Raw genomic sequence first — 54,775 nt, 5'->3', positions numbered from 1 at the left:
CCGGGCGCATAGCGAGAACTTCACGAATCGGTGCGTAGTCGAGCTGACACCTTCGCTCGCCATCGACGTACGGAGCACTCACCGCCCTGCCGGCCAGATTGTCCGGCAGATCCGCGAGGAGATTCATTGCTCTACAGGTCTGGCCGCCGGCACTCAGCACGGACACGGTACGCGCTCGAACCTCTGCCGTTGTCGTCGGAACCTCTGCAAACGCAACGATTCGCTCGGCGGCCTGATCGTCAACCTCGCCGATCGCGAGCAGGACGTCAAGAACGCGATCGATACCACCCGACGCGGCCGCCTCCGAAGGAAGCAGGCCCAGCGCGGCGACAACGCGTGAAACAGCCGTCGATCCGGCGGCAACCAACAGACGGTGCGCCAGGTGATGTTGTTCGCGGGAATCGGCGTGTACGAGTATCTCGACCAGTTGTTCGACTTGTTCAGGCTCCGAGAGTCGAGAGAGTTGGTCCTCGATCTCCGCGAGCTGGTACAGCTCTGGGAACAGCGTTGCAAGCTGCTCGACGGTGAGTGAATTCTTCATCGCAGCAACGGGATCGTCCGGATCGTGGACTACGACCGCGAACGCTTCGTTGACGGCACCGGATCTGATCAGCACTCGAGTCGCGCGGCGGGATGCGCTCACCAGACTCTCGCGGAACCGGGCGGTGACCCAATCCCAGACGTAGTCACCAAGACCAACGGAAGCTGTCAGCGTCTCAGCCCACTTGTCACCCCTGCCTGACCAGTCGACCTGCACCGGCCAACTATCGACGTCCCATCCCCGATCAGCCACAGCACAATCCGGTACGCCAGTGGCCACCCGGATGGCTGGCCACAGGAACAGCATGTCCCGCGCATGAACATCGGTCAGCGCAGCGCCGTACACCGCTGACCCCGCAGACCGCGTCGTGACTTCCCGAACCGCAGAGACGATCTCCTCGGTGAGATCACCTTCCAGGCGACCCCAGTCGACTGCGCTCATCCCTCCCCCGATGCCGACGCGACATCAGCGGTCATGTGAGAGAGATCCCGATCTTCTCCGCCATCACCCGGATCATGTGCTGCACGCCGATTTCGTTGCGCCCGATGGCCATGTGGTCATGCTGCCCGCGGCGCACTCCTTCACCGCACTGAGGGAGCATCGCGAAGTCTTCGTCCCGAACAGCGGCATGAACCTGTGCGAATATGCCGGCATACATCTCCACCTGCTCAGGACTCTCCGCAGGGTACTTCGCCATCCAACTGTGCCGCACAACGCAACTCGTGGCCGAATCACCCGGCAGAATGTCGATGACCTCGACTCCTACAGGACTGTTGGCCAGGATGAGGTTGGGATAAACCCAATAGATGATGCCCATCTGCGCAGTCGGGTCATCCCACGAGTCGTCTTGCTCCATACCCTCGAGATCCCGAACCCAGTTGAACGGGAAGCCGATACGGTGGTGCGGGCCGAACTCGTCGTAGACGTGGGTGTTCGCGATGGTGTTCTGTCCGATGACGCTGTTGCCGTGGACAAATGGAAAGTGGTAACCCTCGGCGAAGGCTTCGAGCGCACCCTTCCAGCTGACGGCGGAGTTCAGGGATCGCTCGTCGTGGTACTGGTAGTCCTGGTAGTTCCACCGTGCGAGTTCGGCACCGCACTCACCCAGGTGCGTGTCCAGATCCATTGGCGCATCGGCGTTGAGGACACCCCAGATGAATCCGTGACGCTCCTCGCTGGGCAGCTCGACCAGACCGTATTCGGCCCGATTGACGTCGTCGAACCCTGCCTTGCCCGGAATCCCGCGAAGCTGTCCATTGTTGTCGTAAACCCATGCATGGTACGGGCATGTGAATCGTCGGCTGTTCCCTGCCCCGCAAGCCGGCATCGCGCCACGGTGGCGGCAGTAGTTCAAGAAGACGTGAGCCTGCCCGTCACGGTCACGGGTGATCAGCAACGAATCGTCGAGCACCGTGCGCACGACATAGTCATGATTCTTCGGGATCTGAGCCGATGCCAGCAGAGGAAGCGGCGTCTCCCTCAACAGTTGGTTCCGTTCGTACTCGGCGATCTTGTCATCGCGGTAATACGACAGGGGCACCCGCAGTGTCGACTCGGCCATGTCCGTGGTGTTGGCGACTGCCAGGTCCAATGCTCGTCGAGTGAGCTCAGCTCCGAACGGACTGGCGGTCGGTCCCGTGCTCGGTGTGGGGTTCTCGAACGTCGTCATGCCAGGTCCTCTCGTCACCAGTGCCCTTACCGATGACCATACATGAAACACGTTCTATGTCTAGTCGTTCGCGTCGATCCCCCGATCCAATACGCCACTAGGATCGACGAGCACGACACAATGGGCAGGTGCGTACACATGGATGGGCCGGCCTGATTCCCCCGGCCGACGACGACGAGGCTGCGAAACGCATCATCGCCGCCGCCGGAGAACTGATGGAGTCGGGTGCAACCGATGTGAACATCCGTCAGGTCGCACAGAAGCTGGGTATCGCTCGCCAGACCGTCTACCGGTACTTTCCCAACAGTCAAGCGCTGCTCGTCGCGACGGCTCAACACGCCACCAACGAGTTCCTCGACGACTTGGCGCGGTCACTTGAAGGTCTCACCGAACCTTCCCACGCGATTGTCGAGGCAGTCGCCCTAACCTTCGAGCGCCTCCAAGATAATCGCCGATTCGCCCTGCTGTTCGTTCAACCGGACAACACAGAACTCACCGCCGAGGTCACCGCTACGCGGTCCATCGCCATAGGACGCGTGATCGTCGACCACCTTCCGATCGACTGGGCCGAACATGGATGGACGGACGCCGACATGAATGAGCTCGTCGAAGTCATGCTCCGATTCGTCCAATCACTCCTCGTCGACCCGGGCGACCCTCCTCGTCCCCCAAACGAGCTACGCGCATTCCTGCATCGGTGGGTCGGAACGGCCATCGAGGCGAAGAATTCGACGTCCACGTCGGTGGCCCGAGTTCAGTCCTGAAACTCGGAGCGTCACTGAACACCGAACAAGTTGCACCAGTCATCCTGTCTCGAGTCGTCTGTCATACTCGGGAGGTTGGTCACCCTACCGGGGACTCAGTGACACCCCGATGAGACTGCGCTGACGGAACACCCGCGACACCCGGCGGTCAAGTGCCGCGTCACAGGTGCCAATGACCTGGCGCATCAGAAATGAAGGAAACGCGGCCCTCAGGCTCCAGCATCTGGATGCGTCACCGAACGTAGCTCTAGTTGGGGTATGCCAAGAAAATCACCTGGGTTGCAGGTGTACAGCGGAATGCCGTTCGCGATGGCGCAGGCCGCGATTAATGCGTCATATGCCCGCGCACTGGGCTTTCGCTCCGATGAGCGTAGTGCCGCCGCGACGCCGCCGAAAGCTCGCGCGCTCTCGGCAGTGAATGCCAGCACCTCGAAATCCGCTTCCGCCTGCTGTACGTGCTGTTGCCGAGCACTTCGCTCGCGGTGGGTTCGCGCGACGTGCGGGCCAACCGAAAGCTCCGCAAGGGTAATCGCACTTATCACCGACTCCTGGGGCAGCTCGTCGGAATCCGCCAGTCTGCCTAGCAAAATCACCGTTGAGGTGTCAAGCATCCCCCGCGTTGTATCGACCGGCCCCGTCATAGGGACGAATCCAACACGCTATCGATGTCAGACCGCAGGGCGTCCGGGTCGATCTGCGGAAGATGGGCGCGTCGCCGAATCAGCTCGGCCGCGCTCACACTCTTTCTGGGCAGAGACCTGAGTTCGGCCACTGGCTCGCCGTCGCGCGTGACGACGACACGCTCGCCACGCGCGACCCTGCGCAGCACCTCGCCACCGTTGTTACGAAGGTCTCTGACACTCACCAGGTCGGGCATGCCAACAGCGTATCACCGGTGATACACACGTCGTCGAAGACGATACAGCAGTCGAATATGCAGGGTAACCAGTAGCGTTGCAACCGAGTCGCATCCACGCCCGTGGCCACTCCTCCGAACTGTCGGAGGACAGGCAGGACATCGCAGCTCAGTTCTCAGTCAGATCACCCCAGGACTGCCGTCAGATCGAGGCGGGCCAGACGAGCTTGGTCCGAGAGGATGTCGATCGCGGTGATGCGGTCGTCGGCGATTGTGAACCCGATGACCGAAAACGGTTCACCCTCAACAGTATTGACCATCCCAATACCGCCGTTGACCACTGCGGGGTGAACTGTACAGAGGGTATCGGTCATCGTGCATGGGACCTCCTTGGTTCACCCCGAAACTAGGACGAACGGGCAGCGGGGAACGTGACCCTGACACATTCTCTCCGTCCTCCCTCCCGGCATTCTGTCCGCTCCGTCGTGCATGCACGCCACCATCACCACCCAGGAGCGCGACGGCTCGCGGCTGCCCAACCCCCAGCAGCTCATCCCCGAACTCGGCGAGATCGGTGGCGCTCGGTTCAAAGCCACCGGCAACGGGCGATCCCTCGAACCACCATCGGCCTCATTCAGTTACGGGCCGGCCAGCTCGTCGGCAGCACGGTCGCGGGTCCGGGCGTACACCCGGACCCGCGGCCTGCTCGCCATGATGACAGTGACCCCCCACTGGCGATCCCGCTCGCGCTAGCTCCGGCCGGGGTGTCCACAGTCGCGGGAGCCCGTTTACTCGACGACTCGAACGTGGAGTGGCACGGCACGTGCGACGGACTGCTCCTCAGGCCGCCGACATCACAACACCGACGCCACGCCCACGCCGTCTTCCGAGGTCAGTTTCAAAGACCAGCGGCGATCCGTTCGATCCGCGGCAACGCGATGGCGAGTATCGGCAGATACGCCACCGCCCAGACCGGCGCACCAAAACTGAGAATGCAGCCACCCGCCACCGGGATCACCTCGTGTCGCGTCGCGTTCACCCCTGCCACCCTCCAGGCCCACAACCGTCCATCGACGAACTCGCAGATCTCGAACGGCACGGAAACGCCCGCGACAGTCGTGATCGTTCCGCGTGTCCCTAACGTCAGCTCGACGTCGCCGTCCACCCTTGCCCCGAAAACTGTTGGCCCCCATTCCGGCCAGGCGTTCACATCGGTGAGGGTTGCCCACACCGCTTGGGGTGGCAGGTCGGTGCGCAATTCGGTCGTCGGCATGCCGTTTCGGACCGTGGTGCGAACGCGCAGCGTCGACCACAACGATGAGGACGTCGCGGGGCGTCTCACGATTCGGCCTGACTGGATAGTTCCCGCGCCCGCTCGTGGCCTCGCGAGAATCGTCGCCACCCCGGTGATACCTGGTTGTCGTAGTCCAACGTGATCTGCACCATCGAATCATCGTCGCAAAACAATGGCCGACCCGTCGGGGCCCAGACCTGATCTGTCGAATCACTGCACGTCTGAGCGTTGCACCGACACGGACCCGCAGTGTCGGCTGACCGGAGATGCGGACGAGTGGTTTGTAGTGGTGCTGCTCGCCGAGGCCGCACTGTCCGAATGGCAACACCATTCTTCGTCCGGCTTTCGCATTCGGTCACAGTAAGCCGTTTCCTGCCCGCTCCCCCGTGCGCGACGCCGCGAGTACCCGCCACGCCCGCGGACTGATTCCATACATCTCGCGGAATCGTCTACTGAAGTACGACGGGTTCGTGATGCCCCAGCGCCGGGCGATGGCCGCGACCGGTTGATGAGCGGTCTCGGCCCGAGCGAGGTCGTCATGCGCGCCCTCGAGTCGACTCGTGATGATCCACTGCTCGGGACTCATGCCGGCATCAGCGAAAAGCTGGAACAGTTTTCCGACGGTGATGCCGTGTGCTCGCGCGATCGATGTCGGCGACAGGTCCGGATCGTTGAGGTGCAGGCGAATGTATCCGCGGATCCTGGGAAGCAACACTCCGACCATCGTCCCCCGCGCATACTCGGCGTCGTAGGCGGATGCGATGAGGGCCCGGACCAGATCGATACTGGTCTCACCAAGCTGTGCGGCGACCTCCGACGCCGCCAACTCGTCGGCCTTGCAGGTCAGCTCGGTGATGTGGTCGACCACCATGTTGTGCAACGGACTCTTCGCCAACCGTTCCGACGCCGCCCAGACCACCTCGCGCGGTAGGCCGAGTTCCTCCACCGGCACGTTCAGACAGAACGGCACGCCCGGGCCGGCCAGCTCGTAGTCGTAGGGCGCATTGTGGTCGGTGATCATCAACGCACCGGGCCGAACCTCCCGCTGCACACCGTGCTGCTCCTGTCGGCCGATACAGTTGCGATGCAACGCAATACCGAGTTGTTCGCCCGGACTGCTCCGGATCTGACGTTCGGTGCGCCGCAGCCGGAAGCCGGTCATCTCGGCCTGGAAGATCGTCGCTCTTCCGTAGCTCCACACATCCATTCGGCATCGGACGGCGCCTGTCTCGTTGAGGATCACGGTGGACGGAACCGACTGGTCCTGCATCGCCGACACGGTCGCCTCGATGCGATCGGCGTACGGTAACAACGCGGTGTCGAATACTACGGCCATGGTTGCCGAGTGAACAGCAGGCTGAGCGAGCGTTCTGTGGACTGGCACGGAGAGACAATTTTCGTGCACAGACAGCCAACTCCGGGGTTCCGCCTCGTGCGCGGACAGCACACATCGGTGCGGCCACAACCAGACCGGCCGCGGCCAAATCGCTTACAGTGTCCGCTTCGACACCCAGAAAGGCGGTCTCATGTTCACGTCCCCCCCTCTGTGCGTACAGCGACAGACTCTCCTGCACAAGCACTCTCGTCACACGATGCATCAGACGACGGGTCAGTTCTGCACGCCTGCACCGTCGACCGGGGCTGACGGTGGCGGTCGTCTTCGACAGCCTTGACCACGCGCCACGCGATCGAGTCGATATGGCACGGACGGTGTTCCGGGAGCAGTCGGCGCCGTCGACGGTGGCGTTCGTCGACTCCCCCATGACTGCAGTCATGGAAACGTGGCGGCTGGGTGACAACCATCTGTTCTGTGCATCGATGACGAGCAACCACTTGAGTCGGACTGCGCGCGATGTGCGTCGCGGTCCGACGGGCACCATCGGCATCGCGGTGCAGACGTTCGGCGTGGCGAGATTCGAGCAGGACGGTGATCAGCGGATCGTTCGTCCCGGCGACATGATGGTCGTCGAGCTCGATGCTCCCTACGAATTCGGTTGGGCTGGCTGGGGTTGCTCTCGATGTCTGCACATCCCGACATCCGACGTCGGGCTCACCGGCACACAGATCCGCGAGGCCGCGCGACGCCTGACCACGAGTCCGCTGTACGCAATCGTCCGCCGCCACATCGACGACTTGTGCATCGACCGGGACGACGAGGTCCCCGGTCTCGCGACGGAATCACTCGCCGCATCGTCGAATGCCCTCATCCGCTGCCTGCTGGCGCCACACGATCCAGCTCCTGACGACGCCGACATCGATCGCTGGGTACGACGTGTCGACACCTTCCTCACCGACCACCTGACCGATCCCGATCTGTCGATCGGCGCTGTCGCCGGCCACCTCGACACGCCGGTGAGCGAGGTCACCCGCCTCGCGGCCGTCGCGGGGGTGGACGTGCCGCGATGGATCACCGCAAAGCGTCTCCATCGAGCTCACGCGGATCTCCGCCGACGCCGAACCGAACCCGACGCCGCTTTTGCCCGCGCTCACGGTTTCGCCGACCTCGCCACCTTCGAAGCATCATTTCGCGACCTATATGGGCTCACCCCGCGCACGTGGTGGGAGATCCGCCATGAATCCTGACCGATTCACGTTGTCCTTCCTGCTCACGACGCTGTGGTCGCGATAGTCGACGGCGCTGAGGAGGGACATGGGGATCGTCTATCGTTCCGCCGACCTGACGGAGGCCGACCGTGAGGAATTCACGCGCGCGGCCTTTCTCGAGCAGTCCTGGCCCACGACCGTCGCACTCGACGAGCCGACCGCCGACGACGCAGTCATCGAGGTGTTCTCCTATGGCCGCGCGAGCATCTTCCGGGCGCAGATGGGAGGAATGCGACTCGTGCGCTCCACGGAACAGGTCCGGTCCAGTCCCGCCGACGTCCTCGCCGTCGCCGTGCAGGAGCGCAGCGCCGGGCGCCACGAGATGTACGGCGAGCAACGCGTTGTGCAGAAGGGCGACCTGATGATCAACGACATGAACACGTCGTACGGCTATGCATGGAGTGGCCGTGGGGCATCGAGGGCGCTCTACGTGCCGCTGCAAGACCTGGGATTGTCGAACGAGGTCATCCGCGGAGCGTCGCGTCGGCTGCCGGCGAGTCCGTTGTATCCGTTGCTGCGCAGTCACATCAACGAGATGACCGACGACGGAAATCGACTGTCCGCCGATGACGTCGCGGCAGATGCCGTCGGAAGCGCCACCATCGAGTTGACGCGGGCGCTGCTCGCATCCGCCTACGACTCGATTACGGCCTTGCAGCAATGGATGACGTCCTGCTCTCCCGGATTCGTGGCTATGTGCGGCGTCACCTGGGCGATCCGGAACTGTTTGCGGGGATGATCGCCGATGCCCACGACATCTCCGTACGAAAGCTGTTCCGGCTCTGCGCCGATGCCGACATCAGTCTCGAACAGTGGATCCTCGCGTCCCGCCTCGAGGGTTTCCGCGACGAACTCGCCCGGTCGGCGAGCCGACACCAATCGGTCGCACAGGTTGCACGGCGCTGGGGACTCGTCAACCCGTCGTTCGTCAGCCGCCGGTTCCGCGAGGTGTACGGCATGACGCCGCGCGCATGGCGTCGGCTCACCCCCGACTCGGACGACTGATCCGTGCGCGCACACGCGATCACCCTCTCGGCGCACGGGTCCGACGCGCTCCACGTTCCGGTCGTCCGATCATGGCCGATGGGCGACGAGATGTGGCTGACCTCGGTCCGACATCACGGGGTGTCGGCATCGGGTGCCGGTGAACGCGGCGGTGCACCAGTGGCGCCACGACTCTTCGTCGCCGTTCCGGGTGGGGACTCGTGGCATAGTCGGCTCGGGACCACGGAGGATTCCCGGCGCAGGACCGAACTGGCGGTCGTCGATCAGTCGACGTCATTCGACTTCCGAACCCGCGAACCGGGGACGATTGTCGCGCTTCACCTCCCGCAGTCGTGGCTCATTCTTCCGGCCGAGACCGTCCGGCTCGGGATCAGAAACCTGGACGACTCCAACCCGCTCACCATGTTCGTCCGCAATCACCTCGTCCACCTCGGGCGTATCGCCGAACACCACCCGGGGGTCCTCCCGGAGTTGGCTTCCGCGAGTACCGACATCGTGCGCTCGCTGCTGCTCACGTCGGCGCAGACCGAAGCACGCGATCCGGTCGATGACCTGATCGTTCGGGTGAAGGCCTACATCGACGAGCACCTGACCGACGCCGACCTGTCGGCAGAGACGATCGTCGCGGCCCACAACGTGTCGACCCGGAAGTTGTATGCCGACTGGTCGAGTGCCGAGGGTCGGCTCACGGATCACATCATCCGACGCCGCCTCGACCGTGCCCGCGACGCCATGATCACCCGTCGATATCTGACCGTCCCGGCCATCGCCCGCGCTCATGGGTTCAGCGACCCGACGCATTTCACCAAGCGGTTCCGAGCCGCGTTCGGGGTGACCCCGTCACAGTGGCGGCGCGACAATCTGGACTCGTGACGACAAACCGCCGGTGACAAGGTACCCCCACCTCGTGATCGCCCATAGAACGATAGGAGAACTGATGTCGGACAACGAATCCACCGTACGGCGCGGCACGTACTTCGAGGAACCGATCGTCATCGACGAACGCACCACGATGATCCTGGTGTCTCGCCGCGGGTTCCGCGACCGGTCGGTGGCCGTCGGCGCGTACACGGTGACCGAGGGGGCAACGACCTGGACCCCGGCGGTCGACGGCGGCCGGGTGGCACTCATCGGCGTGATCACCGGCCTCGTCGCGGCCGCGCTGGGATCGGCTGCGGTCCTGCGGCAACCACCGTGGCCGCAAATGACCATCGGGCCGGATCACTTCCCCGGCCACTGATCACCACTCGGAGTCACGTCCCCGTCTGCGGAAAAATGCCATGCGAGTACCGACGTGAGTCTCTAACGTCCCACGGATGATTGCGCAACAGAGCGATGACTGGCGCCCGACGCCGGCCGACGGCCCGGTCGATCTGGTCGTCGACGGTGAACTGTTTCAAGTGACAGTCCATGCCGACGGTGGGTATTCGAGCACGTGGACGTCGGGCCCGAACCCTGGGTACGGCTTCGGCTCCAGCGGCCCGCGTGTCGCGTGGCAGAGCGACGACGGGCTCCCGCCCGCCCCGCTGCCACTCCCCCTGCCGACGATTCGCGACCACCGCGAGTCGATCAGGGAGTTCCTCTCGAACATCAACCCGGAGACCGGATATCTCGACTGACCGCATACCGGCCGCGGTGATCTCAACCCCCGTGGGACGAACGTGTCTGCGCCAACGATCGTTCGAGAAGCGTTGTCAGCACTGCATGATCGACGTCTCGGAGGCGAGTGACGTGGAGGCACGACTTGGCGACGCGACACTTTCCCAGCCGGTCGATGAGATCTGGCCATTGCGTCGCGAAGTCGCTGACCAGGTAGATGGTGTGATTCTTCGGGCCGGGCGCGAAAGCGAGTTCCGGCGCCCGACCGCCATGCCCGCTGGCGTAGCGGTACTCGTACTCGCCGAAGCCGATCATACGGCCGGCCCAGACGACGGGCCGGTGTCCGGAGATCTCAGCGAGCAGGGCGACCAGTTCATCGGCCTCGTCCCGACGTGGACCGACTGCTCGGTCGAGCACTTCCTCGATCGGCGCCTCGGACGGCCTCATCGCGGGCGCCTTGCCGCCGGCGCGCGGTTCTTCGTTCACAACTGATACCCACCGGTTCCTGTTCGCCTGGAAAGGCACGTCGTCGAGAACCTAGCAGACCTGGCCGGTGGGTCGGCGCCGATCAAGACTCGCCCGACTGTCCCTGCCCAACCGCACCCAGGTCAGCGTCCTCCCCGCCGTGAGCCCGATGAGTTCTGCGAGCAACGAGAGTCTGCCCTCCTGCGGACCGAGCCGTCCGCGGCGCAACAACATCGATGTCGGCCGACGTCGACGACCAGAAGGCAGTGACACCATGACGGACGCAACCGGGGTAACCCTCACCTACACACTGAACGCTTCTCCCGCCGCCGTGTTCGACGCGTGGACGACGCCGGCTCTGTTCGCCGCGGTCTTCGGCGGCAGCGCGAATCAGGTCCCCGTCGAATCGGTATCGCTCGACGCCCGACCCGGGGGCACCTGGGCAGCAACGATGATCGTCGGGGACGATTTCCCCGAATTTCATTGGCGCGGTGAGTACGTCGAGGTCCGACGGCCGAACAGACTCGTACTGACGATGACCGACGCGCCGGGTGATGAACGTGAACTCCTCACCGCTGACTTCATGGCAGTCGACAACGGCACCGAGATCCGTTTCAGCCAAACCGGTGGCAACCTCACCGACGAGCAGTACGAGTACGCGGCCGCCGGCTGGCGCGCGGCGTTCGAAGCGCTGGACGCTCAGCTCGCCGGATAGGCACGGGGGCTAGGTGGCGAGCGGCGCCGCTGAGCGAGATCGCAACCGGCCAGGACGAACGACGAACAGACCCCGTCGACACCACTCCGTTTGAAGTCGCGTCGACGAGGTGACCTCTGGAAGTCCGTAACGTCCGCCGCCGGCCGGCGTCTAGTCCCAGCCCGCCGTCTCCGCCGCCGCACGATGAGTCTGCTCGAGGAACTTCAGGACCACCGCGTCCGGGTCCGGCGACTGGCGCACAAGGTGATACGGCAGGATGTACTCGCCCAGTGCGGCATCCCATCGCGCCGGAGCCTCGACCGCCGGGTGCGTGTCGTAGCCCTCGGGATGTGGGTAGGCGTAGGCGTAGAAGGCCCCCTCCTCGGCGCCACCCGGCCAGTAGCCCGCGCTCGACACCTCGTCGCTATAGGCCTCGTGCATCACCCAGTCGGGGCAATTCGGTACACCACCCGGATGCTGGGGTGCGCTGCGACCCGAGAACCGCGTGACAGCCAGATCGAAAGCGCCCCAGAAGAAGTGCACGGGTGACGACTTGCCACGGAAGCCGCCGCGGAACTCCGACAGCACGCGATGCGCACTGACGAGAGACCGCCAGAACCGAGACACGGCGTCGGCGTCGTACGACGAGTGGGCGGTGTCCTCGGCGAACGGGGTCGCATCGGGCAGTTCGACGGGAGTACCGACGATGGCGATGTCGAAACCGAGGTCGGCGAGGTGGGCGGTGTACTCCGCGTAGAAATCGGCAACCGTCCGCGGTTCCAGCTTCATCTGACGGGTGCTGCCATCGGTGACGAGGAAGAGCAGCTGGTGGTCCAGAAAGTCGAAGCGGATCTCGAGGCCGCGGTCTCCGACGGCCATCAGAGACGTGGTCAGGCCACGTGCGTCCACATACAGCGGTACGCCCCACCAGTGGTTGACCTCGGGTCCGAGAGCGAGACGCGTCTTGCCGACGATCTGGGTCCACAACTGGACGGTGTCCCTTGTGTCGACCCACGAATCCACCGGTAGTGCAGGCCAAGCCTCGTATTTGGTTTCCATGTGGCCAATGATCCCGGACGCGTCAACTCGAACATGCCGACGAGCCGTCGGTCCTGTGAAGTTTCGACGGAGACACCGCCAAACACCTGCGTAACCTGTCGCGGAGACGGCAGTCGGACAGACCTCGACGTCGCTATCAAGGAGGAGCATTGCCGCGCATCACGCTCGGAACGGTCTTGATGTTCGTCGCGATCGGAACCACCATCGTCACCGCGTTACTCGGGGCGCCGGATTGGCTGACCGTCGTCGTAGCCGCGTTGCTCTTCGTGCTCGCCCTGGTGCTCCCGATCGTCAGGCGACGGCGGCTCCGATTCCTCTGGCGGAAGCTCGGGTGGCGGCGACTAGTGGGTCGACCACCCGGTCCATTGCGAGACGTCGACGAATAGCTGGTCCACTCCCCCGCACCTCCTCACGGCGACCTGGCTCTACGGTCCCGACGCCGACGAGTGGCCTGGCACCAGTGAAGTGCGGGTGCGCCTCTCCCCCGGCCAGGCAGGCGGCACCGAGGATCGGAGGCACGAATCCTGACCGGCGGACCGACATCGCCCCTGACCGCTTCACCGGAAGCGCGGCCCACCTGTCGGTAACCTCACGTCATGTTGATCTGGATCAACGGCGCCTTCGGCGTCGGTAAGACACAGACCGCACACGAGCTTCACCGCCGGCTGACTGCGTCGCACGTGGCCGATCCCGAACTCCTCGGATTCGCGATGCACAAGATGCTGCCGCCCGCCCGGCGCGACGATTTTCAGGACCTACCGCAGTGGCGCACGGGCGTCACCCAAACCCTCTTGGATGCCGAACAATCAAGCGACTGCCCGGTGATAGTTCCCATGACGCTCGTCGACGCTGAGTACTTCGACGAGATCGTCGGTGGACTCAAAGAGCATGGCGCCGATGTCAGGCACTACACCCTGACCGCTTCCGTCGAAGTGATCCATCGACGTCTCAGAGCCCGCCTTGCTCACCGTCTCGGCCCCATCCTCGGCGCCGATGAGACCTGGGCGATGAAACAGACTGGGAGGTGCGTCGCCCGGCTTGGCGAGGACCGATTCGCAAGCCATGTGCCAGCAGACGAACGCAGTGTCGACCAGGTTGTCGAGCACATCGCCGACGATGCCGGACTCGAACTCTCCCGTCCCCGTTTGTCTTCGGCGCGGTATCAGCTGCGTAGGGCAGCAGTCGCAGTTCGACACATCCGAACGTGAGCCGTCACTCGTACGCGAGTCTTCTAAAGGCCTCGACTGGCAGTAATGACGGTGAATAAGTTAGGGCAGCAGTCGCAGTTCGACACATCCGAACGTGAGCCGTCACTCGTACGCGAGTCTTCTAATGGCCTCGAATGGCAGTGGTGACGGTGAACAAGTTCTGCACCCGCGATGCGCCCGGCTCTGCGGCGCGAACCTACGTGTCACGGGACCCCGGCGCGCCGAAAGTGCAGCAACGGGAACGGCTGGCCGTCGGAATCCACCGGCGAGCGGCCCACCTGCTCGAACCCCCTGCGCCGATAGAACTCCGCGGCGCCCGGGTTCTGTTCGTTGACGTCGAGTTCGTCGACGCCGCCGTGCGCGACCGCGTGATCGAGAAGCACCGTGCCGATGCCCCGCCCGTGGGCGGCCGAATCGACGAACAGCATCTCGAGCCGATTCTCTGCGGTTCCGCTGAAGCCGACGACCACTCCGTCGGCCTCCGCGACGACCAACTCGACCGCCGGAAAGTAGTCTCGTGCGAGTCGATCCGCGTAGCCGTCGATGTCGGCGGAAGTCAGGAAGTGATGCGTAGCCTCGACCGCCGAACGCCACACGGCCACGAGGCGGTCCGTGTCGGCGTCGTCGGCCTGCCGAAGTCTCACCTCAGCCACGGGTCGCCGAACGAGTGTTGGCCCAGCAGGTCGGTGTATGCACGATCGGCACAGTAGTGCGCGCCGGCGTCGAAGGACAACGGTGTTGTGATCTGCCGCAAACCCCGGCGTCGACGTTCGCGGCGGATATCGTGATCACGACACAATCCGCAGGGCGAGGGGTAGCACGTGCTCGAGATCCATGGTCTGTCGAATGAAACGGTCGTGCTCGATGGCGAGTGGTTCGAGAAACTCCGCGGCGGCACGTCCAAGACCCGGTTACCGGCGGCATCGTTCGTCTCCGCGGAGGTCACCGAGACCGACCGACGGAGGAAGCTGTTCGGCGGTGAACGCGAACAGCTCCTCCAGGTGACCCTCACCTTCTCGCGCCCGCCGTTCGTCGGGCTGATGACGTCGGCGGAGAACCGGGCGAAGGTCGACGCGCTCGTCGCCGGACTCGAAGCGGCCCGCGACGCGGGTTGAGCACCGACGCGACGCTATGACGGCCCCGAGCTCCGATCCTGTTGCACGCGAATCAGTTCGAGCAACAATCGACGGAGTTGCGGTTCTGACGCGCCGATGGACGCGATCAGCGCCGGGTCGGTTCGCTCCCGTTCGAGCAATGCGCGGTAGACCTCGGCACCGGCCGGAGTCGCGCTCACATGCTTTCGCCGCTCGTCGTCGGGATCGACCTGACGCCGTACGTAACCCATTCGTTCCAGTCGCTCGATGGTGCGGCTCGCAGTTTGATCGGTCACCCTGGCCTTCTTGGCGACCTCGCGCTGGGTGGCCGGTCCCGTGCTCACCACATGGAGGACGACGAGTCCGGCGCTCGAGATGTCGTACTCCCGCAGTACCGCCTCCCAGGCGTGCTCGACGAGCCGTGCCGCCACCGACAGCAGCCGACCGGTCGGCCACCCGTCCATCCCGTCGTTCCCGTCGTTCACCTTGTCCTGCCGATTCTCTACGTCACACCGCGCAGACTTGCAATTGTTCAGCCTGCTGAACATCATGGTGCTCACGCACTCCACCCGCAACCGACGAACGGAAGCCCGTGAACCCACCCACCTCTGCTCGACGAGTCAGTCGCTTGCGATGGATTCTGCCAGCCCTCTTGGTTATCGGATGGCTGGCCCTGGGTTCTGTCGGCGGACCGTTCGCCGGAAAACTCGGTGACGTACAGGCGAACGACAACACGTCGTTCCTGCCCGCGTCCGCCGAAGCCACCGAGGTCTCCCGCCTGGAAGCCGACTTCGTGGACTCCTCCGAGATCCCGGCCGTCGTGGTGGCCGAACGTACGAGCGGCATCACCGAGGCCGACCTCGCGTTCGTGTCCGAGGCGGTGGGCAAGGTCGCCGGCTCGGACGGGATCTCCGAGCGAACGTCTCCGCCGATCCGCTCGCAGGATGGTCAGGCGATCCAGATGATCGTGCCCGTCGACTCCTCCGGGGAGATCTCGGAAAGCATCGAGGCTCTGCGTGCGGAACTCGCGAACGGCCCGCCCGAGGGACTGTCGGTGTATGTGACCGGACCCGCAGGCATCGCGGGCGACCTCACCGAGGCATTCGGCGGGATCGACGGCCTGCTGCTACTGGTTGCCGGCGCGGTCGTCATCCTGATCCTCATCGTGGTGTACCGCAGTCCGATCCTCCCGTTCGTCGTGATCGTGTCCGCCGTGTTCGCGCTGGGGCTCGCCAGCCTGCTGGTCTACGTGCTCGCGTCGAACGACGTGCTCACCCTCAACGGCCAGAGCCAGGGCATCCTCTTCATCCTCGTGTTCGGTGCGGCGACGGACTACGCCCTGCTCCTGGTGTCCCGCTATCGAGAAGAACTACGGCTGACCGCCGACAAGTACGACGCCATGCGGGCCGCGTGGCGCGCGACCCTCGAACCGGTCGCCGCCTCCGCCGGCACGGTCATCGCCGGTGTGCTGTGCCTCCTGCTGTCGGATCTGAACTCCAACCGCGGTCTCGGCCCCGTTGCCGCGATCGGCATCGCGGCATCGTTCCTGGCGTCGATGACGTTCCTCCCCGCGGCGCTGACCCTGCTCGGACGCAGTGCTTTCTGGCCGAAGCGACCGGTCGTCGACCCGGCGTCGGCGCAACGTGACGACAGCAGCAATCATCGCGTCTGGGGCGCCCTGGCGAACCGGATCGGACGGCACCCCCGCCGCTTCTGGGTGGCCACGACGTTGCTACTCGTGCTCTTCGCGCTGTTCCTCCCCCAGTTCAAGGCCGACGGGGTCGCGCAGTCCGACACCTTCCTCGTAGCAGTGGAGTCGCAGGAGGGCCAAGAAGTCCTCACCGCCCACTTCGACGCCGGGGACGGTTCACCCGCGGTCATCATCGCCGACGCCGCATCGCTGCAGCAGGTGCAGAACACGGCGGCGAATGTCGACGGCGTCGCCGAGGTCGTCCCGGTCACCGATCCGGGCGGCGCCCCCAAGACCGTCGACGGACGGGTCGCTCTGCAGGCGACCCTGACCGATCCGGCCGATTCCCTGGCCGCCGAGGAGACCATCGAGCGTCTTCGCGACGCGGTGGGGAACGTCAACGGCGCCGACGCGCTCGTGGGTGGTCCGACGGCGGTCGACCTCGACACCAAGACGACGGCCATCCACGACCGGAACCTGATCATCCCGATCGTCAGCATCGTCGTGCTGCTCATCCTGTGCGCGCTGCTCCGGGCGATCGTCGCCCCGATTCTCCTGATGGCCACCGTCATCCTGAGTTTCGCGGCCACACTGGGAATTTCGTCGATCGTGTTCAACCACATCCTCGGATTCCCCGGCGCCGACCCGGTCGTGCCGCTGTTCGCGTTCGTCTTCTTGGTCGCGCTGGGCATCGACTACAACATCTTCCTGATGACCCGCGTCCGCGAGGAAGCACTGCAGATCGGTACGCGCCGAGGTGTTCTCCGTGGGCTCACGGTCACCGGCGGAGTCATCACCTCGGCCGGCGTGGTCCTCGCGGCGACGTTCTCCGCCCTGGCGGTCATCCCGCTGATCTTCCTGGCGCAGATTGCGTTCATCGTCGCCTTCGGCGTCCTCCTCGACGCGTTGATCGTCCGGACCCTGCTCGTCCCGGCGCTCGTCTACGACATCGGCCGTCCCGTGTGGTGGCCCAGCGCGCTGGCGAAGAAGGAGGACGTGCCGGAAGAGAAGGAACCGGTGGAGCAGGGACCGGGTGAGCGCTGAGGACATCTGGAACCTCCGAATCGAACGGTCCCGGCACCTCAAAGCCGGGGCCGTTCGAGTGCTGTCGGCACCAGAAATCGGCCTGGCTGTCGGACGCGCCAGCGCATAGGATCGACGCCGATGAGCCGGAAGAACAAGCGATCCCGCGGCGCCAAGCGGACCGAGAAGGCGAAGAAGCGGGCTGCCCGCCGAAACAGCAACGTGATCCCGATCCGGGGTCGCGACACCTCGGAGATGGGCGTCCTGTTGCGCGAGTTCGAACGATGGCTGCCCAGCGAGGAATTCGAAGACGATCCGGACAAGCAGGCAGCCATCGTCGACGCCGTAAGAGCGCTGGACTTTGCCGTCGGCTACGCATTGCCAGACCATCGGCCCACCGAGTGGTCGCTCGATGAGGTCGATGCGGCAATCGACTTCGCCGAGTACATGGAAGAGGAAGAGGACGACGCCTTACCGGCAAGCATCGCGGTCTTCGCATTGCGCCTGTTCATCGATTTCCTCGTCACCACTTCCAGGTGGACAGGAGCCATCAGCGCCGATGTCGTGATGGGGGCTTGCCAGGGATACCTCCTCGACTCCATGGGCGGGCTGAAGGTCGAGGTCGACGACATCGACAGCTCCGCCGAGCGCGATGCACTGGAAGCGGTTCGGGTTTTGCAGCGGCTCGATGTGTTGATGGACTGGATCGGTTACAAACGGCCGGTGACGCCGAGTGGATGGCTCAAGCCGGCACTGCTTCCGGACCTTCTGCAGGCCCTTCAGATCGAGCAACCGTCAGCAGCACTCAAGGCAATGAAACATCATCGCGTTCTTGCCGAGATCTGGGAGCTCGCCCGGGATGCCCAGTTGATCGCAATTACTCCATCCCATGTCTACCCGGGCCCGGCGGCCGCGTCCTGGCGTGGACCACAGTCGCTGACGACGCGACGCAGCACGCTGGCTGCGGCCGTCGGCAGGGCGTTGACCTCTGATTCGAGTGCAAAGGCACAGTTTGTGGACGGTATCGTCGCGCGCGTCGTATACCACGGGCTGACGATCATGCCGTTTGCCGCCGATCGCTTCGCCGCCCTGCGCGATGACGGGCTGATCTCACCGGAGATTCCCAAGGCTCATTCTCGCGTCGAGCACATCATCGAGGACGGGTGGCTCGTCCTCAACGAGGACGGTGACTACGTCGTCCCCGAGGGGTTGCGACCCGCGGTGTGGGGCGGATTTCCGGAACGTCACAATCCGGAGAGCGGGGGCGAGGCGACCATGATCACGGTGCGCGTCGAACTCGCCGGCGTACGACCCAGAGTCTGGCGACGGATTCGAATTCTCGCGCTGGTTCCATTGAACGAACTCCATGAAGTGCTCCAAGCTGCTTTCGCCTGGGACGACGCGCATCTCTACGCCTTCACAACGCCGTGTTCTGGCCACGCGCACCGGTACCTGTCCGACGAAGCGATGGACACCGCACGGGTCGACCAATACACGGAGTCTGTCTTCGACTCGACCCTGGGCGAGCTGGTCGACGAACCCGGCGACGTGGTGACCTACGAGTACGACTTCGGCGACGGCTGGGAAGTGAGCATTGTCGTCGAGGCATTCGCGCCGATGAACGACGACGAACCGCCGGTGACGTTCATCGACGGTGGTGGAACCGCCCCGTTCGAAGACGTCGGCGGAGTGCCTGGATGGGCGGACTTCATCGAGGCGGTCAATGATCAGACGCACCCTCGCCATCTGGAGCTACGCGAGTGGGCGGGCATGTCACCTGGTTCTGCCTTCGACCCGACGTCTTTCGACATCGATGCGGCGAGGCGCCGCCTGGGGGTGTGATCCTCAGCGGCGTCAGGCCGACGCGGCGGACCGGGATGTTAGACGACGGACAGCAGCGCCGATGACCGTGATCGGGTGATTGAGCAGCGTGGCGATCCGGCCGGCGAGGGTGTTCGGATCCCGCGCGACCCCGAGCTGCATGAACATTTCCAGACGGTCGAAGTAGGCGCGCTCCGCAACCAGATCTGAGCCCGCGAAGGTGAACACCGCGACGATGGGCAGGTCGAGAGACCGACCCGTCGGGGCGAGCCCGCGGTATGGGCCCAGATGTGTTCCGCGAACTCGCGTCTCACAGATGACTCGATCGTCGTGATGGCACAGCGTCTCGGGGTCGACATCGAAATGCATGTCCGGCAATGCGGTGAACAGTTCGTGATACGAGGCCGACACCGCGTCGTGGCCATCGGCGATCTCACCGGGCAACTCGGTACGTGCCGCGCCGTCTTTGAACGTCGCCAGCGTGGCACCGACGTCGTGCCGATTCTCGGCCTCGAGATGCGCCAGAACGGTGGCCTCCCGCGTCGCGACGAGCGCTGCTGCATTCGGGTCGGTTGGGTTCATGAGGTCCCCGCAGTCATCGGCCCCGCTCCGAACAGCGGGTATGCGCAATCACGGTACCGGGCGGACGCAACGTGTGCGACCGAGATACACCGAATGGACGACGAGCACGTCCGCCCGGACCGCCGACGGCTCAGCCGAGTCGCTCGTAGATCGTCGCGTTGGCCAATCCGCCTGCCTCACACATCGTTTGCAGGAGGTAACGACCGCCGCGCTGTTCCAGCGCGTTCAGTCCCGTGGTCGCGAGGCGGGCACCGCTGGCACCCAGCGGGTGGCCGAGCGCGATCGCACCGCCGTTGACGTTGACTCGATCCACGTCCACCCCGAACTCCCGCGACCACGCCAGTACCACCGGCGCGAACGCCTCGTTCACCTCGAACAGGTCGATGTCCTCGACTCGCAAACCACTGCGTAACAGTGCCTTCCGCGTCGCCGGGATGATGCCGGTGAGCATCAGGAGTGGGTCGTCACCGGCGACCGCGATGGTGTGCACACGAGCGCGCGGACGCAGACCGAGTTCGGCGGCTTTCTCCTCGCTCATCAGCAGCACCGCCGACGACCCGTCGCTGATCTGACTCGCACTCGCCGCGGTGATCCGCCAGTCGATCTCGGGGAACCGGTTCGCGATCGCCTCGTCGTAGTAGGCCGGTCGCAGCCGGGCGAGGTCGTCGAGGTTGCCCCCGAGCCGGATGCCCTCGTCCGACGTCAGCCCCGCGATGGGGGCGAGTTCGTCGTCGAAGAGTCCGTTCTTGGTGGCGGTGGCGGCGAGATCGTGTGACCGCAGCGAGAATTCGTCGATCTCGCGTCGCGAGATGTCCCAGCGGGCGGCGATCAGTTCCGCCGAGATCCCCTGACCCACGAGGCCCTGCGGGTATCGTTCGCCGAACGCCCGTCCGTTGAGATCGGCGGTACCGGCAACGGCCGAGCCCATCGGGATACGGGACATCGATTCGACACCCGCGGCGACCGCGATGTCGTACGTGCCCGCGATGATGCCCTGCGCGGCGAACGCGATGGCCTGTTGCCCGCTTCCGCATTGGCGGTCGACGGAGACCCCCGGCACGGATTCGGGGTAGCCGGCGGCCAGGAGCGCGCGCCGCGCGATGTTGAAACTCTGCTCCCCCACCTGACTGACGACACCGGTGATCACGTCGTCGACGAGTTCGGGATCGACACCCGAACGGTCCACGACTGCTCGGAGGCTGTGCGCGAGGAGGTCGACGGGATGAACGTCATGGAGGGCGCCGGTGGGCTTGCCCTTGCCGATGGGTGTGCGAACAGCGTCGACGATGACCGCAGATCTCATGACTGATCCTCCGTCAGTGTGCGGATCGGAACGCAACCCGATCCGGATGATGGCTGACTTTTGTCTACCAAAGTCAGGTCTACGCTCTGGCTATGGTCTTGTCAAGTCAGGGTAGGCTGGGGGCATGATGCACCTGAAGGGCCCGCTGGCCGAACGCGACAGCTGGGAGGCGAGCGGCTGCTCGATCGCGAAGGCGATCGACATGGTGGGCACCCGGTCGGCGATCCTCATCCTGCGGGAGGCCTTCTACGGCGCCACCAGGTTCGATCAGTTCAGCCGGCGGGTCGGGATCAGCGACGCGGTCGCGTCGGCCCGCCTGCGCGAACTCACCGAGGCCGGGATCTTCACCAAGGTCCCCTACCGCGACGCCGGGCAGCGCGAACGGTTCGAGTATCAGCTCACCGACATGGGCCGCGATCTGTTTCCTGTGGTGATGTCGTTGATGCAGTGGGGCAACGACCATCTGCAGCCCGACGGCCCGCCGCTCACCGTCACCGACCGAGCCCAGGCGCCCGTACGCGTGGGCGTCGTCGCCGAACCCACCGCGGTTCTCACACCCGAGGACGTCGAGGTGCGAATTGCCCGGCGCGGCCGTTGAGTCCGCGGCCGGCAGAGAGGTCGCGATGATCCTCCCCACAGTGTTCGACCCCCGCCTGGTCACCATCCGTCGTGGCGGGACGCTCACCGACGCCGATCACCACTTGCTGGCGCTCTGGGCGGCACGGTGTGCGGAGCACGTTCTGCCCTTGTTCGAGTCGGCACGGCCGGATGACGCTCGCCCCAGGGAGGCAATCGCGGCGGTCCGCGCGTGGACCCGGGGCGAACTGGCGATGATGGAGTCGCGCGCCGCCGGCGGACACGCCATGGGTGCCGCCCGCGATCTACGTGGCGCACCGCGGTTCGCCGCCTACGCCGCCGGGCAAGCGGCGGTGACCGCGCACGTCGCATCGCACGACCTCGGTGCCGCGGCGTACGCGATCAAGGCAGTCCGGTCCGCACACGGGGTCGACGCGGGTAGACACGAATGCGCTTGGCAGCGAGAACATCTCCCTGTTCGGGTACGCGAGTTGGTGCTCGACGACCAACATGCCCGCAATGACCTGTGCTGGCAGGTCTTCATCGACGATCGACAGCAGGTCGGCGATCGGTGATTCGCGTTCACCGGGGTGTTCCTGTTACTGTCGCAGTCACGCTCCTGCGGTGCTGTAACCCGCATGTCGAGCCAGAGGCCGGGGTGATTACAGAAACCCCCGGTCTTGTCCAAACTTCGACGGTCGTCCCGGTTTGCTGCCGCGACCACCGGGTACGCGTCTCGTCATGACCTTCCATCGTGGCGTCGTCCCCGGCATCCACTGGCTCGAGTACGCCTACACGAATCAGTACCTGATCGAGGACCAGGACCGGCTGATCCTCGTCGACTGTGGACTCCCCCGTTCGTACGAACCCCTCGTCAAGGCCATCCGGGAACTCGGCCGTGACACCGATGCCGTGACCGACCTGATCATCACGCATGGTCATTTCGATCACGTCGGCACCGCGCGCCGCCTGGCGCGCGAGTGGCGGATCCCGGTCCACGTCCATCGCGACGATGCGTGGCTGGCGTCCCATCCCTACCGCTACGCGCATCAGAACGCGACCAGATTCGGAGTGCCCCTTCGTCATCCGCGTTCGCTACGCCTGCTCGGACGCATGGCGGCGGCCGGTGCGTTCACGGTGCGCGGCGTCGATCACCTGGATGTGACGCCTTTCGGCGATGATGCCCTGCTCCCCGGTGGCGCGCAGGTGGTGCCGACTCCCGGTCACACCTACGGCCATGTGTCGCTGCACTTTCCATTGCGCGACGCGGTCATCGCCGGCGACGCGCTCGTCACCCTCGATCCGTACACCGCGGCGACCGGCCCGCGCATGATCGCCGGTTCCGCAACCGCCGACCTCGATCGCAATCGGGCGTCGCTCGACGCGCTGGCAGCGACGGACGCGAAGTCTCTGCTTCCCGGGCGCGGGGTTCCGTGGCATCACGGGGTGGCCGTCGCGGTCGACCGGGCGCGTCAGACCAACGGCTGACACGTCGGACAGCCGGCCGCCGGATCACGAGCCGAACAGCGAGACGGGCCAGACGGCGAGACGGGCCGACGCTTTCCGCATCGGCCCGTCCGGCCGTCGCCGATCGCCCGGCTACTCGGAGGCGGTGCGACGCAGCTTGGTGTTGACGAACTCGCCCATGCCCCAACGCCCGAGTTCGCGACCGTAGCCGGACCGCTTCACCCCGCCGAACGGAAGGCCGGGCAGCGTGGTGCCGTGTTCGTTGACATACGCCATGCCGACTTCGAGTTGGTCGGCAACCTCCTCGGCCTTGCCGATGTTGCCGCTCCACACCGAGCCGCTCAAACCGAACTCGACATCGTTGGCGAGCGCCACGGCATCCTCCGGGGATGACACCCTGTAGACCATCGCGACGGGCCCGAAGATCTCCTCGGAGTAGACGTCCATGTCCGGGGTGATGTCCGTCAGCACAGTGGGTTCGAAGAAGGCTCCGTCGCGCTCCAGCGGCTTCCCACCCGTCCGCAGGGTGGCGCCCTGTTTCACCGCGGTCTCGACCTGTTCGGCCACGGTGTCGCGCGCCGACAGGGACGACAGCGGACCCATCTGAGTGGAATCGTCGGACGGATCACCGACCACCGTCGACTCGAACTGCTTGACCACACCGTCGACGAAGTCGTCGTACAACTCGTCGAGAACGATGAACCGTTTCGGCGAGTTGCACGCCTGGCCCGCGTTCGACAGCCGTGCGCCCGCCGCGATCTTCGTCGTGCGTTCCGTGTCGGCGGAGTCGAGCAGGATGAACGGGTCCGAACCGCCGAGCTCGAGCACGGACTTCTTCAGGTTCTCCGCGGCAACCTTCGCCACGGCTGCACCCGCCTTCTCACTCCCGGTGAGTGATACACCGCGTATCGCGTTGTGCGCGAGCAGGTCTGCGACCTGATCACTGCTTGCGTACACGTTGATGTACGCGTCGGCGGGCACACCCGCGTCGTGCAAAATTTCTGCCATCAACGCCGACGACGCCGCGCAGATCGACGCATGCTTGAGAATGACGGTGTTGCCGGCCAACAGGTTCGGCGCGACGAAACGTGCGACCTGGTAGTAGGGGTAGTTCCACGGCATCACGCCCACCAGTGGTCCGATCGGCGCGACCTGCACGATCGACGCATCCGCGCCCTGCGGGTCGAGGGCCTCGGTCTCGAGCAGATCCGGTCCGTGCTCGGCGTACCAGCGATAGATGTCCGCGGCCAGCTGGACCTCTCCCGCCGCCTCCTTGGCGGGTTTGCCCATCTCGGTCGTGATGACGGCCGCGAGCTCATCGGCTCGCCTCTCGTACTCGTCAGCGGTCCGGGAAAGGATTGTGGCCCGTTCGGATGCCTCGGTCGCTCGCCACTCCTGGTATGCCGCGAGTGACCGTTCGGCCACGCCGGCCACCTCGTCGTCCTTCAGTCCGGGAAATTCCCGTTCGGTCGTACCGGTGGTCGGATTCGCGGTGACATATGTGCCCACCAGAGCACCTACCTTCCTCTGTCGTGTGAATCCCGACTGTCCACAGCCCGGGATCATTCGGGTACCCGGGTCCCTGTACGCAAAACCTCGGTCGTCGGCGCGCTTCGGTCACACGGCGGCCCCAGACCTGCTCTAATGGGTCCGCGGTCCGTGTCCGGACCCGTGATCGACCGACACGCGGCGAATGCCGGACGTCGACCTGGGGGTGGGTCGCCGGTCGTGACGGCAGTGTCCGAGGGGGAACGAAGAGTGTCACGCTGGCAGCGAGCCGCAGGGCTCGGTTGTGCATTTCTGATCGCGGTCGTCGCGAGCGTCTCGACGGGTCAGCCGGCGGGGGCGACTCCACCGAGGCTCGGCGACTCGGCGCGGATCCTTGCGGTGTCCTCGGAGACGGCGACACGCACGACGATGACCGTGTATTCCGCCGCCATGAAGCGGCCCGTTCGGGTGAGCGTGCTCGCCCCCCGCGAGCGGACCGGCCCACGGCCGACCGTGTACCTCCTCGACGGCATCGACGGTGGGGTCTACACCAGCTACACGCAGAGCGGGTGGACCTTCCAGACCGACATCGCGCGCTTCGTCGCCGACAAGAAGGTCAACGTGGTTCTGCCCATCGGGGGTACGGGCTCGTACTACACCGACTGGCGCCGAATCGATCCCGTCCTGGGTCGGAACATGTGGGAGACCTTCCTGACCGAGGAACTCCCTCCGCTGGTCGACGGACGCTTCCGGGGCAACGGACGGAACGTGATCGGCGGGCTGTCGATGGGGGCGCTGGGCGCGATGTCCATCGCGGTCCGCAACCCGGATCTCTACCGGGGTGTGGTCGCCTTCAGCGGGTGCCTCGATCAAGGGTCGCCGGAGTTCCGGCAGGCGACCGCCACATCGGTCACGACGAGGGGTGGGAACCCGGAGAACATGTGGGGCCCGCTCGATCACGACAACTGGGATGCCCACAATCCCGCCGGTCACGTGTCCGCGCTACGCGGTAAGCCCGTGTATGTAGCGGTCGGCAACGGTCTGCCCGACCCGGCCCTCGGGCTGGCCGGGCTGGCCTCACCCGTCGGAGGCGTGCTCGAGGGCATCGTCGCCCGATGCACCGAGAGCTTCAAGCGTCGCGCAGACCGAGCCGGGGTCGACATCACCTACGACTTCCGTGCCGGTCTCCACTCGTGGGGTTACTGGAACCAGGATCTGCACCGAGCCTGGCCCACGATCGCCCGGGCACTGAAAAGCGCGGGCTGACGCGAGCGTCGGCGTCAACGCGCGCTTTTCCTCTTCCGAATCAACGAGACATCCTCGAGTGCCCGTTTTCGCTCACGACGTTCCTTGAGTTCTTGCCGCCGCTTTTTCGAGCTCGAATTCTTTTCCGCCATTTCTCCTCGAATCGGTCGTGGTCTACAGCGGGTCGATCCCGCTCTCGTCGTGACCATAGCCCAGAAACGACAGAAGTCCAGCCCGTCCGATCTGGTGCCGACTTGCCGACTTCATACGTTGTAACACAGTACTTTTCATTTACTGTGCGCCTGCGAAATGCGCCGGACTGGCTTTTATTTTTTTCTGGGCTAGAGTCCATGGCACCGGTCGCAGATGGCCGGTCGCAGCGAAAGGAAGAGTGGCCGTGAAAGCGGTTGTGATGGAGTGCCGAATACGCGTGTGTGGCTCCCCCGGTCGGGTCAGAGAATTCGTCAAGCAAGCGTCGACTCGCGCGCACGACGCCTTTCCCCACCCCGCCAGGTGTTCGGTTGTCGTCGAGGAGTCGGAGTCGTTGCTCCTCCGACGGCAATGGCACCGCGAGAACGACGTGGACGTGTTCGGAGTACCCGAGGGGCGGGATGTGTGCTGCGGTTTCGCGGACTCGTCCGGACGACTGACCGTCGCGAGACTCGAGAGCCTGTCACGCGACATCCTGGCCCACCTCGAACTGGATCCGTGGGTGTCCGACGACACCGAGTCGGTGCCTTGGATCCTGACGCTCACCACTGGTGCCGATCCGACGTCCAGGCATGAGATCGTGACCCGACATCCGTCGCTCCAGGTGCGACGACCTGTTCTGGCCCGCGCGTGATCCGCGCATAGCGGTGCCCGACCGGACTGCTCCGCAGGTGAGCGGGTCCGACCACCTCACTGCGGACACACCGCGGTCGTCGTCCGACGGACCGGTCTGCGGTCGAATTCCTGTCACTCGATAGGGTGCGGGTGGCGGCGTGCTCACCTGGGCACGTCGCCGTCCCACACCTACGGAGAAGGAAGTGGTCGCCATCGTGCTCGACGAGAAGATCAGCGATCTGTACGCGCAGGTTGTTGCGCGGAACCCTGGGGAGGCCGAGTTCCACCAGGCCGTCCGGGAGGTCTTCGACAGTCTGGGTCCGGTCTTGGCGAAACATCCCCACTACGCGGACGCCGGGATCATCAAGAGACTGACGGAGCCCGAGCGCCAGATCATCTTCCGAGTGCCGTGGGTCGACGACCAGGGACAGGTGCAGATCAACCGCGGGTTCCGGGTCGAGTTCAATTCCGCACTCGGTCCCTACAAGGGCGGCCTTCGATTCCACCCGAGCGTCTACCTGGGCGTGGTCAAGTTCCTCGGGTTCGAGCAGATCTTCAAGAACGCACTGACCGGGCTCCCGATCGGCGGCGGCAAAGGCGGCGCCGACTTCGATCCCAAGGGACGCTCCGACGCGGAGATCATGCGGTTCTGCCAGTCGTTCATGACCGAGCTCTACCGTCACATCGGCGAGTACACCGATGTGCCCGCGGGTGACACCGGCGTCGGCGGTCGGGAGATCGGTTATCTCTTCGGCCAGTACAAGCGCATCACCAACCGTTACGAGTCCGGCGTGCTCACCGGCAAGGGACTCGCCTGGGGTGGGTCGCAGGTCCGCACCGAGGCGACCGGGTACGGCGTGGTGTTCTTCGTCCGCGAGATGCTCGCCGCGGCCGGCGACGACCTCGACGGCAAGACCGTGGTGGTCTCGGGCTCGGGCAATGTGGCGATCTACGCCATCGAGAAGGTGCAACAACTCGGCGGTCGCGTGATCGCGTGCTCGGACTCCGGGGGCTACGTCGTCGATGATGCCGGTATCGACCTCGAACTGCTCAAGGAAATCAAAAACGTTCGGCGCGGCCGTATCTCGGATTACGCCGACGCCCGCCGCGGGTCCGCCCGTCACGTCGACACCGGATCGATGTGGAGTGTGCCCACCGACATCGCCATCCCCTGCGCGACGCAGAACGAACTGAACGGGGTCGACGCCACTCAACTGGCGAAGAACGGATGTCGCATCGTCGCCGAGGGCGCGAACATGCCCAGCACCCCCGAGGCGGTGCGCATCTTCGCCGACGCCGGCGTCGGCTTCGCCCCGGGCAAGGCCGCGAACGCGGGCGGCGTCGCCACGAGCGCACTCGAGATGCAGCAGAACGCTTCTCGGGATTCGTGGACGTTCGCGCACACCGAGGACCGATTGTCGGAGATCATGACGGCCATCCATGACCACTGCCTGCACACGGCAGACGAATACGGGGCGCCGGGCAACTACGCGACCGGTGCCAATATCGCGGCGTTCACTCGCGTGGCCGACGCGATGCTCGCACTCGGTCTCATCTGACCCGATTCGGACGCCGACTCGCTTCCTCTTGACCTTCAGGTTGGTCGAAGCCGGATGATCTGCGATATGCCCTCCGTTCCCGAAGTCAGCGAACTCGTCCCGATCGGCGCGTTCGCGCAACGCACCGGTTTGACCGCGTCCGCGCTGCGGTTCTACGACGACTCGGGGTTGCTCACCCCGGCCGCCGTCGACGCGTCGACCGGATATCGCCAGTACAGCGCGTCGCAGGAGCGGCACGCGATCGCACTCCGGCGACTCCGCGAGATCGGGATGTCGCTCGCCGACATCCGCACGGTCCTCGCCGCCGAGCCGGGTACCGCCGGCGGACTGATCGACGAGCACGTGCGGACCGTCGCAGCCGATGCCGATCGGGTTCGGCACGAGGCCAGGACGATCAAGATGACGATCGCCGCGGAGTCGAGAACGCTGTGTGCGGCCGACCTCCGTGATGGTCTGTCCGACCTGGCACGGGGCGGCGTCGTCGTCATCGACGCCGTGGCCGGCGCAGTTCGATTCCGGCTCGACGGTCGGGACGATCTATGGTGCCGCCTACTCGACGGGCCGTTTCCCGCGCACCAGGCGATGATCGAAGCCCTGCCCACGGTGACCATGCGTGCGAGTGTCGCGAAAACCGCTGTGTTGCAATCGTTGGAGCGCTGTGCAACCGACCGGGTGCACCTGGACTTCACGTCGGCGGCGCTCACACTGAGCGACGCCTCGTCGGCACAACTCGCCGTCGCGCCAGCCGAGACCTGCGGCCCCCCGATCGCACTGTGGTTCGAGGTCTCGACGCTCTACCCCGCGGTCCATGTGTCGATCGGGGCCGAGATGATGATCGACGTCCGCAATCGGGACCTCCCGATGACGATTCGGTCCGCAGACGGCGGCGACCTCACCACGGTCGTCATGCCGGTTTCCCACAGCCGCCACAATGACTGAGCAGCAGAGGATCCCCGGGAGTGTCGGGATCCGACGCCTGAGCGACGGGGCAACGAGCTGCCGCTCAGGTCACGACGATCGACGCCGTACCATCTCGGCGATCCAGACCGGCGCATACGGCGAAGTACAGCCCGGGGAGGTCGGGTAATCCTCCAGCACTCGCAACCGCTGACCGATGTCGATTGCACGGGAACGGAAGTCGGGATTCTCGATGCCGATGGTCGCCAGGCATGTGTTCATCGCCCACTGCAGGCGTGGCGGTGCGTTCCCCATGTCGGACTCGATGGTGTCGAGCAACCCGGCCGTGTCGAGGTCACCGGGCTTCTTGACCACTCGATCAGCGGTCAGGGCCCATCCCGCCGCGGCGACACCGGGCTCGGCGTCGGCCATCCACGACCTCCGCAACTCCTCGGCATGCGGACTCTTCTTGACGACGTAGTTGACGAGCCAATCGTGGACCTTCGGCCGGTCGACCTCGCGGATCATCGTGTCGAGCTGCGCGGGGTCGAACGCCCGCGGGCGACAGATCAACAGTGCGAGCAGACGCGGCGCGGTGTCGCCCGTCGCCCACAGCTCTGCGGAAAGTTCGGGCTGCGTTCGCAGTCGTTTCGCGATCGCCCTGAGCTTCGTGAGATTGACCCCGTGGTCGTCGCCGTGTTTCTCGTTGACCGCTCGGATCCGCGGGTCGTCGAGACTGCGGAGCTCGCCGAGGACGTCGGCGAGAGTCTGTTGGATGTCGGACATTCCGGTCATGATCCCCTCTGGAAGTGCGCACACAGCCTACGACGCTCGATGTCGCCGCGGGTTGTGTGCTCATCAATCCGGAGGGCCCGCCAGTATCCGCACGTCGGCGACGTCGTACTCGGCAACGAACGCCGACCGGATCGCCCGTGACTGGTCCTCGCCGACCCCGTCGCCACGGAAAGCCTCGACCGCCGACTGCGAGTCCCAGCGCTCGAAGATGTTGATCCGGCCGGGGTCCATCGAGTCCGCGGAGATTGCGAAATCGAGACACCCCGGTGCCCGACGGGCGGCACCGACCACCTCGTCGCAGCCGGCGATGTACGCCGCGCGCTGGTCCGGGTCCACTCGCAGACTGCCGGCAACGATCACCATTGGTTGCTCCTCCATCGATACTCCGGTGCACCGGTGTCCCGGCGCGAGACGTCACCGCTATGGTGAGGGCGACAGGAGTGCAGACCGGCACGACCCGGCGAACTCATCGCTCACGATCGACGTGGCCGCGCGACGCTGCGCCACGGCCTACTCTGATCGAATGGCTTTGGTTCTGGGTCCGATCCTCCGGCACGTCGACGAAACCTCCGCGCTGATCTGGGTGCAGACCGACGAACCCGGCGAGGTCGAAGTCCTCGGCTGTGCGACCCGGACGTTCGAGGTGTCCGGTCACCACTACGCGCTGGTCGAGGTCAGCGGCCTGGTGCCCGACACGGTCTCCGAGTATCAGGTCCGCGTCAACGGCGCCCTCGAGTGGCCCCTCCCGGACACCGAGTTCCCGCCCAGCGTGATCCGGACCCGGGGACCGGACACCGCGGACCGGCACCGGTTCGTCTTCGGGTCCTGCCGGTATCCGCGGGCCGAGGACCCCAAGCTCGACGAGAAGCTCGGACTCGACGCATTGGACTGCTACGCGGTCCGAATGCGCCACCTCCCGGTGGAGGAGTGGCCGGACACCCTCATTCTGCTCGGCGACCAGGTGTACGCGGACGAGCTGACCCCGCAGGTGAAGAAGTCGCTGGAGTCGAGCCGGGCCTCGACCGCCGGACCGTCCGACGAGGTCGTCGACTTCGAGGAGTACGAGGGACTGTATCGGCACACCTGGGGAGACCCCGAGATCCGATGGATCCTCTCTACGGTGCCGACGGCCATGATCTTCGACGATCACGACATCCGTGATGACTGGAACACCTCGGACACCTGGCGTCGGCAGATGAGTGAGAAGCCGTGGTGGCAGGACCGGATCCGCGCCGGCCTCGCGTCGTACTGGGTGTATCAGCACCTCGGCAACCTCTCCCCCGCCGAACTCGCCGAGTCCGAGGACTACCGCCGCGTCCGCGAGATCGACGGTGACTGCTGGCCCCACCTGATCGAGGTCGCGGATCGTGCCGACCGGGAAACCGACGGAACCAAGGGTGTCCGGTTCAGTTTCCGGTGGAACCTGGGCAACACCAGGCTGGTCATGATCGACTCCCGCAACGGTCGCATCCTGTCCGACGGAACGCGAAAGATGCTGAGCGACAACGAATTCGATTGGGTTGAGAGCCAGGTCGACGACGACATCGAGCGACTGGACCACCTGGTCCTGGGTTCATCACTGCCGTGGTTGCTCCCGCCGGTCATCGGTGATGCGGAGACTGTGAACGAGATCGGCGCCCGGCGGCCGGGCCGTCGTGGACAGCTGGCCGAGAAGATCCGGCAGGGGGCCGACCTCGAGCACTGGCCGGCCTTCTTCGATTCCTTCGTCCGGCTCAGCGAGATGATCCGACAGGTTGCGGCGCGCGACCCCGGGCCCGCGACGGTCAGCGTGCTGTCCGGCGACGTCCACCACAGCTATGCCGCGCGTGCGACTTTCCCGGACACAACGAGCGCCGACGTCCACCAGCTCGTGTGTTCGCCGGTGCACAACGCGATCCCGCCGTACATCAAGGCGGTTTTCCGGCTGGGGTGGTCGAATCGGCTCGCCGCGGTCGTCCGGCGCTGGGCGCGTCGTGGTGGCTCGCCCGAACTGCCCGTCGCCTGGCGAAACACCCTGGGCCCGCTGTTCGGCAACACCATCGCGACGCTCTCGGTTCAGGGACGCTTCGCCGAGGTCACTTTCGAGCAGCCCGACCTGGACGGGACCCTGGGTAGAGCCGGAAATATCTGTCTGACATCGGAATTCGTGGCAACAGAGCGCACATGGCGCGCATTGTTGCTACGAAATCCCTAGTCCAGACAGAACTCGTTGCCCTCGGGGTCGCGCATCACGATGTGCCCCTCGCCGAGCGGAGGTGCGGGGTCGTGTCGTTCGCCCCGGGTCGCACCGAGTCCGACGAGCCGGTCGGCTTCGGCCTCGAGGGCGCGCATCCGGTCGTCGCCACTCAGACCAGGGGCAGCACGGACGTCGAGGTGCACCCGGTTCTTCGCCGTCTTGCCCTCGGGTACGCGTTGGAAGAACAACCGTGGCCTGCGCTCCTCCGGGTCGATCACGGCCGAGGCGTCGTTCCGACGCTCCGGAGGCACCCCGAATGCGTCGAGCGCCGCCTCCCAGCTGTCGAATCCGGTAGGCGGGTCCTGGAGCCGGTAACCGAGCACCTCGGCCCAGAATGCGGACAGCGCAGCCGGGTCACCACAGTCGAAGGTCAGTTGAAAGTCGGTTGTCATGCGTCCACTGTGCGACACGACGAGGACAACCCGGGTCCTCGATCGTGAAAATCAGCGCAGACGTTCGCCGTACACCCGGTCCACGGACATGACCATCAGGACGCGGCGATCGGCGACCATGACCCTGCGGTATTCGTCCCAGTCCGGGTGCTCGCCTGCCGCCTTGCGGTAGTAGTCGACGAGCGCCTCGACCTCGGGCCCGTCCGGTTCGGTGCCCGGGCCGATCAACGTCACAGTGCCCTCGGCGGTCGCCCACGTGTAGCGATCGGGCCCGGTGATCTCCAACGCGGCGCGCGGATCGCGTCGGAGGTTGGCGGTCTTGGCCCGACCCTCGGCCATCGAGACGTAGATGGTCCCGGCGTCGCGGTCGTAGAAAGGGGTCACCGGGGACAGCTGTGGTAGTCCCGAGGACTTGATCGTGGCGAGGACGCCGACTCCGCCTTCGGCGAGAAGATCACGAGGGTCATACGCGGGTTGGTTCATGCCTGCGGCAACCCGGCGTACTTACAGGCTATTCCGGACGGGCCGCACACCCCGGGGCGTGGCTCCGCGATCCATTGCGACATTCTTCAGATCTTGTGTCTTTACACGTACGATCGTCGACATGCATGTGCGCGAGATCCTGACCACCACGCCGACGACGACCGCCGAGGCCCTCGACCTGTTCGACTCCGCCCCCGCGGTCGAACCGGACTTCATGATCGGCACCTGGCGTGGCGCCGAGCTGCCCACCGACCACCCGTTGGACGGCTTCCTCGCGGCCAGCGGCTGGTGGGGCAAGCAATTCGTCGACGCCGAGACCGTCCACCCCCTGCTCTTCCCGACCCGCGACGGTTCGGCGCTGTGGGCCATGAATCCGGCGATCGCTTTCGGCGGACTGGGGATCGCCGAGAAGGCGCCCGGAGTCAAGTCGTTGTCGTTGGGGACGCCGATCGCCGCGACCCGCCTTCTCAGTCAGACCCGACGAGCACGTGCCCGGCTGCGCACCACCCGGTACCGCGGCACGGACACCGCGACCATGTCCTACGATCAGCTGCCGATCAACGACGTCTTCCACCGTCTCTCCGATGATGCCGTCCTGGGCGCGATGGACCTGAAGGGGTCGCCGAAGCCGTACTTCTTCGTGCTCCGCCGCGACGACTCACTCCGCCTCGTCGGCCACTGATCCTCGTCGGTCACTGATCCTCGTCGGTCACTGATCCTCGTCGGCCACCGATCCTCGGCGACGCGAGGACGGCGCCGACGAACCATGAGCCGGCGAGCCGGCGGAGGCGTTCAATGGGTAGATGGACACCTCACCCACCGCCCACCTCCGCCGGGGTGCCGTCGCGGTCGCCGCGGTCGCCCTCGCGGGCGCCGTGACACTGGCCGCACCCGCGACCGCCCAGGCTGCACCGCCGATGCCGTCCGGGTATTACCGCGGCGACGTCACCAGCGCCCCGATCGCCGACACGGTGTGGTTCGGCAAGAACTTCACGGGTTCGCGGGTCGTCAACAACACCGCGATCGGGTGGGCCTTCCCCGGCGCGGTGTACCCCGGGCGTTCCGTGCAGGACGGTGCACCGGTCATCGTCGTCGACTACTCGGGAACCGCCGTGGGATTCGTGCGTGACGAGCTCCGAGCCGACGGCCGGGGCGGCTATTGGGGCCGCGCGCTGAACGGCACCACCGAGCTGCTGCGTTTTCACTTGACACGCTGACCGTGGGCGACGGGCAACCATGGTGGAGACTTCGGGTTCGACCCCTTCGTCGGCTCACAGCTCGGCGAGCGCCGAGCGGATCTCATTGGTGGCCGCGACGGCTTCACGGAGCGCGATCCGCGCCTCGGCCCGGCCCTGTTCCGCAGTCGAGAGTCGTTGCCGCGCGAACCGCAGCGATTCTTCGCAACGAGCCAGCTCGGCCCGCAACTCCTGAGCCCGCCGGACGATCTCGTCGACCTCCGACGAAGCCCCGTCCACAGTTCGGGAGGCGGCGTCGAGGTCGGATCGGGCCGTTCGCTCCCCTGTCTCGGCCTCGGCCAGTCGGGCTTCGAGGTCTCGTCGACGACGCTCCGCTTCGTCAGACGCTGTGTGGTCCGAGTCGTCGGCGTCATCCCTGTCGGCACCCTCTTCGTCGGCACCGTCTGCGTCCGCGCCGCTTGCCTCGGACTCGTCCGCGACTGGTTCCTGCAACGGCTCCGGGACGACGAACACGCCGGCGGGCCCGAAGCCGCTGTATTCGGCGGATGCGGTGAGGTTTCCCCGCAACACCTGCTCGAGCACTTCCGGGTCGGCCACCGCGGCTCGCAATGTCTGCGTGACCTCGCGAATGGTACTGTCTCCCAGCGTCACTCGCAGATCTGCGGCCGTGGCGGCGACCGCGGTCACCGAATCGTTGATCAGATCCTGACGGCGTCGCGACAACGTCTTCATCTTGTCGACAGCCGAGCGGCGCTGGGCCGCAGTCAAATCCGACGCCAACCCAGCGATGAGGGCGCTGTCGTCCGGGTGCGCGCGAACCCACTGATTGATGGCCCACGCAGCTTGCGTGGGCCGCCGCAACTTCGCGATCCGCCCCGCCAGGTCACGGTCGCCGTTCGCTTTGATCTCCCGAGCGAGTTCGTTCCGGCGTGTCACGAACGCCGCCGGCGCCAGACCGTACAGCTCGTCGACGATCTCGTCGTACGGGGTCATAGGGCTGCCCGAGCGGTGGTCGGCGTCGCTGTCCGCATGAGCAGATACTACGACGGCGCCCGTGACGGCCACCTCACTTCGGCTTCTTAACTTGAATCATTCCAGATCAAACTGCACGATGGTCACCATGCTCACCGACGAGGACTGCGCCCGGCACCTGCGCGCCGCCGGACTGCGGGTGACCCGTCCGCGCATCGCGGTCATGCAAGCCGTCCGAGCACATCCTCATGCGGACACCGACGAGGTCCTCCGAACCGCTCGCGATCGGCTGCCGGCGGTCTCGCAACAAACCGTGTACGACGTTCTGGGCGTACTGACTTCGGCCGGCCTCGTGCGACGCATCCAGCCGTCCGGCCACGTGTCTCGATATGAGTCACGCGTCGGGGACAACCATCACCACGTGATATGCCGTACATGCGGATCCATCGGGGACGTCGACTGCGCAGTCGGCGAGGCCCCGTGCCTGACCCCGTCCGACGACCGGGGTTTCGTCATCGACGAAGCCGAGGTCATCTATTGGGGTCATTGCCCCGACTGCATCCCCGAACCCAACCGACCCGCTCCGGGCGCCGGCCCCGACCGATAGACCCCCGACCACGACGCCTCCCTCCCCTGCGATCACCGACCCGGCGATCGCAGTTCTCACCGTGCCCGAAAGGAAACCCCGCATGGCGCAGCAAGACCACGAGCCCGTCCGCGACGCGAAGGAACATCCCCCCATTGCCGAGGCGAACACCGAGCCCGCCGCGGGCGGTTGCCCGGTCGCGCACGGTCGGCTCACGCCGCCCACCCAGGGCGGCGGCAACCGCGACTGGTGGCCGAACCAGCTGAATCTCAAGGTGCTTCAGCACAATCCGGACGTCGCGAATCCGATGGACGCCGACTTCGACTACGACTCGGCCCTCGCGGATCTCGACGTCGAGGCGTTACGCGCCGACCTGACCGCCCTGATGACCGATTCGCAGGACTGGTGGCCCGCCGACTTCGGCCATTACGGAGGCCTGTTCGTCCGCATGTCCTGGCATGCCGCGGGTACCTACCGGGTGCAGGACGGACGCGGTGGTGCCGGAGCCGGGATGCAGCGATTCGCCCCGCTCAACAGCTGGCCGGACAACGCCAACCTGGACAAGGCGCGCCGCCTACTGTGGCCGATCAAGAAGAAGTACGGCACGGCATTGTCCTGGGCCGATCTCCTGGTCTTCGCCGGGAACGTCGCCCTGGAGTCGATGGGGTTCACCACCGCCGGCTTCGCCTTCGGGCGCGTGGACGAGTGGGAGCCCGACGAGGTGTACTGGGGCCCCGAACTCGAGTGGCTGGCCGATCAGCGGTACTCGGGCGACCGCGAACTCGAGACACCGCTTGCGGCAGTGCAAATGGGGCTCATCTATGTGAATCCGGAAGGACCGAACGGCAATCCGGACATCCTCGCGTCCGCGGTCGACATCCGCGAGACGTTCGCGCGGATGGCGATGAACGACGTCGAGACCGCGGCTCTGATCGTCGGGGGCCACACCTTCGGCAAGACCCACGGCGCCGGTGACGCCGGCCTGGTGGGTCCCGAACCCGAGGCCGCCGCCGTCGAGGACGCCGGTCTCGGCTGGACCAGCTCGCACGGCTCCGGCAAGGGCGCGGACACGATCACCAGCGGCCTCGAGGTGATCTGGAATCCGACCCCGACCCGCTGGGACAACGCTTTCCTCGAGACTCTCTACGGCTACGAGTGGGAGCTCTACAAGAGTCCGGCCGGAGCCAACCAGTGGCGTCCGAAGGACGGCGCCGGGACCGGTACCGTCCCCACGGCATTCGGCGACGAGAAGACCCACCCGTCGATGCTGACCACCGACCTCGCGATGCGCTACGACCCCGGTTTCGAGAAGATCACCCGGCGGTGGCTCGATCACCCCGAGGAACTGGCGCACGAGTTCGCCAAGGCCTGGTTCAAGCTCCTGCACCGCGACACGGGACCCGCCGTCCGGTATCGGGGTCCGCTTGTTCCGACCGAGACGTACCTGTGGCAGGACAATGTCCCGGCGCACGAGGGCCCACTTGTCACCGATGCCGACGTGGCAGCCTTGAAGGCGACGCTCCTCGACTCGGGACTGACTGTGGCGCAACTCGTGAAGACCGCGTGGGCGGCGGCGTCGAGCTTCCGTGGCAGCGACAAGCGCGGCGGCGCCAACGGCGGCCGGATCCGCCTGCAGCCGCAGGCATCCTGGGAGGTCAACGAGCCCGACGAGTTGGCCACCGTGATCCGCACCCTCGAAGGCATCCAGGGTGCGTTCACCGGCGAGGCCGGCGCGAAGGTCTCCTTCGCCGACCTCGTGGTCCTCGGCGGCACGGCAGCAGTCGAGAAGGCGGCGCGGGATGCCGGAGTCGAGATCACGGTACCGTTCACCCCTGGACGTACCGACGCCACCCAGGACGAGACGGACGCCGATTCGATGGCACATCTCGAGCTCACCGCCGACGGGTTCCGCAACTACGTCGGCAAGACCAGTGGCCTTCCGGCCGAGTTCACCCTCGTCGACAAGGCATCGCTGCTGACCCTCAGCGCCCCCGAGATGACGGTGCTGGTGGGTGGCCTCCGGGTGCTGGGCAACAACTTCGGCGGCTCGGCGGCCGGCGTCCTGACCGACCGTCCCGGCGTCCTCACGAACGACTTCTTCGTGAATCTGCTGGACATGTCGACAGCCTGGTCGGCGTCGGAAGACGAGAACCTGTACGTCGGGCGCGATCGCGCCACCGGCGAGCAGACCTGCACCGGCACTCGCGCCGATCTGGCGTTCACGTCGAACTCACAGTTGCGCGCCCTGGCCGAGGTCTACGCAGCCGACGACGCAGCGGAGAAGTTCGTGAACGACTTCGTCGCGGCCTGGGACAAGGTGATGAACCTGGACCGGTTCGAACTCTGAGCAAATCGGTTCATCGTCGAACCGATCAGATGCGGCGGCGGCACCCTTCGTGGGGTGCCGCCGCCGTGGCGTTTCGCATCACCCGGCGCACAGGGACTTCCGGAACTATGCTGGCGCTTTCCCTCCGTGGCGGGTGACCGCCTCGAGACGAAGGTGAGGACGACGACGATGTCCGGCGAACACAGGTCCCTGGGCCATATCCGACTGACCTCACACAGCGGCGGGGTCGACGCTCCGCCCATCCACTGGGGGGCGGCCACCGCGGCGGAACGCGGTCCCGTCATCGGGACGACGGGCACACGTGCGCATCGCAATGTCATCGGTACCCACAGCGGCTCCTACAGCGTCTATCGCGCACTGGCCGTCGCCGCCGGCGCCCTTGCACGAGAGCACCGAGCCGATCTCACCAACACCTCGCCCACCGACCACATCGGACCGTATCCACAGTGGGGCGATCCGCGCGCGATCGTCTCGCTGGATCCTTGGGGTGCGACAGTCGCCGAGAGTTTCCCCGACGAGATCGCTCGCGGTTACGACATCCGGCCGACCATCGCGGTGACCAAGGCGCACGTCATCCTTCCCGAGATCGCCGAGGCGATCGAGAAGGGCCGTCTGGTCCCCGACGGTGAGGTTCTGCTGCCGAGTGGCGCGGCTCTGGTCACCAAGGCGGCCGTGGAACCGGTGTGGCATCTTCCCGGCGTCGCCGAGCGGTTCGGCTGCTCCGAGGCCGAGCTGCGCCGGGTGTTGTTCGAGGAGACCGGCGGCATGTATCCCGAACTCGTCACGCGGTCGGATCTCGAGGTGTTCCTCCCGCCGATCGGCGGGCAGACGGTCTACATCTTCGGCAACGCCCGCGACCTCGCCGACCCCTCGGTGGAACTCACCGCACGGGTGCACGACGAGTGCAACGGCTCCGACGTGTTCGGCTCCGACATCTGTACGTGCCGCCCATATCTGACGCATGCAATCGAGGAGTGCATCCGCGGCACCCAGCGCGGCGGCGTCGGCTTGGTCGCCTACTCCCGCAAAGAGGGACGCGCCCTCGGCGAGGTCACCAAGTTCCTGGTGTACAACGCCCGTAAACGCCAACTCGGCGGTGACACCGCGGACCAGTACTTCGCCCGCACCGAATGCGTTGCGGGCGTACAGGACATGCGGTTCCAGGAGCTCATGCCCGACGTCCTGCACTGGTTCGGGATCACCAGGATCCATCACCTGGTGTCGATGTCGAACATGAAGTACGACGCCATCACCGGCTCGGGTATCGAGGTCGGCGAACGGGTCAATATCCCCGACGAACTGATCCCCGCCGACGCCCGCGTCGAGATCGACGCGAAAATGGCTGCCGGTTACTTCACGCCCGGACCCGTGCCCGATGCCGAACAGCTGCGTCAGGTCAAGGGCCGGGGGTTGTGATGACCGGAGCACCAGAGGTGGAACTCTCCGCCTCACAGGCCGCCCGGCTGCTGCGCTCCACCGCCACCGTCCGGAGCCGGTCGCGACAACTCCTCGAACGGGCGCGGGCCGGCGAATCGTCGTGGTTCATCGTCCACGACGATGCGCGGGACGCGGCAGCTGACATCGTCGTGGAAACGACTCGGTTGCGATATCCCGACGGAGACATCCCTTTTCACAGCAGGTGGCGACATTTCGAGGCAGGCGGTATCGACCGCCTCGGCGCTCTCGACGCCGCCTTGCCCCCGGCCGGCTCGGCGGAGCGAACCCGCGCGCTCATCGACGTCGTGCTGGTCAGCGTCCTCCTCGATGCCGGCGCGGGACCCGAGTGGTCGTTTCGGGAACGGTCGAGCGACCTGGTTCTCACCCGGTCCGAGGGGCTCGGCGTCGCGAGCTGGGTGGCGTTCTGCGAGGGGGTGTTCTCGAGCGACCCGGCCGATCCCCTGCGGGTCGACGCCACCGGTCTGGGCCGCGTCACGGCGGACACTCTCGGCGCGGCCTTCCAGGTGGGTCCCGACAACCCGCTCACGGGCCTACCCGGGCGGGTCGATCTCCTGCGCCGCCTGGGCGAGGTGTTGTCGAACCGCCCCGAGATCTTCGGACCAGACGCCCGGCCGGGCGGCCTGTTCGATCACCTCACCCGCGGTGGTCGTGCGGAGGTGCCCGCGGTCGACATCCTGAGAGGGGTCCTTGAGTATCTTGGCCCTATCTGGCCGTCGGACAACACGATCGACACCCACCCACTGGGCGACTGCTGGCATCACGACGCCGTCGTCGGCACGGGCCTCACGGCCGGCTGGGTGCCGTTCCACAAACTGTCCCAGTGGCTGACCTATTCGCTTCTCGAACCGTTTCGCTGGGCCGGTGTCCAGGTGACCGGACTCGACGAGCTGACCGGCCTCCCCGAATACCGCAACGGTGGCCTTCTCCTCGACTCGGGTGTGCTCGCGCTGCGTGACGAGACCTGGGCGGACCGGGAGTGGGAGGTCGGCGACGAGCTCGTCGTCGAATGGCGGGCGCTCACCGTCGCCCTTCTCGACGAGATCGCCGACCTCGTACGCGATCGCCTCGACGCCGATGCGGCCTCGATGCCCTTGGCCTGCGTGCTCGAGGGTGGCACGTGGGCGGCCGGCCGCGTGCTCGCGAGCCGACTTCGCGATGGGTTGCCGCCGTTGACGATACGCAGTACCGGCACCGTTTTCTGAGCCGACCACCGACCGAGAGGAACTCATGGGCAGCGTCGCCGTCATCGACCATCCGCTGGTCCAACACAAACTGACCCTGATGCGTCGCAAGGAGACGTCGACCAACGACTTCCGCCGTCTGCTCGACGAGATCTCGATCCTGATGGCGTACGACGTCCTGCGTGACATCCCGATGCACGAGATCGCCATCGACACGCCGCTCGAGACCACCACCGCCCGGGTCATCGACGGCAAGAAGCTGGTGTTCGCCGCTGTCCTGCGGGCCGGCGCCGGTATCGCCGACGGCATGCTGACCGTGGTTCCCGGCGCGCGCGTCGGACACATCGGCCTCTACCGCGACCCGAAGACCATGGTCGTCGTCGAGTACTACTTCAAGATGCCGTCGGAGCTGTCCGAGCGTGATGTCGTGATCGTAGATCCGCTTCTGGCGACCGGGCATTCGGCGGTCGCCGCGATCGACCGGATCAAGGAGTACGGTCCGAAGTCCATCAAGTTCGTCTGCCTGCTCGCCTGCCCGGAGGGCATCGAGGTCCTGCATCGCTCACACCCCGACGTGCCGATTTTCACCGCGGCGGTCGACCGCGAACTCGACGACAACGGCTTCATCCGCCCCGGACTCGGTGACGCCGGCGATCGCATCTTCGGGACCGCGTGATCTCGAGGAGCAGGAAGGAACCCTGCTCCCTGAGGTGCGAGCGAAGCGAGCCACGAAGGGTGTAGCAACACGTCTCACCAGGCCCTTCGAGGCTCGTCGCTTGCGCTCCTCACACCTCAGGGAGCAGGGGTTATGGGCTTCTTTCGGATTAGGGAGCATGGTTCGTGGTGCTGCTGCGCGCATACCAGCGGTGTTCGGTCTACGACACCTGCCAGGCCACCGCGGCACCGATCGCCCCGGTGGCGTTCAGTGCCCAGTGCAAGGCGATCGGTGCGAGGAGGCTCGTGGTGCGTTGCCGCAACCACCCGAGCACGAAACCCGCGGCCCCGGTTGCCACGACCGCACCTGCGATGCCGGCGATCTGTGCAACCGTCCCGGCACCCAGCACGCCGCTCAGGCCTTCGTTGCCCGCGGTGAGACCGGTCGAGGACAGGATGTGCCACAGACCGAAGGCGATCGCACCGACGACCAGCGTCGTCAACGGGGCGAACAACCGGCCCAGAACCCCTTGCAGCACACCGCGGAACAAGACCTCCTCCGGGAGAACGGTCTGCAGCGGAATGATCACGAACGCCGCCAGGAGGGCCTCGGAGGTATCGTCATAGCGGTCGGACAGGAAGAACTCACGCGTCGCCGGGATCGCGACCGCTGTCGAGACCACAGCCGCGACCACGAGGACCGCGGCCACGGCGACCGGGATGCCGGCGCGCAGTTCCGCACGGCTCAGGCCGAGGTCCCGCCAGCCGAGGCCGGCGAGGCGGGCGATGCCCACGGCCACGACGGCGGCAACCGGGACGATCGCCACCGACAGCGGGCCGTCCGCGAGATGCGCACCGATGTTCACCGCGACGAGGAACACGATCACCACGACCAGCAGCGCGACGTCGGTGCGCCGGGACGGGGTGATCACCCGGTCGAGTCTGCCGTACCGCGCCATGGCGGTGTCGGTGAACGCGGCCGCGGTGTCGCAGAATGATTCGGTGCCAAGACCCGCGACCGTCGTCGACCGCCTCGAACGTCACCAGGTCGCCCTCTACCTCGGCGCGATAGTCGCCGGACTGTGTGCGGGAATGGCCGCACCCGGTCCCGCCGAGGGCCTCGAGTCCGCGATCACGCCGCTGCTCGCCGCGCTGCTCTATGTCACCTTTCTGCAGATCCGCCGGTCCGATCTCCTGGAATCGCTGCGTGACCGACGGTTCCTTGTCGCGGTGCTGTTCCTGAACTTCGTCGTGGCGCCTCTTGTGGTGGCCGTGTTGTCCTCAGCGCTGCCCGCCGACGACGCGATCCGTCTCGGCGCGCTACTGGTGCTGCTGTGTCCGTGCGTCGACTACGTCGTCGTGTTCGCCGGGCTCGGCGGCGGGGACGCCCGACGACTCCTTGCCGCGACGCCGCTGCTGCTCCTCGCCCAGATGCTGCTGACACCGCTGTATCTGGTGCTGCTGCTCGGTGACGGACGGTCGGTGATCGAGCCGGAGCCGTTCCTCTGGGCGTTCGCTGTCCTCATCCTCTGCCCGCTGGCACTGGCGTGGCTCACCCAGGCGTGGGCGGAACGATCCGAGGCGGGTCGTCGAGCCTCGGTCGGCGCCACGATGACGATGGTCCCGCTCATGGTGGCCGTACTCTTCGTCGCCGTGAGTTCCCAGGTACCTCTGGTCGGTTCGCGTTTTGCCGACATCGCCGGGGTGATCCCGGTCTACGCCGCGTTCCTCGCGATCATGGTGGCGGCCGGTGTCGCGGTGGCACACATGTTCCGCCTGGCCCCGGAGCCGTCGACGGCGGTCGTCTTCTCCGGAGCCACCCGCAACTCGCTCGTCGTCCTGCCACTCGCGCTGGCGCTGCCGGTCGGGGCGGAACTGGCCGCGGCGACGGTGATCACGCAGACACTCGTCGAACTGATCGGGATGGTCGTCCTGGTGTGGGCGTTCACTTGTGTGGCACGTCGGCGCTGAGGCCGCCGTCCATCACGAACTCGGCACCGGTCGCGTACGAGGACTCGTCGCTGGCCAGGAACACCACGAAGGTCGACACCTCGCGTGACTCCGCGGCCCGGCCCATCGGCACGGTCACCATGTCGTCGGGGATCCCCTCGGTCATCGGCGTCCGGATGAGACCCGGGTGGATGGAGTTCACCCGCACGTTGTGCGGAGCCAGTTCGAGCGCAACCGATTTCGCCAGACCACGCACGCCCCACTTGCTCGCGACATAGCCGTGCGCCCAGGGACTTCCGCGCAGGCCCTCCACCGACGAGACGTTGATGATCGAGCCACCGCCGGCGTCGATCATCAGGTCCGCGACCGCCTGGATTCCGAGGAACGTGCCCGTCAGGTTCACGTCCAGGATCTGCTTCCACTTGTCCAGCCGGAACTTCTGGATCGTCGAACCGTTCACGATGCCGGCATTGTTCACCAGGACGTTGACCTTGCCGAACTCGTCTACCGCGGTGGACACCGTCGTCTGCCAGTCCTCGGGCGAGGTGACATCGAGGTGGACGTAGCGCGCCGCGTCCCCCAGTTCGGCGGCCAGCGCCTTGCCCTCGTCGTCGAGGATGTCGCCGATCACCACCTTCGCCCCCTCGGCGACGAGGGCCCGGGCGTGCTCGGCGCCCATGCCCCGCGAACCACCGGTGATCACTGCAACTTTGTCGTCTACGCGTCCCATGGGCGGCAACGCTACCGCGACGAGCGCGAAAATAGAACAGGTTCCACCGGAAAATGGTCTACTGAACAGACAAACGTCCGGACAGGTGTACACCACGCCCACCGGCGCCGATCGACCACAAGGAGTTCCACGCCATGTCCCTCCGGGTAGCTCTTGTCGGAACCGGCAACGTCGGCCGGTTGTGCCTCACCCAGCTGATCGAGGACCCGCGGTTCGAACTCGTGGCCGTCTGCGTGTCCACTCCCGAAAAGGTCGGTGTCGACGCCGCGACGCTCGCCGGGCTGGAGACACCCACCGGAGTCCTGGCGGTGGGCGACCTCGACGAGGTGATCGCGACGAAGCCGGATTGTGTCGTGTACTGCGCCATGGGTGACACGCGTCCCGTCGAGGCCTTCGACGATGTGGTGCGCATCCTCGCCGCCGGGATCGACGTCGTCGGGTCCTCCCCGAACACGCTCCAGTACCCCTGGGACGTGATGCCCGCGAAGGCGATCGCCAAGATCGACGAGACCACCGCGGGCAGCGGCGCCAGCCTGTTCGTGACCGGGGTCGATCCCGGTTTCGCCAACGACCTCATCCCGTTCGTCTTCGCGGGCACCTGCCAGCACATCGAGCAGGTGCGCTGCATGGAGATCGCCGACTACGCGACCTATGACGGGGCGACCGTCATGTTCGACGTCATGGGCTTCGGCAAACCGCTCGACGAGACCCCCATGCTGTTCCTGCCGGGGGTACTGGGGTTGGCATGGGGCACGACGATCCGGCAACTGGCCGCCGGTCTCGGCGTCACCGTCGACGACATCGAGGAGATCTCCGAAAGCGAGCCTGCGCCGGAGGATTTCGACATCGCGGCCGGTCACATCGCTGCGGGCACCCGCGCGGCCGTGCGTTTCGAGATCATCGGCAAGGTGGCCGGCGAACCCGTGATCGTCATCGAGCACGTGACGCGGCTTCGAGGTGACCTGCGGCCGGACTGGGCGCAGCCGGCTCAGCCCGGCGGGTGCTACCGCGTCGAGATCACCGGCGAACCGTCGTACACCGTCGACATCATGCCGACGAGCCGCAAGGGTGACCACAACCACGCCGCCATCGTCGCCGCGGCCGGCCGGATCGTGAACGCCATCCCCGCGGTGGTCGACGGGCCCGCAGGACTTCGCACCACACTCGACCTTCCGCTGGTGACGGGCCCGGGGGTTTCGACAGGCTCAACCGGCAGGTAGGCGGCTCAACCGGCAGGTAGGCGGCTCGACCACTCGGCAGTGCGAATCCGAAAGAACCGCATCACCCCTGCTCCCTAATCCGAAACAACGCCCTGCCCCCTGCTCCCTGAGGAGCGCCCGGAGCTCGCGGAGGGCGCGTCACGAAGGGTCTCCGCAACCCGACTCACCAAGACCCTTCGTGACGGCCTCCGCAAGCTCCGGCCTCCTCAGGGAGCAGTGATTGCGCTCGCGCCAACACAACGGTTCTTTTCGTAGTCCACGACGGCCGCCAGGCCGCAGATACTGAGCACTCACACCATCCCGGCGTCGTGCATCAGGATCGCGACCTGGACCCGGTTGCCCGCGTCGAGTTTGGTGAAGATGTGCGAGATGTGCGCCTTGACCGTCGCAAGACTCATGTAGAGCCGTTCGGCGATCTCGGCGTTCGACGCCCCGCGGGCGAGCTCGACGGCCACATCACGCTCGCGTGCGGTGAGTCGGTCGACACGTTCGACGGCGGACGAGGTCCGGTGACCGCCGCTGGTGACGACCTGCTTGATCAACGCGGCGGTCACCGAGGGACTCAGGGCAGGTCGACCGTCGAGCACCTGGTGGATGGCCGCGACGATGTCGTCGGGTGGCGTGTCCTTGAGCAGGAATCCGTCGGCACCCATCGCGAGTGCGCGGACCACGTAGTCGTCGGCGTCGAAGGTCGTGAGCACGATGATCGCGGGTGGCGAGACCAGTGCCTTGAAGCGGCCGGTGGCCGCGATCCCGTCGAGCACCGGCATCCGCAGATCCATGAGGACGAGATCCACGGGCGCCGTGGCATAGGTGTCGAGGGCCTCCTGCCCGTTGCCCGCCTCGGCGACGATGTCGAGGCCGGCATCACCGCCGAGGAGGAGCCGGAGTCCGGAACGGACGAGGGGGTCGTCGTCGACGATCATGATGCGGGCGGTCATGACTGCCACGGTAACCAGACATGCAACAGGAACCGTTTGTCCTCGCTCACGGTCACCGACTGCCTGCCGCCGTGCAACCCGACCCGCTCGGCCAGGCCGACGAGTCCGAATCCTGGTGTGGGACCGATCGAACCCGCTGTCAGCGGTAGCGGATTCTCGACGAGCAGATCCACACCGTGCTCGGGTCCGCCCCGGATGTGCATGGTCACCGGCGCGCTCGGCGCATGACGCCGCGCATTGGTCAAGGCCTCCTGCACACACCGATACAGCGTGCGTGAGATCGCCGGGCCCAGCGAATTCACATCGATGTCGCATCGGCTGTCCACACGCATCCCCAGCCGGCGCGCCTCCTCGATCAGCGCGGCCAGGTCCGGAACCCCTTGCGGTTCCTCGGGCGCGGCGTCGCCGGGCCCCTCCCGCAGAACCCCGAGCACCTCCCGCAGCTCGGTCAACGCCAGGTGCGAGGTCTCCTGGATGGTCTGCGCCGTCTCGCGGATCTGCTCTCCGGACAGGTCCGAACGGTAGGCCAATGCGCCCGCGTACATGCTCATCGCCGAGATCCGATGCGCGAGGATGTCGTGCATCTCGCGTGCGATCCGCGCCCGTTCGAGCGAACGCGCCTGCATCACCTTCGCCTGCTGTTCGGCCTCGGAGGCCAGCGCGCGCGCCTGCCAGCTGGCGAGAAGCTCACGCCGCGAACCGATGTAGAGACCCCACGCGACCATCGCCGCCGTCGCGACCACCGTGACCGAGTAACTGATGATGACGGGATCGTTCGCCTCGGTCGGAGTGGCGAAGAAGGCGAGGGCGATGATCCCCGCGACAACGGACAACACCGCCTGCGGGATGATCTCGCGCCACCGACGCCGGGTCGACAGGGACACCATGGCGAGAATGCCCGGTCCGAGAGACGACGACGACACGATGGTCACGATGTTCGTGAACGTCGTGACCGGTACGGGATGGCTTCGGCGCCACCAGATGACGATGTAGGAGAGCACCCCGAGTGCGAGGTCGGCGACGAACCACCACCGGGCCTCGTCCCACAGGTACGACGCACGGGTGGCGAAGGTGCCGGCCGAGACGCAGAGCATCACCGCGAGCCGCCACAATCGGCCGGCCCACGTCATCGGTGGTTGGTACTGCTCAGGACGCACAACCGTCACCGTAGTCGGGCGCCGGTGGTGCCCGCGTCCTCCCGATGGGTGTCGTCCCCTACGACTTTCGGTCGATACGACGCTGTCCGGAGGTCCGATGTGCACGCCGTGCGGGAACGACACGATGGACGACATGATCACAGTGAAGAATCTGACGAAGCGCTACGGCGACTACGTCGCAGTCGACGACGTGTCGTTCACCTGCCGCCCCGGGCAGGTGACCGGATTCCTGGGCCCCAACGGCGCCGGGAAGTCGACGACGATGCGGATCATCGCCGGGCTGACGCCGCCGACGTCGGGGGTGGCGCAACTCTACGGCGTCGACTACCGGTCCATCCCGAATCCCGGCACGCAGGTCGGCATCCTCCTGGACGCCTCGGCTCAGCACGCCGGCCGGACGGGCGCGGAGGTCCTGCGACTGTCGGCGATGACCATGGGCATCGGCCACGACCGCGTCGACGAGATGCTTGAGCTGGTCAGCCTCACCCCGGAGGAGGCAGGGCGACGAGTGCGCAACTACTCCCTCGGCATGCGCCAGCGTCTCGGTATCGCCGCAGCCCTGCTCGGGGACCCGAAGATCCTGATCCTCGACGAACCGGCCAACGGACTGGACCCGGCGGGCATCCACTGGATGCGAACCCTGCTGCGCGGGTACGCCGATCGCGGTGGCACGGTGCTGCTGTCGTCGCACCTGTTGCACGAGATCGAGATCGTCGCCGACGACATCGTCGTGATCGGCAACGGCCGGATCGTGGCCCAGGGCACCAAAGACGAACTGCTCGCCGGCGCCGGGACACGCGTCCGATCACTCGACGACGCGACCCTCGGCGAGGCGCTGAACGCAGCCGGGATCACCCTGCAACGCAACGCCTCCGGCGGACTCGATGTCGAGGCCGACCCCATCGACGTGGGCCGCGCCGCGGCCGCCGTCGGCGTCGTCCTCACCGAGCTGCGGCCCGCGGACGGCGCCCAGCTCGAGGCGATGTTCCTGCAGCTGACCGCGGACACCCAGCGTGAACACACCACACTCGAAGGAGCAGCTCGATGACCCTCGCCGACTTCGGCACCCCCGTGCCGCACACCGACGTGATCGACGTCGAGCGCCCCGGAATCCCGTTCTCCCGCCTCGTCCGCGTCGAACTGCGCAAGCTCGTCGACACGCGTGCGGGTTTCTGGCTGACCGCCTCGATCGGAGTCATCGCGGCGATCGTCGTGATCGCGATGCTCATCGCGAACCGCAACAGCCCCGAGAACCTCAACCTCGGACAGTTCTTCGGGATGATGAACATCCCGACCGCCATCATCCTGCCCATCCTCGCGATCCTGCTCGTGACCGGGGAATGGAGCCAACGCACCGCGCTGACGACATTCACCCTCGAACCCCGACGGCAGCGCGTCGTCGGAGCGAAGCTGGTGGCGGCGCTCCTCACCGCCGTCGCGGCGGTCGCGGTCGCGCTCATCCTCGGCGTCATCGGCAACGGGATCGCCGGTGTGGCGTTCACCGATCCCGCCGGCTCCTGGGACCTCACGCTCGCCGGGTTCGTGAATTCGTTTGTCTCGCAGACCTTCGGCTTGCTGCTCGGTTTCGGCTTCGCCGCCCTGATCCTGAACACCCCGGGCGCGATCGTCGCCTACTTCGCGCTGCCCACCGCTCTGACCGTGGTCAGCCAGCTGGTCCCGTGGTTCAAAAACAATCTCGGCCAGTGGGTGGACACCGGCCTGACGAACGTGCCCTTTCAAGAGGGCGACTGGGCGACCGGGGGCGAATGGGCGAGGATGCTCGTCTCGGCAGTGATCTGGATCGGACTGCCCCTGGCGTTCGGGGTGCTACGGATTCTGCGGTCCGAGGTCAAGTAACGGACGCCGCTGGATGGCACCACGGTCACGGTCGCCGTAAGCGCCGCTGCCACACCGCGATCGGTGTTACGGTTTTCGGGTTCTCGAGAAAAGAGGAACCCACGTGTCGTCGACCACGCCCACCTCGCAACCACCTGCCGCTCCGGAACCGGACGAAGCATCGGTTCCGGAGCAGTCCGGCGCCACCGGCCCGGCAGAAGGACAGAAGCCGTCGTGGTGGTGGCGGCGGCGGCTCCACCGGTATTCCTGCGTCGGGTTGACGGTCGCGCTCGTCTTTCTGTGGCTGTCGGTGACGCCGTCGCTCCTGCCGCGCGGGCCGCTGTTCCAGGGCATCGTGAGCGGGGCCTCGGCCGCGGTCGGGTACGGCCTCGGTGTGCTGGTGTCCTGGCTGATCCGTTACATGATCTCCCGGGAGGAACCCTGGCCCGCGCCGATGCGCCGACTCTGGGCGGCGCTGGGCCTGGCCGCGATCGCGGGCACCGTCGTCATGCTGGTCGCGTTCCAGCGGTGGCAGGACCAGGTCCGGACGATGATGGGGGTCGACCTCCTGTCCTGGACGGCCTACCCGCAGATCCTGCTCATCGCCGTGGTGGTCTTCGCCCTGCTGATGACCATCGGGCAGGCGTGGGGCGACGGGGTGAAGTGGCTCGTCCGGAAACTCAATCGCGTGGCGCCGCCGCGTATCTCGGCCTTCGCCGCGGCGACCATCGGGATCATCATCACGGTGCTGGTCCTCAACGGCGTCGTCGCCAACTACGGTATGCAGGCGCTGAACTCGTCGTTCGCCGCGGTCAACGACGAGACGACCGCGGACTCCAGTCCGCCGACCACCCCGCAGCGCTCGGGCGGTCCGGGCTCGCTGGTGACCTGGGATTCGCTCGGGCGTCAAGGCCGGATCTTCATCTCGGTGTCGCCCACCGTGGAAGAGCTGAGCGCGTTCAACGGGTCCCCCGCCATGGAACCGATCCGCGCCTACGTCGGGCTCGGCTCGGGTACAGATCTGCGTGCCAATGCCGAACTCGCCGCAGAGGAACTCGTCCGCGCCGGCGGGTTGCAGCGCAAACTCATCGCGGTCGCCTCCACCACCGGCACCGGGTGGATCAACCAGGCGACGGTGGACTCGCTCGAGTACATGTACAACGGCGACACGGCGACGGTGAGCATGCAGTACTCGTACCTGCCGAGCTGGTTGTCGTTCCTCGTCGACAAGGAACGCGCGCGGCAGGCCGGGCAGGCGCTCTTCGAGGCGGTCTCGGAACGGGTGCGCGAGGTACCTGAGGCCCAACGCCCCAAGCTCGTCGTCTTCGGCGAGAGCCTCGGCTCGTTCGCGGCCGAGTCGGCGTTCGGGACCATCCCGGCGCTGAGCGCGCGAACCGACGGTGCGTTGTTCAGCGGACCGACCTTCAACAACAAACTGTGGGTGGACACGACCGGGTCACGCGACGACGGGACGCCGGAAGTGTTGCCCACCTACGACGACGGACGACAGGTCCGATTCATCGCCGACGCACCCGACCTCGACAAGCCGACCACCGAGTGGACGTCGCCGTCGGGTCGCGCGGTGTATCTGCAGCACGCCTCCGATCCGATCTCGTGGTGGAACCCGCGACTGATCCTCCGCGAGCCGGACTGGCTCGAGGAGGAACCCGGACGCGACGTGCTGTCGGCGATGCGGTGGATCCCGTTCGTGACCTTCTTGCAGGTCAGCGCCGACATGGCGGTGTCAGTCGGAGTCCCCGACGGCCACGGACACAACTACATGTCCGCGATCCCGGCAGCCTGGGCCAAGATCCTGCAGCCGCCGGGCTGGACCGAGGCCAAGACCGAACGTCTGATCCCCCTGCTGACGAGGGACTGATCGGCACCGCCGCCCGGTGGAGCAATTTCGGTCGGGCGGGAACGGCTTTCGCGGTTCCATACTCAGAGGGTGACCTCTACCGACCGTGACCGTCTCCGGCAGCTTCTCGACGCGGTGCTGTCCGAGGACAACACCTCGCTCGACGACATGGCCTCGGGCGCCTACGCGTCGCCGTTCCACTTCACCCGGCAGGTCCGGCGCGGTGCCGGCGAGGCACCGGTGGCCCTGCGGCGCCGCGTCCTCCTCGAACGTGCGGCGTGGCTCCTCCAGCGGGGACAGTCGGTGACCGATGTGGCCTTCGAGTCCGGGTACTCGTCCGTCGACGGCTTCTCGCGTGCTTTCAGCCGCGCCTTCGGACACAGTCCCGGCCGCATGGGTGCGGTGGGAGAGCACAGCCACTGGCTGCCGGCGCCGAACGGCATCCACTTCCACTCGCCCACTGCGCTGTACGTCGACAGCGGCTCACCCACGACCGAGGATGCGGGCAATGTGGTGATGCTCATGATTCGCCACGACCTCGACGACATCGAGGCGCTCCTCGACGCCGCGAAGGGGCTCGACGCCGCGTCGTGGACCGCGCCGCGTCTCGCGGGTAACCAGCTGCTGTCCTGGAGTGGACCGGAAGAGTCTCTCGCAGAAGTCATTTCCCATCTGGTCGGCGACAAACTCCCCTGGTTGTCGACGATCGAGGGAGCCGACCTGCCGCCGGCCGCACCGACCCAACTGACCGACCTCATCGAGTTGCATCGCGACATTGCACCGCGCTGGCTCGCCCTGATCCGTGACATCGACCGACGCGGCGCGTGGCAGGACCGTGTGATCGACGCCTTGTGCGACCCACCCGAATCGTTCCTGCTCTCCCAGATCGTCGCGCACGTGTTGACGTTCTCCGCACATCGTCGGCTCGTCGCCCGCTGGATGCTGCGGGACTCCGGCGTCGACGTCACCGCCCCGACTCTCGATCCCGACCCGATCATGTGGCACCGCAAACACTCCGGAGGATTCTGATGGCATTCCGCTACTACACGGCAACGACCCTCGACGGCTTCCTCGCCGACGACCGGGACAACCTCGACTGGCTGCTCAGCCAGCCGCTCGAGGAGGGCGGGCCGATGAACTACGACGACTTCTTCCGGCAGGTCGGTGTCGCCGTGATGGGCGCGACGACCTACCGGTGGATCCTCGACCACGAGGTCTCCGACGGGAAGCCGTGGCCATACGACATACCGACGTTCGTCTTCACCCATCAGTCACTGACGCCGGTGTCGGACACCATCTCGGTGGTCGCCGGGAGCCCCGGAGACCTCCGTGACCGTCTGGTCGACGCAGCGGGCGACCGCCACGTCTGGGTCGTGGGCGGCGGCGACCTCGCCGCGCAGTTCGCCGAAGCCGGAATGCTCGACGACGTCATCGTGTCGATCGCGCCCGTCACCTTGGGGTCGGGCCGACCACTCTTCCCGCGCGCCTACGACTTCGAGTTGCAGGACTTCGCACGCAACGGCGCGTTCCTGTGTGCGCGCTACTCGCCTGTCGGGCCGCGATCGACTCCCGCGGAGGTCTGACCGGTCGTCGGGCGACGGGCCGGCCCGGGGGCGTCAGCCCTCGCCGACCGAGTTCCGCATGGCGTCGGGCACCTCACCGCGAGCCCACCGCGGCAGAATGAAGATCCCCTCGGACTCGGCCGTGAGCTGGCCGTCGACCGAGATCGTCCCCGTGACGAACGTCTTCACACCCTCGACCCGATCGACGCGCGCCTCGCCGCGGATCACCCCGAGCGGCGTACCGCGCCGATACCGGACGGTGAGGGTGCCGGTCATCCCGGGCACACCCTGGAACTCCGCGGTCGAGCCCAGCAGCTGGTCGAAGACGAGCGCGAGCACGCCGCCGTGGACGAGTCCGGCAGGACCCTCGTACTGGGGACCGAGTGCGACCTCGAGCCAGCTGTACTCGGATTCGTGATGGAGCTCGACCGGCGGTGCGATCGGGTTCCGCCGCCCCAGAACGGCATTGCCCCAGGACCGTTTGGTGCCGTCGGAGTTGAATCGGATGCCGAACGGGCCCGGCAGCTGGTCCTTCCGGAGGATCTCGGTGGCGGCGGCGATGAGCCGCCTCGCCTCCGCGATGTCTGTCTCTCCGACCTCGGTGCGCACCGTCGCATCGATCAAGTCCCGGACGCTGCCCGCGATGGCGGACGCGAGTTCGGTCCGGTGCGCGAGTTCGTCCGGGTCGATGTCCTCCTGGATGTATCCGCTCATGTGCCCATCTAACAGGGTCGACGCACCGCTCTCGCCCCGACCGGTCGCCGTCGGTTGCCGTCGGCGGATCCGGACACGGCCGGTTCTGACCGCCGAGTAGGCTCCCTCGCATGACAGACCACGCCTGGAACGACCGCGCCTGGACCGCGTTCGACGTCACCGTGTCCGACCACATCGCCGAAGTCACCCTCATCGGCCCGGGCAAGGGTAATGCCATGGGACCGGACTTCTGGCAGGAACTCCCGGAGCTGTTCGGGCACCTCGACACCGATCCGGAAGTGCGCGCGGTGGTGCTGACAGGGTCGGGCAAGAACTTCTCCTACGGCCTCGACCTCGTCGCGATGGGCGGGACGCTGTCGGCCGTCCTCGCCGGGGACGCGAAAGCGGCGCCGCGCACCGAATTCCTCGACTCGCTCCGCACACTCCAGGCCGGCATCACCGCGGTCGCCGACTGTCGCAAGCCGGTGGTCGCAGCCGTGTCCGGCTGGTGCATCGGTGGCGGTGTGGACCTGATCTGCGCGGCCGATGTGCGCTACGCCAGCGCCGACGCCAAGTTCAGCGTGCGTGAGGTGAAGGTCGGGATGGTCGCCGATGTGGGCACACTCGCGCGCCTGCCGTTCATCATCGGCGACGGTCACATGCGGGAGCTGGCGCTGACCGGCAAGGACATCGACGCCGCCCGCGCCGAGAAGATCGGTCTGGTCAACGACGTCGCCGACGATCAGACCGCCGTGCTCGAGCTCGCCCGCTCGACCGCCCGCGAGATCGCCGACAACCCGCCGCTCGTGGTCCACGGCATCAAGTCCGTTCTCGACCATTCGCGCAGCGCCGCCGTCCACGACAGCCTCCGCTACGTCGCCGCGTGGAACTCCGCGTTCCTGCCCAGCGAGGACCTCACCGAGGCCATCACCGCCGTCTTCGAGAAGCGCAAACCCGAGTTCAAGGGTCGCTGAGCCGGTGGGGCGGCTCTCCCGCTCCCCACGAGCAAGCGAGCCCGCCCCTGCTCCCTGAGGAGCGAGCTTGCGAGCGTCACGAAGGGTCTCCCGAGCTCGGTCGCCAGGACCCTTCGTGACGCGCCCTCCGCAAGCTCCGGGCGCTCCTCAGCCTGGATATTTCACTGATGTTGCTGGTGTTCGGCGTGTGATACGCGAAAGTGCCTGTCTGCCTTGTGATTATTGA

The 54,775-nt window shown here is 66.3% G+C and carries 61 protein-coding genes (1 of these 61 cut by a window edge); 37 read left to right on the top strand and 24 right to left on the bottom strand.

What is annotated here, in order from left to right; all coding sequences use genetic code 11:
• On the bottom strand, positions 1 to 982 hold the 5' portion of the coding sequence (locus B1818_RS22365) for a hypothetical protein (RefSeq protein ID WP_058253465.1). 152 nt of this gene lie to the left of the window's left edge; 982 of the gene's 1,134 nt are visible here — the first part of the coding sequence; it begins with the start codon at positions 980 to 982; its stop codon lies beyond the left edge, outside the window.
• Positions 983 to 1,013: 31 nt separating this feature from the next.
• Positions 1,014 to 2,210, bottom strand: a complete 1,197-nt coding sequence (locus B1818_RS22360; RefSeq protein WP_078114051.1) for an aromatic ring-hydroxylating dioxygenase subunit alpha — start codon at positions 2,208 to 2,210, stop codon at positions 1,014 to 1,016.
• Between the two features lie 128 nt (positions 2,211 to 2,338).
• Between B1818_RS22360 and B1818_RS22355 the strand changes: the two genes are divergently transcribed.
• Complete coding sequence (locus B1818_RS22355; RefSeq protein ID WP_058253466.1) at positions 2,339 to 2,974, top strand: TetR/AcrR family transcriptional regulator; 636 nt, start codon at positions 2,339 to 2,341, stop codon at positions 2,972 to 2,974.
• Between the two features lie 209 nt (positions 2,975 to 3,183).
• Here the strand turns inward: B1818_RS22355 and B1818_RS22350 are convergent, their stop codons facing one another.
• The 3 genes from B1818_RS22350 to B1818_RS22340 form a co-directional block, all read right to left on the bottom strand.
• Positions 3,184 to 3,585: a type II toxin-antitoxin system VapC family toxin gene (locus tag B1818_RS22350; RefSeq protein ID WP_231742614.1), complete on the bottom strand. Its 402-nt coding sequence runs from the start codon at positions 3,583 to 3,585 to the stop codon at positions 3,184 to 3,186.
• 26 nt (positions 3,586 to 3,611) lie between these two features.
• Complete coding sequence (locus B1818_RS22345; protein ID WP_058253467.1) at positions 3,612 to 3,851, bottom strand: type II toxin-antitoxin system Phd/YefM family antitoxin; 240 nt, start codon at positions 3,849 to 3,851, stop codon at positions 3,612 to 3,614.
• 164 nt (positions 3,852 to 4,015) lie between these two features.
• Positions 4,016 to 4,204, bottom strand: coding sequence for a hypothetical protein (locus tag B1818_RS22340; protein WP_175404374.1), 189 nt, complete (start codon positions 4,202 to 4,204; stop codon positions 4,016 to 4,018).
• Between the two features lie 115 nt (positions 4,205 to 4,319).
• Between B1818_RS22340 and B1818_RS22335 the strand changes: the two genes are divergently transcribed.
• Entirely contained in the window at positions 4,320 to 4,583 is a 264-nt protein-coding gene (locus B1818_RS22335) for a hypothetical protein (RefSeq protein ID WP_058253468.1), read from the top strand.
• A gap of 145 nt (positions 4,584 to 4,728) precedes the next feature.
• Here B1818_RS22335 and B1818_RS22330 read toward each other — a convergent pair whose 3' ends face one another.
• Positions 4,729 to 5,103: an SRPBCC family protein gene (locus B1818_RS22330; protein WP_058253469.1), complete on the bottom strand. Its 375-nt coding sequence runs from the start codon at positions 5,101 to 5,103 to the stop codon at positions 4,729 to 4,731.
• Between the two features lie 376 nt (positions 5,104 to 5,479).
• A complete protein-coding gene (locus B1818_RS22325; RefSeq protein ID WP_058253470.1) occupies positions 5,480 to 6,460 on the bottom strand; it encodes a helix-turn-helix domain-containing protein in 981 nt (326 codons plus the stop codon).
• A 362-nt stretch (positions 6,461 to 6,822) separates the two neighbouring features.
• Here B1818_RS22325 and B1818_RS22320 point away from each other — a divergent pair, with 362 nt between their 5' ends.
• From B1818_RS22320 to B1818_RS22300, 6 genes are all read left to right on the top strand, one after another.
• A complete protein-coding gene (locus B1818_RS22320; RefSeq protein WP_058253471.1) occupies positions 6,823 to 7,707 on the top strand; it encodes a helix-turn-helix domain-containing protein in 885 nt (294 codons plus the stop codon).
• Positions 7,708 to 7,774: 67 nt separating this feature from the next.
• A complete protein-coding gene (locus tag B1818_RS22315; protein ID WP_231742617.1) occupies positions 7,775 to 8,467 on the top strand; it encodes a hypothetical protein in 693 nt (230 codons plus the stop codon).
• Positions 8,464 to 8,733: a helix-turn-helix domain-containing protein gene (locus B1818_RS24600; RefSeq protein ID WP_231742619.1), complete on the top strand. Its 270-nt coding sequence runs from the start codon at positions 8,464 to 8,466 to the stop codon at positions 8,731 to 8,733. Before B1818_RS22315 ends, B1818_RS24600 begins: the two co-directional genes overlap by 4 nt.
• Positions 8,734 to 8,736: 3 nt before the next feature.
• The gene (locus B1818_RS22310; protein WP_058253472.1) at positions 8,737 to 9,606 is read left to right on the top strand and encodes an AraC family transcriptional regulator; all 870 of its coding nucleotides are present in this window, start codon (positions 8,737 to 8,739) and stop codon (positions 9,604 to 9,606) included.
• Positions 9,607 to 9,745: 139 nt separating this feature from the next.
• Positions 9,746 to 9,973, top strand: a complete 228-nt coding sequence (locus B1818_RS22305; RefSeq protein ID WP_231742635.1) for a hypothetical protein — start codon at positions 9,746 to 9,748, stop codon at positions 9,971 to 9,973.
• A gap of 76 nt (positions 9,974 to 10,049) precedes the next feature.
• Positions 10,050 to 10,352, top strand: coding sequence for a hypothetical protein (locus B1818_RS22300; protein ID WP_058253474.1), 303 nt, complete (start codon positions 10,050 to 10,052; stop codon positions 10,350 to 10,352).
• 22 nt (positions 10,353 to 10,374) lie between these two features.
• Here the strand turns inward: B1818_RS22300 and B1818_RS24795 are convergent, their stop codons facing one another.
• The gene (locus B1818_RS24795; protein WP_058253517.1) at positions 10,375 to 10,779 is read right to left on the bottom strand and encodes a DUF1801 domain-containing protein; all 405 of its coding nucleotides are present in this window, start codon (positions 10,777 to 10,779) and stop codon (positions 10,375 to 10,377) included.
• Positions 10,780 to 11,071: 292 nt separating this feature from the next.
• On the opposite strand from B1818_RS24795, the gene B1818_RS22290 reads away from it, so the two are divergent.
• The gene (locus B1818_RS22290) at positions 11,072 to 11,512 is read left to right on the top strand and encodes an SRPBCC domain-containing protein (protein ID WP_058253475.1); all 441 of its coding nucleotides are present in this window, start codon (positions 11,072 to 11,074) and stop codon (positions 11,510 to 11,512) included.
• 150 nt (positions 11,513 to 11,662) lie between these two features.
• On the opposite strand, the gene B1818_RS22285 is transcribed toward B1818_RS22290, so the two are convergent.
• Positions 11,663 to 12,550 carry a DUF5996 family protein gene (locus B1818_RS22285; protein WP_058253476.1) on the bottom strand — a complete coding sequence of 296 codons (888 nt, stop codon included), beginning with the start codon at positions 12,548 to 12,550 and terminating at the stop codon, positions 11,663 to 11,665.
• Positions 12,551 to 12,699: 149 nt separating this feature from the next.
• On the opposite strand from B1818_RS22285, the gene B1818_RS22280 reads away from it, so the two are divergent.
• Both B1818_RS22280 and B1818_RS22275 read left to right on the top strand, forming a co-directional pair.
• Positions 12,700 to 12,936, top strand: coding sequence for a hypothetical protein (locus B1818_RS22280; RefSeq protein WP_058253477.1), 237 nt, complete (start codon positions 12,700 to 12,702; stop codon positions 12,934 to 12,936).
• A gap of 210 nt (positions 12,937 to 13,146) precedes the next feature.
• Positions 13,147 to 13,758: an AAA family ATPase gene (locus tag B1818_RS22275; RefSeq protein ID WP_058253478.1), complete on the top strand. Its 612-nt coding sequence runs from the start codon at positions 13,147 to 13,149 to the stop codon at positions 13,756 to 13,758.
• Positions 13,759 to 13,961: 203 nt separating this feature from the next.
• On the opposite strand, the gene B1818_RS22270 is transcribed toward B1818_RS22275, so the two are convergent.
• Positions 13,962 to 14,411 carry a GNAT family N-acetyltransferase gene (locus B1818_RS22270; RefSeq protein ID WP_078114049.1) on the bottom strand — a complete coding sequence of 150 codons (450 nt, stop codon included), beginning with the start codon at positions 14,409 to 14,411 and terminating at the stop codon, positions 13,962 to 13,964.
• 168 nt (positions 14,412 to 14,579) lie between these two features.
• Between B1818_RS22270 and B1818_RS22265 the strand changes: the two genes are divergently transcribed.
• Entirely contained in the window at positions 14,580 to 14,873 is a 294-nt protein-coding gene (locus B1818_RS22265; protein WP_058253479.1) for a hypothetical protein, read from the top strand.
• A 14-nt stretch (positions 14,874 to 14,887) separates the two neighbouring features.
• Here the strand turns inward: B1818_RS22265 and B1818_RS22260 are convergent, their stop codons facing one another.
• Entirely contained in the window at positions 14,888 to 15,403 is a 516-nt protein-coding gene (locus B1818_RS22260; RefSeq protein ID WP_078114055.1) for a MarR family winged helix-turn-helix transcriptional regulator, read from the bottom strand.
• A gap of 101 nt (positions 15,404 to 15,504) precedes the next feature.
• On the opposite strand from B1818_RS22260, the gene B1818_RS22255 reads away from it, so the two are divergent.
• Together B1818_RS22255 and B1818_RS22250 are read left to right on the top strand one after the other, a co-directional pair.
• Positions 15,505 to 17,586 carry an MMPL family transporter gene (locus tag B1818_RS22255; protein ID WP_231742620.1) on the top strand — a complete coding sequence of 694 codons (2,082 nt, stop codon included), beginning with the start codon at positions 15,505 to 15,507 and terminating at the stop codon, positions 17,584 to 17,586.
• Between the two features lie 234 nt (positions 17,587 to 17,820).
• Positions 17,821 to 19,407: a plasmid pRiA4b ORF-3 family protein gene (locus tag B1818_RS22250; protein ID WP_176455978.1), complete on the top strand. Its 1,587-nt coding sequence runs from the start codon at positions 17,821 to 17,823 to the stop codon at positions 19,405 to 19,407.
• A 12-nt stretch (positions 19,408 to 19,419) separates the two neighbouring features.
• Here B1818_RS22250 and B1818_RS22245 read toward each other — a convergent pair whose 3' ends face one another.
• Complete coding sequence (locus B1818_RS22245) at positions 19,420 to 19,968, bottom strand: ester cyclase (RefSeq protein WP_058253482.1); 549 nt, start codon at positions 19,966 to 19,968, stop codon at positions 19,420 to 19,422.
• A 130-nt stretch (positions 19,969 to 20,098) separates the two neighbouring features.
• The gene (locus tag B1818_RS22240) at positions 20,099 to 21,271 is read right to left on the bottom strand and encodes an acetyl-CoA C-acyltransferase (protein ID WP_058253483.1); all 1,173 of its coding nucleotides are present in this window, start codon (positions 21,269 to 21,271) and stop codon (positions 20,099 to 20,101) included.
• Positions 21,272 to 21,395: 124 nt separating this feature from the next.
• Between B1818_RS22240 and B1818_RS22235 the strand changes: the two genes are divergently transcribed.
• The 3 genes from B1818_RS22235 to B1818_RS22225 all read left to right on the top strand — a co-directional run bounded on the left by B1818_RS22235 (position 21,396) and on the right by B1818_RS22225 (position 23,335).
• Positions 21,396 to 21,869 (top strand): helix-turn-helix domain-containing protein, encoded by a 474-nt coding sequence (locus B1818_RS22235; protein WP_058253484.1) that lies wholly within the window; start codon positions 21,396 to 21,398, stop codon positions 21,867 to 21,869.
• A gap of 25 nt (positions 21,870 to 21,894) precedes the next feature.
• Entirely contained in the window at positions 21,895 to 22,422 is a 528-nt protein-coding gene (locus B1818_RS22230; protein ID WP_058253520.1) for a putative immunity protein, read from the top strand.
• 166 nt (positions 22,423 to 22,588) lie between these two features.
• Positions 22,589 to 23,335: an MBL fold metallo-hydrolase gene (locus tag B1818_RS22225; RefSeq protein WP_078114047.1), complete on the top strand. Its 747-nt coding sequence runs from the start codon at positions 22,589 to 22,591 to the stop codon at positions 23,333 to 23,335.
• Between the two features lie 111 nt (positions 23,336 to 23,446).
• Here the strand turns inward: B1818_RS22225 and B1818_RS22220 are convergent, their stop codons facing one another.
• Positions 23,447 to 24,823, bottom strand: coding sequence for an NAD-dependent succinate-semialdehyde dehydrogenase (locus B1818_RS22220; RefSeq protein ID WP_058253486.1), 1,377 nt, complete (start codon positions 24,821 to 24,823; stop codon positions 23,447 to 23,449).
• 249 nt (positions 24,824 to 25,072) lie between these two features.
• On the opposite strand from B1818_RS22220, the gene B1818_RS22215 reads away from it, so the two are divergent.
• The 4 genes from B1818_RS22215 to B1818_RS22200 all read left to right on the top strand — a co-directional run bounded on the left by B1818_RS22215 (position 25,073) and on the right by B1818_RS22200 (position 29,370).
• Positions 25,073 to 26,068: an alpha/beta hydrolase family protein gene (locus B1818_RS22215; protein WP_058253487.1), complete on the top strand. Its 996-nt coding sequence runs from the start codon at positions 25,073 to 25,075 to the stop codon at positions 26,066 to 26,068.
• 565 nt (positions 26,069 to 26,633) lie between these two features.
• Complete coding sequence (locus tag B1818_RS22210) at positions 26,634 to 26,891, top strand: hypothetical protein (RefSeq protein ID WP_231742623.1); 258 nt, start codon at positions 26,634 to 26,636, stop codon at positions 26,889 to 26,891.
• A 184-nt stretch (positions 26,892 to 27,075) separates the two neighbouring features.
• Complete coding sequence (gene gdhA, locus B1818_RS22205) at positions 27,076 to 28,431, top strand: NADP-specific glutamate dehydrogenase (RefSeq protein WP_065631644.1); 1,356 nt, start codon at positions 27,076 to 27,078, stop codon at positions 28,429 to 28,431.
• Positions 28,432 to 28,497: 66 nt separating this feature from the next.
• Positions 28,498 to 29,370, top strand: a complete 873-nt coding sequence (locus B1818_RS22200) for a MerR family transcriptional regulator (protein WP_058253490.1) — start codon at positions 28,498 to 28,500, stop codon at positions 29,368 to 29,370.
• A 69-nt stretch (positions 29,371 to 29,439) separates the two neighbouring features.
• Here the strand turns inward: B1818_RS22200 and B1818_RS22195 are convergent, their stop codons facing one another.
• Positions 29,440 to 30,123: a DNA alkylation repair protein gene (locus tag B1818_RS22195; RefSeq protein ID WP_058253491.1), complete on the bottom strand. Its 684-nt coding sequence runs from the start codon at positions 30,121 to 30,123 to the stop codon at positions 29,440 to 29,442.
• Between the two features lie 63 nt (positions 30,124 to 30,186).
• The gene (locus B1818_RS22190; protein ID WP_058253492.1) at positions 30,187 to 30,486 is read right to left on the bottom strand and encodes a putative quinol monooxygenase; all 300 of its coding nucleotides are present in this window, start codon (positions 30,484 to 30,486) and stop codon (positions 30,187 to 30,189) included.
• A gap of 160 nt (positions 30,487 to 30,646) precedes the next feature.
• Here B1818_RS22190 and B1818_RS22185 point away from each other — a divergent pair, with 160 nt between their 5' ends.
• Entirely contained in the window at positions 30,647 to 32,317 is a 1,671-nt protein-coding gene (locus tag B1818_RS22185; protein ID WP_078114045.1) for an alkaline phosphatase D family protein, read from the top strand.
• Here the strand turns inward: B1818_RS22185 and B1818_RS22180 are convergent.
• Together B1818_RS22180 and B1818_RS22175 are read right to left on the bottom strand one after the other, a co-directional pair.
• Positions 32,314 to 32,751: a VOC family protein gene (locus tag B1818_RS22180; protein WP_058253494.1), complete on the bottom strand. Its 438-nt coding sequence runs from the start codon at positions 32,749 to 32,751 to the stop codon at positions 32,314 to 32,316. The two genes, B1818_RS22185 and B1818_RS22180, sit on opposite strands and share 4 nt — an antisense overlap.
• Before the next feature lie 51 nt (positions 32,752 to 32,802).
• Positions 32,803 to 33,234 (bottom strand): PPOX class F420-dependent oxidoreductase, encoded by a 432-nt coding sequence (locus B1818_RS22175; protein ID WP_068970454.1) that lies wholly within the window; start codon positions 33,232 to 33,234, stop codon positions 32,803 to 32,805.
• 121 nt (positions 33,235 to 33,355) lie between these two features.
• Here B1818_RS22175 and B1818_RS22170 point away from each other — a divergent pair, with 121 nt between their 5' ends.
• Both B1818_RS22170 and B1818_RS22165 read left to right on the top strand, forming a co-directional pair.
• Positions 33,356 to 33,916, top strand: a complete 561-nt coding sequence (locus B1818_RS22170; protein WP_068970455.1) for a GXWXG domain-containing protein — start codon at positions 33,356 to 33,358, stop codon at positions 33,914 to 33,916.
• A gap of 121 nt (positions 33,917 to 34,037) precedes the next feature.
• Positions 34,038 to 34,451: a hypothetical protein gene (locus B1818_RS22165; RefSeq protein WP_254859839.1), complete on the top strand. Its 414-nt coding sequence runs from the start codon at positions 34,038 to 34,040 to the stop codon at positions 34,449 to 34,451.
• Between the two features lie 54 nt (positions 34,452 to 34,505).
• Here B1818_RS22165 and B1818_RS22160 read toward each other — a convergent pair whose 3' ends face one another.
• A complete protein-coding gene (locus B1818_RS22160; RefSeq protein WP_078114044.1) occupies positions 34,506 to 35,423 on the bottom strand; it encodes a hypothetical protein in 918 nt (305 codons plus the stop codon).
• 127 nt (positions 35,424 to 35,550) lie between these two features.
• Between B1818_RS22160 and B1818_RS22155 the strand changes: the two genes are divergently transcribed.
• The 5 genes from B1818_RS22155 (at position 35,551) to upp (ending at position 41,650) form a co-directional block, all read left to right on the top strand.
• On the top strand, positions 35,551 to 36,009 hold the full coding sequence (locus tag B1818_RS22155) for a Fur family transcriptional regulator (RefSeq protein ID WP_176455977.1): 459 nt from the start codon (positions 35,551 to 35,553) through the stop codon (positions 36,007 to 36,009).
• An 82-nt stretch (positions 36,010 to 36,091) separates the two neighbouring features.
• Entirely contained in the window at positions 36,092 to 38,335 is a 2,244-nt protein-coding gene (gene katG, locus B1818_RS22150; protein WP_078114042.1) for a catalase/peroxidase HPI, read from the top strand.
• A gap of 168 nt (positions 38,336 to 38,503) precedes the next feature.
• On the top strand, positions 38,504 to 39,751 hold the full coding sequence (locus tag B1818_RS22145; protein ID WP_058253522.1) for a GTP cyclohydrolase II: 1,248 nt from the start codon (positions 38,504 to 38,506) through the stop codon (positions 39,749 to 39,751).
• Positions 39,751 to 40,995 (top strand): URC4/urg3 family protein, encoded by a 1,245-nt coding sequence (locus tag B1818_RS22140; RefSeq protein WP_078114041.1) that lies wholly within the window; start codon positions 39,751 to 39,753, stop codon positions 40,993 to 40,995. The genes B1818_RS22145 and B1818_RS22140 overlap by 1 nt, the downstream gene beginning before the upstream one ends.
• Positions 40,996 to 41,020: 25 nt before the next feature.
• Entirely contained in the window at positions 41,021 to 41,650 is a 630-nt protein-coding gene (gene upp / locus B1818_RS22135) for a uracil phosphoribosyltransferase (RefSeq protein ID WP_078114040.1), read from the top strand.
• A 199-nt stretch (positions 41,651 to 41,849) separates the two neighbouring features.
• On the opposite strand, the gene B1818_RS22130 is transcribed toward upp, so the two are convergent.
• Positions 41,850 to 42,560, bottom strand: coding sequence for a CPBP family intramembrane glutamic endopeptidase (locus tag B1818_RS22130; RefSeq protein ID WP_078114053.1), 711 nt, complete (start codon positions 42,558 to 42,560; stop codon positions 41,850 to 41,852).
• Between the two features lie 70 nt (positions 42,561 to 42,630).
• Here B1818_RS22130 and B1818_RS22125 point away from each other — a divergent pair, with 70 nt between their 5' ends.
• Entirely contained in the window at positions 42,631 to 43,599 is a 969-nt protein-coding gene (locus tag B1818_RS22125; protein WP_254859837.1) for a bile acid:sodium symporter, read from the top strand.
• On the opposite strand, the gene B1818_RS22120 is transcribed toward B1818_RS22125, so the two are convergent.
• Positions 43,574 to 44,308, bottom strand: a complete 735-nt coding sequence (locus tag B1818_RS22120) for a glucose 1-dehydrogenase (RefSeq protein ID WP_055475422.1) — start codon at positions 44,306 to 44,308, stop codon at positions 43,574 to 43,576. The two genes, B1818_RS22125 and B1818_RS22120, sit on opposite strands and share 26 nt — an antisense overlap.
• Before the next feature lie 134 nt (positions 44,309 to 44,442).
• Here B1818_RS22120 and B1818_RS22115 point away from each other — a divergent pair, with 134 nt between their 5' ends.
• Positions 44,443 to 45,528: a diacylglycerol kinase gene (locus B1818_RS22115; RefSeq protein ID WP_078114039.1), complete on the top strand. Its 1,086-nt coding sequence runs from the start codon at positions 44,443 to 44,445 to the stop codon at positions 45,526 to 45,528.
• Between the two features lie 290 nt (positions 45,529 to 45,818).
• Here B1818_RS22115 and B1818_RS22110 read toward each other — a convergent pair whose 3' ends face one another.
• Together B1818_RS22110 and B1818_RS22105 are read right to left on the bottom strand one after the other, a co-directional pair.
• Complete coding sequence (locus tag B1818_RS22110) at positions 45,819 to 46,469, bottom strand: response regulator transcription factor (RefSeq protein WP_078114038.1); 651 nt, start codon at positions 46,467 to 46,469, stop codon at positions 45,819 to 45,821.
• Complete coding sequence (locus tag B1818_RS22105; protein WP_231742633.1) at positions 46,466 to 47,599, bottom strand: sensor histidine kinase; 1,134 nt, start codon at positions 47,597 to 47,599, stop codon at positions 46,466 to 46,468. Before B1818_RS22105 ends, B1818_RS22110 begins: the two co-directional genes overlap by 4 nt.
• Positions 47,600 to 47,750: 151 nt before the next feature.
• Between B1818_RS22105 and B1818_RS22100 the strand changes: the two genes are divergently transcribed.
• From B1818_RS22100 to B1818_RS22080, 5 genes are all read left to right on the top strand, one after another.
• Entirely contained in the window at positions 47,751 to 48,674 is a 924-nt protein-coding gene (locus B1818_RS22100; protein WP_078114037.1) for an ABC transporter ATP-binding protein, read from the top strand.
• Positions 48,671 to 49,483, top strand: a complete 813-nt coding sequence (locus B1818_RS22095; protein WP_078114036.1) for an ABC transporter permease — start codon at positions 48,671 to 48,673, stop codon at positions 49,481 to 49,483. Before B1818_RS22100 ends, B1818_RS22095 begins: the two co-directional genes overlap by 4 nt.
• 103 nt (positions 49,484 to 49,586) lie before the next feature.
• Complete coding sequence (locus B1818_RS22090; RefSeq protein WP_058253507.1) at positions 49,587 to 51,341, top strand: alpha/beta-hydrolase family protein; 1,755 nt, start codon at positions 49,587 to 49,589, stop codon at positions 51,339 to 51,341.
• A gap of 69 nt (positions 51,342 to 51,410) precedes the next feature.
• Positions 51,411 to 52,349, top strand: coding sequence for an AraC family transcriptional regulator (locus B1818_RS22085; protein ID WP_058253508.1), 939 nt, complete (start codon positions 51,411 to 51,413; stop codon positions 52,347 to 52,349).
• A complete protein-coding gene (locus B1818_RS22080; RefSeq protein WP_078114035.1) occupies positions 52,349 to 52,903 on the top strand; it encodes a dihydrofolate reductase family protein in 555 nt (184 codons plus the stop codon). The genes B1818_RS22085 and B1818_RS22080 overlap by 1 nt, the downstream gene beginning before the upstream one ends.
• Positions 52,904 to 52,936: 33 nt before the next feature.
• Here B1818_RS22080 and B1818_RS22075 read toward each other — a convergent pair whose 3' ends face one another.
• Positions 52,937 to 53,596 (bottom strand): PaaI family thioesterase, encoded by a 660-nt coding sequence (locus B1818_RS22075; RefSeq protein WP_078114034.1) that lies wholly within the window; start codon positions 53,594 to 53,596, stop codon positions 52,937 to 52,939.
• 110 nt (positions 53,597 to 53,706) lie between these two features.
• On the opposite strand from B1818_RS22075, the gene B1818_RS22070 reads away from it, so the two are divergent.
• The gene (locus B1818_RS22070; RefSeq protein WP_058253511.1) at positions 53,707 to 54,549 is read left to right on the top strand and encodes a crotonase/enoyl-CoA hydratase family protein; all 843 of its coding nucleotides are present in this window, start codon (positions 53,707 to 53,709) and stop codon (positions 54,547 to 54,549) included.
• The last annotated feature ends 226 nt before the right edge of the window (positions 54,550 to 54,775 follow it).

Source organism: Gordonia sp. IITR100 (assembly GCF_002009645.1).
Lineage (GTDB): Bacteria > Actinomycetota > Actinomycetes > Mycobacteriales > Mycobacteriaceae > Gordonia > Gordonia hongkongensis.
This window is presented reverse-complemented; position numbering and strand designations above follow the sequence as displayed.

What these genes read in the sequence shown, in the direction of transcription:
- B1818_RS22360 (WP_078114051.1), bottom strand. Translation starts at nt 2,210, where the DNA reads ATGACGACGTTCGAGAACCCCACACCGAGCACGGGACCGACCGCCAGT.
- B1818_RS22350 (WP_231742614.1), bottom strand. Translation starts at nt 3,585, where the DNA reads ATGCTTGACACCTCAACGGTGATTTTGCTAGGCAGACTGGCGGATTCC.
- B1818_RS22345 (WP_058253467.1), bottom strand. Translation starts at nt 3,851, where the DNA reads ATGCCCGACCTGGTGAGTGTCAGAGACCTTCGTAACAACGGTGGCGAG.
- B1818_RS22340 (WP_175404374.1), bottom strand. Translation starts at nt 4,204, where the DNA reads ATGACCGATACCCTCTGTACAGTTCACCCCGCAGTGGTCAACGGCGGT.
- B1818_RS22335 (WP_058253468.1), top strand. Translation starts at nt 4,320, where the DNA reads ATGCACGCCACCATCACCACCCAGGAGCGCGACGGCTCGCGGCTGCCC.
- B1818_RS22330 (WP_058253469.1), bottom strand. Translation starts at nt 5,103, where the DNA reads ATGCCGACGACCGAATTGCGCACCGACCTGCCACCCCAAGCGGTGTGG.
- B1818_RS22325 (WP_058253470.1), bottom strand. Translation starts at nt 6,460, where the DNA reads ATGGCCGTAGTATTCGACACCGCGTTGTTACCGTACGCCGATCGCATC.
- B1818_RS22320 (WP_058253471.1), top strand. Translation starts at nt 6,823, where the DNA reads ATGGCACGGACGGTGTTCCGGGAGCAGTCGGCGCCGTCGACGGTGGCG.
- B1818_RS22315 (WP_231742617.1), top strand. Translation starts at nt 7,775, where the DNA reads ATGGGGATCGTCTATCGTTCCGCCGACCTGACGGAGGCCGACCGTGAG.
- B1818_RS24600 (WP_231742619.1), top strand. Translation starts at nt 8,464, where the DNA reads ATGATCGCCGATGCCCACGACATCTCCGTACGAAAGCTGTTCCGGCTC.
- B1818_RS22305 (WP_231742635.1), top strand. Translation starts at nt 9,746, where the DNA reads ATGATCCTGGTGTCTCGCCGCGGGTTCCGCGACCGGTCGGTGGCCGTC.
- B1818_RS22300 (WP_058253474.1), top strand. Translation starts at nt 10,050, where the DNA reads ATGATTGCGCAACAGAGCGATGACTGGCGCCCGACGCCGGCCGACGGC.
- B1818_RS24795 (WP_058253517.1), bottom strand. Translation starts at nt 10,779, where the DNA reads ATGAGGCCGTCCGAGGCGCCGATCGAGGAAGTGCTCGACCGAGCAGTC.
- B1818_RS22290 (WP_058253475.1), top strand. Translation starts at nt 11,072, where the DNA reads ATGACGGACGCAACCGGGGTAACCCTCACCTACACACTGAACGCTTCT.
- B1818_RS22285 (WP_058253476.1), bottom strand. Translation starts at nt 12,550, where the DNA reads ATGGAAACCAAATACGAGGCTTGGCCTGCACTACCGGTGGATTCGTGG.
- B1818_RS22275 (WP_058253478.1), top strand. Translation starts at nt 13,147, where the DNA reads ATGTTGATCTGGATCAACGGCGCCTTCGGCGTCGGTAAGACACAGACC.
- B1818_RS22260 (WP_078114055.1), bottom strand. Translation starts at nt 15,403, where the DNA reads ATGATGTTCAGCAGGCTGAACAATTGCAAGTCTGCGCGGTGTGACGTA.
- B1818_RS22250 (WP_176455978.1), top strand. Translation starts at nt 17,821, where the DNA reads ATGGGCGTCCTGTTGCGCGAGTTCGAACGATGGCTGCCCAGCGAGGAA.
- B1818_RS22245 (WP_058253482.1), bottom strand. Translation starts at nt 19,968, where the DNA reads ATGAACCCAACCGACCCGAATGCAGCAGCGCTCGTCGCGACGCGGGAG.
- B1818_RS22240 (WP_058253483.1), bottom strand. Translation starts at nt 21,271, where the DNA reads ATGAGATCTGCGGTCATCGTCGACGCTGTTCGCACACCCATCGGCAAG.
- B1818_RS22235 (WP_058253484.1), top strand. Translation starts at nt 21,396, where the DNA reads ATGATGCACCTGAAGGGCCCGCTGGCCGAACGCGACAGCTGGGAGGCG.
- B1818_RS22230 (WP_058253520.1), top strand. Translation starts at nt 21,895, where the DNA reads ATGATCCTCCCCACAGTGTTCGACCCCCGCCTGGTCACCATCCGTCGT.
- B1818_RS22225 (WP_078114047.1), top strand. Translation starts at nt 22,589, where the DNA reads ATGACCTTCCATCGTGGCGTCGTCCCCGGCATCCACTGGCTCGAGTAC.
- B1818_RS22200 (WP_058253490.1), top strand. Translation starts at nt 28,498, where the DNA reads ATGCCCTCCGTTCCCGAAGTCAGCGAACTCGTCCCGATCGGCGCGTTC.
- B1818_RS22195 (WP_058253491.1), bottom strand. Translation starts at nt 30,123, where the DNA reads ATGACCGGAATGTCCGACATCCAACAGACTCTCGCCGACGTCCTCGGC.
- B1818_RS22190 (WP_058253492.1), bottom strand. Translation starts at nt 30,486, where the DNA reads ATGGTGATCGTTGCCGGCAGTCTGCGAGTGGACCCGGACCAGCGCGCG.
- B1818_RS22185 (WP_078114045.1), top strand. Translation starts at nt 30,647, where the DNA reads ATGGCTTTGGTTCTGGGTCCGATCCTCCGGCACGTCGACGAAACCTCC.
- B1818_RS22180 (WP_058253494.1), bottom strand. Translation starts at nt 32,751, where the DNA reads ATGACAACCGACTTTCAACTGACCTTCGACTGTGGTGACCCGGCTGCG.
- B1818_RS22175 (WP_068970454.1), bottom strand. Translation starts at nt 33,234, where the DNA reads ATGAACCAACCCGCGTATGACCCTCGTGATCTTCTCGCCGAAGGCGGA.
- B1818_RS22170 (WP_068970455.1), top strand. Translation starts at nt 33,356, where the DNA reads ATGCATGTGCGCGAGATCCTGACCACCACGCCGACGACGACCGCCGAG.
- B1818_RS22165 (WP_254859839.1), top strand. Translation starts at nt 34,038, where the DNA reads ATGGACACCTCACCCACCGCCCACCTCCGCCGGGGTGCCGTCGCGGTC.
- B1818_RS22160 (WP_078114044.1), bottom strand. Translation starts at nt 35,423, where the DNA reads ATGACCCCGTACGACGAGATCGTCGACGAGCTGTACGGTCTGGCGCCG.
- B1818_RS22155 (WP_176455977.1), top strand. Translation starts at nt 35,551, where the DNA reads ATGCTCACCGACGAGGACTGCGCCCGGCACCTGCGCGCCGCCGGACTG.
- katG (WP_078114042.1), top strand. Translation starts at nt 36,092, where the DNA reads ATGGCGCAGCAAGACCACGAGCCCGTCCGCGACGCGAAGGAACATCCC.
- B1818_RS22145 (WP_058253522.1), top strand. Translation starts at nt 38,504, where the DNA reads ATGTCCGGCGAACACAGGTCCCTGGGCCATATCCGACTGACCTCACAC.
- B1818_RS22140 (WP_078114041.1), top strand. Translation starts at nt 39,751, where the DNA reads ATGACCGGAGCACCAGAGGTGGAACTCTCCGCCTCACAGGCCGCCCGG.
- upp (WP_078114040.1), top strand. Translation starts at nt 41,021, where the DNA reads ATGGGCAGCGTCGCCGTCATCGACCATCCGCTGGTCCAACACAAACTG.
- B1818_RS22120 (WP_055475422.1), bottom strand. Translation starts at nt 44,308, where the DNA reads ATGGGACGCGTAGACGACAAAGTTGCAGTGATCACCGGTGGTTCGCGG.
- B1818_RS22115 (WP_078114039.1), top strand. Translation starts at nt 44,443, where the DNA reads ATGTCCCTCCGGGTAGCTCTTGTCGGAACCGGCAACGTCGGCCGGTTG.
- B1818_RS22110 (WP_078114038.1), bottom strand. Translation starts at nt 46,469, where the DNA reads ATGACCGCCCGCATCATGATCGTCGACGACGACCCCCTCGTCCGTTCC.
- B1818_RS22105 (WP_231742633.1), bottom strand. Translation starts at nt 47,599, where the DNA reads ATGACGTGGGCCGGCCGATTGTGGCGGCTCGCGGTGATGCTCTGCGTC.
- B1818_RS22100 (WP_078114037.1), top strand. Translation starts at nt 47,751, where the DNA reads ATGGACGACATGATCACAGTGAAGAATCTGACGAAGCGCTACGGCGAC.
- B1818_RS22095 (WP_078114036.1), top strand. Translation starts at nt 48,671, where the DNA reads ATGACCCTCGCCGACTTCGGCACCCCCGTGCCGCACACCGACGTGATC.
- B1818_RS22080 (WP_078114035.1), top strand. Translation starts at nt 52,349, where the DNA reads ATGGCATTCCGCTACTACACGGCAACGACCCTCGACGGCTTCCTCGCC.
- B1818_RS22075 (WP_078114034.1), bottom strand. Translation starts at nt 53,596, where the DNA reads ATGAGCGGATACATCCAGGAGGACATCGACCCGGACGAACTCGCGCAC.
- B1818_RS22070 (WP_058253511.1), top strand. Translation starts at nt 53,707, where the DNA reads ATGACAGACCACGCCTGGAACGACCGCGCCTGGACCGCGTTCGACGTC.